This is a genomic window from Chryseosolibacter histidinae, from assembly GCF_018598225.1.
Lineage (GTDB): Bacteria > Bacteroidota > Bacteroidia > Cytophagales > Cyclobacteriaceae > Chryseosolibacter > Chryseosolibacter histidini.
In genome coordinates, this window is sequence record NZ_JAHESF010000024.1 from 57,672 (window position 1) to 101,938 (window position 44,267).

Consider the following 44,267-nt stretch of genomic DNA (forward strand, 5'->3'; position numbering starts at 1 on the left):
TCTCAAAATGTGTTTCTCGAAGCAAGAACAAAAATCAGCTTAAGGGATCCACTGTCAAAAGGTATCGTTTGAAATAGTATGATCAACCGTCACGAAATCCTACAAGGCAAATCTGCTCCAGACGCATGAGAATAATATTGAATAACAGAGGATTGAAAACACTGCAGAGTTTCAGGAGCTGGCAGACGAACAACGAACAGGAAACCATGATCGAGTTCGAGCCCATCTTTTTGAAGATCAATAATTGTCTGCACATCAACTCCATCCACGTCTGCGCCGACGGTAAAAGAAAAAAATCCAATTTCATCCATGTCTTAACGCTTGGCGACATTGTCATTCTCCGGGATTTTCTGACGGAGGTCTTAAACACAGCCGAACATGAACTGCAGATAAACTCCAGGCACGACAACGTGACACCAAAAGATTAGTAAAGCGTTGTGCTTAATCATAATATCCCATTGCGAAACGCATAGGCCAATAGTCCGGCGGTGTTCTGCACGCCTACTTTCCGCATTAATCTGATCCTATATGTCTCAGCCGTGGCTAAGGTTACTTTCAGCTGTGGCGCAATTTCTTTTGTAGTTTGCCCATCTGCCAACGCCCTTAAAATGTCTTTCTCCTGAGCTGTTAGAGGCACTGAGTGGATCTTTTCCCATCGGTGCAGGTTATCTTGTATAATCTTAAGAATGTTGGGAGGAAAATAGCAGTCGGAAAGCATTACTGTTTTAATCGCCTTAAGGACTTCGTCAAAGCCGTCAAGTTTGTGTACGATGCCATTGACGCCCGCTTTGAGCAGGTTAATGATCATCTCAGCACCGTCTAACCCTGTTACTGCGATCACTTTGGGTTGCTGCGCGCTTTTTTTGATCACCTCCATCAACTCCAAGCCGTTGGTGTCTTTAAGCCGTATGTCGAGTAATATCACGTCTATCGGGACCGTGGCGAGCTGTTTTTTAAATTCTGAAGCATTGCCTGCTTCGTAGATCGCTTTTATAGAATTTTCCGTACTGAGTAACGCTTTAAACCCCTGTCGTACCATGGCCTCGTCGTCAACCAACAAAACGCCTATCTTGTTACTCATGTTCCGATTTAGTGTGAATCCAGTAGCCACAGCGTGATCCGTCGGCCAGCAAGTCTTACCATCACTTCTCTAATTTAGTGATTTGTCAGGAAAACCTGACAACTTTCATGTCTGGTTTTCCTGACAAAAATAATTTTGGCAGTACACTTTCAGCTTTTCCATTTTACATTCGGGTATTGATGCACTAACCCGAGCGTTATGCCACAGGAGAACAAACTTCAACTCAAGCCGGAAGACCTGAAAAAGGTAATTGACGGGTTGGCTGTAATCAAAGCGATATTAAAACCTTACCTGGTCACGCTAACGGCGGTGGAACGCCAGGAGATGCCTCGAATGAGCGATGGAATTTCACCGTTTGTGCAGCGGGCACTAGACTATGCGCAAACTCATACGGGCTTCGTTCCCTCGTATATCAATATAAAATCATTGAAAACTGATCTCGAAGTGGTAGACCAGATCGCGCAAATATTCAGACCAATAGAACAACTATACTCCGATGTGAACGATACGATGACCCTCTCTGGCAGTGAAGCCTACGTGGCTTCACTTGCCTTCTATCACAGCGTAAAGCAGGCAGAAAAAATGAATGTACCCGGTGCGAAGGCTATGGCCGAAGATCTCAGAACGCTTTTGCGCGGCGGTACAAAAACCATCAGTGAGATCAAGATCCTGAAATGGATCAAGGCAGTATCAGGCCGATACCGCATCAACAGATACCTGAATTAAACTTTGTGCCCACCTGTTCGATTCTCTATCAAGTGCCCATCCCGTCCGTTGTCCAAGAGTCCCGCGTTGCGGGACTCTTTTCTTTTATCCACCTGGCACAACAACTCTGAATGAAGTTACAGAGACGCAATAGCCGAAAAACGAAGTGGCTATTTCTTATACTATTTCATTCGGGCAACACGAAAATTCAACTATTCAATCTAATATTCCGGTAATCCATTTTGATCGTATTACTGGCACTTTTAAGAAAAACTGCGATCGGCTGCTTTGTGTATTATACGAATTCGAAATAGGTCCAGACTTGATCTAGCAAGCTGCAAACCAAACATTCAGGCGCTTTCCGATAGCCTAGATTCTAATGGCATATTCTAACAGGGCCCGAATTCTACATCTTAAAAATATTGTCTATCTTGTTGTAAGATTCCCTGCCCCACCCGATCCAACTGATCACAGCCCACCGGGAATCCAGTTGCTAGCCGTTTATAAATTCTAACTACCCTATTCCTTATGACCCCTGCGCTATGGATTGGTTTTGCTTTTTTAGCTTTGTTATTACTTGTTCTAATTGCTTTCCTTTTCATTCCGGACAAACTAAGCAGCACCCAAAAGGATATCTTACATTTTTTTATGAGCATATGCGCCGGTTTTGCAGGCGGGTTTATTACAGGAGACGTATTATTTCAGCTAGATGCTAAGTTGTCTGACGGATTCAAATTTGGCATTTCAGGAACAGCAGGAGTCGCACTGTTTTTAGTGGTTTTTTTTAAAAAGAAAGTGAGCGCCGTTAGGCATGATATCGACGGCTTCAATTTTTCAATTCCTCAGGGATGGACTTTTGAGCAAGCTGTTGCCAAAATATGTGAAGTTGATCGCAGCTTATATCACATCGATGGATTCACAGATGCAGAACTTTCCTCTAAATTAAAAACCAGAGAATTGCATACAAGGAACGCGCTCGAGGCATTAAAGAGACTGAAATATTTCGCGGATCGACTTCCAAGTTATAAAGTAACGCTTACAGACGATATTTACACCATTCAAAAAATTTGATATGGCAACTAAAAATATATGCGACTGTCCACTCCCGCCAGGCGGTACTGTTGAATGTGAAGCGCATCAAATGGCGGTTTGCGTAATCAAAAATGGCAAGGCGCGTCATTTGTGCTTAAATCCAATAGAAACTTCCGATTCTGTAAAACTGCTCAATTGGGCCTTATCAAATATTATGGAAAAGGATAGAAAACCCTACCAAAACGTAACTGCTAGGGAAACAAGGATTTTGGAGCGAGGCGCCTATGAAAGAAAAGGTATGTCAGTTACATTTTCGCTACCTCCGAGTGTATCTGACGCTCTCAGTGAAATAATAGACTTGTTCGAAGGGGTTTTTGTATCTTCTGGATTAACATGCCCTCCCTTCTGCCCTCGCTGATGCGGACCATTTTGTTTTTGGAGGACTCCCGCCATTCTGAAATAAAAAGAAACGAATAAAGCTTGTCTCCAGAGTGTGACAAACCTCACCACGGAGCGTATGCAACAGGAAACATCACCCTATTTCAGGTCAATTATATATTCAGAAACATAGCTGGGCCAGTAAGAGTATGATACGGCAAACAGATTTTCCCTGACTCGTTAAGCCAAGATCCTAAGAATCAATTCCTCACCACCACTCTCTGTTTCAGCTGCCTATCCTCCTGGTTTACCCACAATATATAAATACCATCCGGTAACGTTGGCACATTCAGTTGCTGCTCTTGCTGCAGCTCCTCCACTGAAAAGGCACCTCTGTAATGCTCAACACCCAGTTGGTCTACCAACCTTACCTCTATGGGTGCACTGGCCGGTGTGCTTATCTGCAGGTTCATGTTGCCAGCCTTTGCAGGGTTGGGGTAAAGTGAAACTGCAAACTCTTGTTCAGCAAGATCAGTCACAATATCTTCAGGCTCACCTGCTGCCGCCAGCTGCGTTGCCGTGGTGGTTTCGGTGATGGTTACCGGGGCCGACCACTTGTTCCACTGGCTGGCGGTAGGCGCTGATGAAAGCCTGCTGAACCTTGCCCTATAGGTGCCCGGTACAGTGGCCGTGTAAGTGTTAGAGGTTGCCCCTGAGATAATGGCACCGTTGCGCTCCCACTGGTAAGCCAGAAAACCTTCACCCAGCATCAGCTTGGGGTATTGGCTGCTGCTCTTCACAATCACTTTAATGTCTTTATAAGCGTGAATGTTCGCTTTGTTCTTAGACAGCATCCACTTAAAGAAGTCAGCCTCGCCGTAAGCCCTGTTCCATACGTTGTGGCCCAGGTCTGAGTAGATGGTATACTTCACAATGGCCCCCGCATTTCTGAAATTATTCACTATGGTATTGGTGGTGGTGGGTGTGGGCTTGGTGTCTTGCCCACCCTGAAAAGTCCAGATGGGGATGTGCACTACCTTAGCCTGCTGGTTGTCTTTAAAGATGCCCGCATCGTTGATGGCAGACATGGGCAGCGCCGCAGCAAAAAGCCAGGGTGCCCTCTTCAGCGCTTCATACACCGCATAGCCGCCAATAGACAGGCCGTGGATGTAAATGCGGTTCTGGTCTATTTTGTATTTTTCGCAATGCAGCCGCACAATCCTGATCAGGTCTTGCACCTGCAGTGGCTCCCACTCATTGAACATCTGCGCCACCAGCACAAAACCCGGAAATGCACGCGAAGGCATAGAGGGGTCGTTGGGCAACCGTGTGCCGGCAAGGTTTCGTGCGTCGAGGTGCTGCTTGCCGCCTATGTTCAGGTTGTGATCGTTATTCAGAAGCTTGTGTGTGGCAGTGGTAGGCGCCGGCGGCGAGTTGGTATTGGGCTCGTACGTCCAGCCACCATGATAACAATTATTGTACAGGCAGTTTGCACGCTCGCCTGCTCCGTGCAGCAACACTATCAATGGGTAACCTTCGGCGTAGGTGGTGCTATAGTTGTTGGGAAACAGCAGGCGATAGTTCATCACAAACTTATCTACCGTGCCCGTCTTGCGCCGCAGATGGCCTTGCTTATAAGGGCTGGAGTCGAACCCCGTCATATCAAGGTAACTGTTTGTTTTCACGCCGGGCGAGCTTTCGCGAAAAGCAAATGTCTGGTTTTCTTTGAGGTAATAATAATCGGTAGACGAGATCCTGGTGCGGATGTCTAACGTGCCGTAAGGCATGCTGGTACTGTATTGATATTGTGATTTAACCTGGGCGAAACTGATCACGCTTACTGCGCAACAAAACAAGAGAAGGGTAGATCTTTTCATAAGCATAATTTTTTTGTTGAGACAAAGCCGTACACTTTCTCTCATCAAAAAATTATACCGCAGCAAGCGCGTTGAAACACGCACCTGCACAAGCGCTGATGATGTAAATAATTCTCAATGTTGTGTTGTGCGCGTGCTCAATTGCGAATGATCAACCGCTGCCTGGTTGTGATCTTTCCCTGGTTTACAATGATAATGTAAATGCCGTTTGCCAGCGTCTGCTGTGCCGGTAGTTTCATACCATCGCTAAGCTGATCAGGAGTGTATTGTTCTGCTATCAGTCTTCGTCCCGTTGGGTCTATAAGCTCTATTATAACCGGATCGTTGAGCACGGTTTGCACTTTGATATTCACAGCACCCGGCGCCGCAGGGTTAGGGTACACGCTGAGCTCGAAGCTGTCTTCAGGGCCATCGTCGGGCGAGATGCCCGTTACAATTGTGTCTTTGCTTTTCAAGGCATTGGCCGGTATGGTAAGCCATGCATTGTTAGAGTCAGGGCCTTTATACTGCACCACCAGGCTATCTTGCTCATTGTAATCAAAAAAATCAACGTTTATTCTGTGCGCACCGGCTGTAAGATTCTTGCTGGCACTGGCCACCATTTTAAAATCATGAACGCCATCGTTATCCACCAGTACAGCACCATCCAGCCGCAGACGGCTTCCATCATTTGAACCCGTTCTGAACTCATAAGCGCCTTCCTTGGTAATGAGCAGGTAGCCATCGAACCTGAAATTGAAATAATCTTCCTGCGTTTTGGGTGCCAGTGTAAACGTAGGCACCACGCCCGTGAACTCGGGGCTTTCCCAATGAACTGAATCAAGATCAAAGGTAACGCCTGTGCTATGCTCATAGAAAAGGCCTGCAATGTAGGTGCTGCCCTGCTGTGTGTTGCTGGCCGGACTCATGTTGCCCGCCAGGTCTCTGGCCCTCACCTTAAAAGTGTACAGGGCATTAAGCTCAAGGGCGGTAACAACAAAGGTTGTATCAGTTGAGCTGGTAGAAACAGAATCTTTGCCGGTATACACAAAATAATCGCGCACACCGGTATTGTCGGTTGACGCCCGCCACGTGAGCCTGATCTTTTGCACACCAATGGCTACAGCCACCAGGTTCTGTGGTGCCGACGGAGCCTGCGTGTCAGTGCCCGTGGTGAGCTCAATGCCCGTGGCTGCCGGCGTATAATCAGAGCGGCCTGCGTTGCTCACAGCCCGGATCTTATATTGATAGGTGGCGGTTGGCGCAAGCCCCGCATCTTTGAATGTGGTGACGTTGGCATTGGTAAGCGTAGCCATTTCCCAGGCGGTATAATTGGTGCCTTCTGTTTTTCTGCGACGCCAGATCTCGAAACCATTTTCGTTGCTGGAAGCATCAGACCATGAAAGTGTGATGTCAACGCCGTTAACAGCGCCCTTGAAGTTAGTGGGCGCAGTGATGTTCAGCGGCGCCTGGTTGTTGAAGAAAAGATACTTGCCTGCTGAAACAGGACTGGAGCAATTATCAAAATTGGCGGTGATCAACGTATAGGTGCCGGCGCCCATGGCCGGTGTGATGGTGGCATATTTGATGGTATCGTCCTGGTCGCCGGGGAAGTCGATGAGCGCGCCGTTCTTATACCAGTAATAGTGGCCAAAATCTCCCACGGCTTCGAGGCGCGCGTTGGTAAAATTGTTCAGGTCGTTGAGCAACACCGTTCCATTCTGTTTTATCTGCGCCTGTGGAATGCCCTCGCCTGCTGTGAGCACAACGGGGTCTGACCACCTGTTCCATTGAGCTTCTGTGGGGTTGGCCACTCTTGAAAAGCGTGCCCTGTATGTACCGGGCACCGTGGCAACATAGGTTGCTCCCGTTGCGCCCGAAATGGTTTGCCCGTTCAGCTGCCACTGGTAAGCCTTATAACCTTCTCCAAGCTCAAGCTTCAGCCCGGGCGCTCCACAGATGGTGGTGCTGCCCGAGAACGTGTGGATGTTGGCTTTGTTCTTACCCAGTATCCAGGTGAAGAAATCAGGCTCGCGGTAAGCGGTGCCCCAGGTACCATGCCCCAGGTCTGCATACTCTGTGTAACGCACCACGGCACCGGCATCCCTGAATTTCTTTACATAGTTTTTGGTCTTTTGCGGCGTGGGGTTTTGATCTTTAGCTCCCTGAAACACCCAGAGTGGAATGTGCGCGATGGCCGGCGCCATTTGCACGTTGTTGATAAATCCATCGTCTATGGCACTCATGGTGAGCGCAGCGGCAAACATCCAGGGCGCACGTTTGATCACTTCATACACACCATGACCGCCGTTGGAGAGGCCATGAATGTAAACGCGGTTTTCATCGATGTTGTATTTTTTGCAGAGCAATCTCACAATTCTGATGGCGTCTTCCGCAGGCCTGTTATTCCATCCGTTGAGGTCTTGCGGAAACACCACGAACCCGGGAAAAGCCCCTGCCGGAAGCGAAGCGTCGTTGGGAAGCTTATCGCCGGCAGCATTGCGTGCTTTCAGGTGCGCTGCGCCACCATTGGTGAGCTGATGATCATTGTTGAGGAGTGGACTATCGGCATTGACCGGAGCAGCTGGTGTATTGGTAACGGGAGACCAATTTGCGTCTGCGTGATGGCATTCAAATTCAGAACAGTTGCCAGCTTCGCCCAACCCATGCATGATGAGCAGCAAAGGATAACCAGGACTGTAAGAAGCGTTGTAGTTCTGCGGATGCAAAAGGCGATAGTTCATCACAAACGAATCGCTGCTTCCGTTCTTCTCACGCAGGTTGCCTTGTGTATACGGGCTCGAATCCCACGAGGTCATATCTAAATACGTATTCGTCTTTACACCGGGCGCGCTTTCGCGGAAGCTGAAAGTTTTGTCTTCCTGCAGGTAATAATACCACGTTGCAGAGTTGGCGATCCGGATATCGAGCGATCCGTAAGGTTTGTTGTTATTGTAGATGAAAGTAGTGTCGACCTGTGCGCTGCATTCAAGGCTGATCAAGATCAGCAGCAGGGCATAACCTGAAATCCTCCCCATATTCAATCCATTCATTTCATATTGCGAACTGACGCCTTTGTGGAAAAAAGGCATACCAGCCATTCCGATGAAGTGAATTTAATCGCTGATGAGTATGTGGTTACTTTATTCTCCCGTTAAGGATGTTCAAATCACTTTCTTAAAAAAGAGCGTGCTTCAGTTACGCTTCCTGCTTATGAGCCTTGCGCGGCTTCAGCTGAAGGATCTGAAACATCTCCTGGTCCTGAACATAAGCGGGGTTGGCCGTGGTGAGCAGCTTGTCACCGGCGAAGATACTATTGGCACCGGCCATAAAACACAGGGCCTGCTCTTCGAGGGTCATTCTCACCCGGCCTGCCGAAAGTCTTACCATGGCCCGGGGCATAATGATGCGGGCCGTGGCAATCATCCTGATCATTTCCCACACAGATACTTTGGGCTGATCTTCAAGGGGTGTACCCTCTACCGGCACCAGCGCGTTCACAGGTACTGATTCAGGATGTTCGGGCAATGTGCTGAGCGTGTGCAGCATACCGATACGGTCGCTTTCCATTTCGCCCATACCGATAATACCGCCGGAGCAAACGGAGATCTTAGCCTTTCTTACGTTGCCGAGGGTCTCCAGCCTGTCATTATAATTGCGGGTGGTGATAATGTCGCCATAGAACTCCTCGCTGGTATCGAGGTTATGGTTATACGCATACAAGCCGGCATCCTTCAGCTTCTGTGCCTGCTCATGCGATAACATGCCCAGGGTACAGCAAACCTCCATGCCCATATTGTTCACGCCTTTTACCATTTCAAGCACCTTGTCGAAATCGCGGTTGTCACGCACCTCGCGCCAGGCGGCGCCCATACAAAAACGCGTGCTGCCGGCATCTTTCGCTTCTTGTGCCTTGCCGATCACTTCGTCAACTTCCAGCAGCTTATGTACTTTCACGTCGGTGTGGTAACGTGCTGCCTGGGGGCAGTAAGCGCAGTCTTCGGGGCAACCTCCTGTTTTTACAGAGAGCAGTGTGCACACCTGAACTTCGCCGGCCTCATGATGCTGGCGGTGCACGGTGGCTGCCCTGTAGATGAGCTCGAGAACGGGTGTATTGTATATTTCCGCGATCTCTTCGCGGGTCCAGTCGTTACGAATTGCTGTCATGTGATGGTGAATAAACAATTAATGGATCTGAAGCTCAAAGGGCATTCTTGCCTGGGCTCCCTGATATGTCTGTATTTTTTTTACTTCGTCGTACCACACCTTGAATTCGCCAAGCTCTTCGCGCACGGCACTGCTCTCGGTGTTCTCTTCAAGCTGAAACAAAAGCTCTTCGAAGAAAGATTTGGGTTTCGGGTAATAACGCAGTTTATAGTCGTCGGCAACGCCTGCTTTTTCTGCGGCGATCTTCACGGCATCGTTAAAACCACCGAGCACATCAACAAGGTGATGCTCCCTGGCCTGCGTACCGGTCCACACCCTGCCGGAAGCAACTTTCCGGATATCGTCTTCGCTCACGTGCCTTCCTTCGGCAGCTTTGCGTGTAAAGGTACCGTAGTGCTCTTCGAGGTTACGTTGCCAGAAACTCTTTTCAGCGTCGGTCAACGGCCGGGTTACCGTAAACATCTCGCCGTAGTTGCCGGTACGTACTTCGTCGAACGTGATGCCGATCTTGTTGTCCAGGAAATTGCTGAGATCGAACATGATGCCGAAGATACCGATGGAACCTGTGATGGTGTGCGGCTGTGCCACGATGGTATCGCATCCCATCGAAAGGTAATAACCTCCAGAGGCCGCATAATCAGACATGGAAGCGATCACCGGCTTGGCTGCTTTCGCCAGCTGCACCTCGCGCCAGATCATGTCTGACGAACGGAACTCGCCTCCCGGTGAATTCACACGCAGTACAATAGCCTTCACGTCATCATCCTGCCTGGCCTTGCGGATCTCTTCAACAAATGTATCCGCACCGATCACCTGCTCAGACTGGTCGTTGGTGCCCGGCATAATGGTGCCTTCCGCTACAATCACAGCGATCTCGTTGTTCGATGATTTTGACGACGAGAAGCTCTTCCTGTATTTATTGTATTTCACAAATTTGATGTCGTCACTTTCACTGAGCCCGAGCCTGTTCCTGAGCTCTTTGTCAAACTCATCTTTGTAAAGAAGATCGTCTACCAGCTTGAGCTCTTTTGCAACAGCCGCCGTGCGCACCATCATCTTATCTGAAATTTCCTTGAGCTTTTCTTTGGGGATATCCCTGGCTTCTGAAATACGGGTGAGCACGTGATCATACATGGAGTTTACCAGCTCCGTAAGCTGAAGGCGGTTCTCGTCGCTCATCTTCTCGAGCAGGAAAGGCTCTACCGCACTTTTGAACTCACCTACCCTGAATACCTGGGGCCTGATCTCGAGCTTGTCAAGCATCTTTTTAAAGAAACCAATTTCCGCCGTAAGGCCGTTGAACTCAACTTCTCCTTCGGGATTCAGGTATACTTTATCTGCTGCCGTGGCCAGGTAGTAGGCTCCTTCAGACATCACTTCGTTATAGGAGACCACCCACTTTCCACTTTTACGGAAATCGATCAACGATTCCCTGATCTCTTCCAGCGAAGAAAATCCGGCCATGGGATAACGTGCCTCGAGGTATATACCTTTGATCTTGTCATTGTCTCTTGCATGCGCAATGGCCTGCTTCAGCTGGAGAAGCCCTACTTTGGGCACTTCACCTCCTACCACCGGCAGCCCTGCGAGAGGATCGTCTTCCTGCAATTCGTTGATCCGCGCATCGAGCTTCAGGTGAAGCACCGAATTATCCTCTATGATCACCTCCTTTTCTGAAGAAAGTCCTGCCACCAGCGATATAAGAAAGATAAAGGCCAGTACAAAGAACACGGCCATGGCAGCGAGGGCCCCCAAACAGGAAGAAAAGAACGCTCTTGCGAAAGTCATATCAAGTTCATTTAAGTTCAAAAGTACACAATACTCAATTGAATAAACAAGTAAGTTTGTACGGTCATCAGCACATGGAAAACGGTATTTTTTTACTATTAGGCACCAACCAGGGCGACAGAAGCAGGAATCTTACAGCAGCGAAACAGCTTATTGAAGCGCGGGCCGGCAAAATTGTACGTTTTTCATCGGTATACAGAACGGCGGCCTGGGGAAATCGCGATCAGCCGGAGTTCTACAACCAGGCAATTGATGTCAGCACCCGGCTTTCACCGCAGCAGCTTCTGACACACATCCTTGAAATTGAGCTGGAGCTTGGCCGCAGAAGGCTTGAAAAATGGGGACCAAGGATCATCGACATCGACATCCTCCTCTTTGACCAGCTGGTTATCAATGACAGCAACCTCACCGTGCCGCATCCGCGGATGGCCGAGCGAAGGTTTGCCCTGGCACCGCTGGCCGAGATCGCACCCAAGTTTCATCACCCCGTGCTGCACAAGGACATAGCCACACTGTTGCATGAATGCGAAGATCCTTTGCCGGTAGCACAGGTACCTAAATCCTCTTAGAGACTCAAGGCTTCCACCTCGGGAGAGATCTTCTTCACCAGACCCTGAAGCACCTTGCCAGGTCCGCATTCAATGTAGGTCTTTGCACCATCCTGGGTCATGCGTTGCACCGATTGCGTCCAGCGCACGGGTGCTGTAAGCTGCGCGATCAGGTTCTTTTTGATCTCGTCAACTTTGGTAGACGGCGCTGCATTCACGTTCTGGTATACAGGGCAGATCGGCTGACTGAAGGTAGTATTTTCAATGGCCGCTGCCAGCTCTTCTTTTGCGGGCTCCATCAGGGGCGAGTGAAATGCTCCGCCCACCTGCAGCGGAAGTGCACGCTTCGCTCCTGCAGCTTTCAATTTTTCACATGCGATGTCGATGCCCTTGATAGAACCGGAGATCACAAGCTGTCCGGGACAATTGTAATTGGCCGCTACCACGATCTCGTCTTTGATGGAAGCACATACTTCTTCAACCTTCTGATCGTCCAGTCCGAGGATCGCAGCCATGGTCGACGGGTTGATCTCACATGCGCGTTGCATGGCCATGGCCCGTTTGTATACAAGCTTCAGTGCATCCTGGAAAGAAAGGGTACGATTGGCAACCAGCGCCGAGAACTCACCCAGCGAATGGCCCGCCACCATATCAGGCGCAAAGGTCTCTGACGAGAGCGCCAGCGCAACGGAGTGGATGAAAATGGCCGGCTGGGTTACTTTTGTCTGCTTCAGCTCATCTGCCGAGCCCGTGAACATGGTTTCGATGATGTTAAAACCGAGGATCGAATTGGCTTCATCCATCAGCTTCTTTGCTTTTGGATTATTGTCATAAAGATCCTTGCCCATGCCTGTGAACTGGGCACCCTGCCCCGGAAAAACGTAAGCTTTCATATCTTGAGGTTAAAAATCGTGCGGCCCAAAAATAGGAAAATTCGGAGAATACAAGCCTCCCCGAAAAAAATGGAAATATGAAGCGGATACAGCTGGTTTATCTGTTAGCGGATCAGGTGCACCCAGCCTTTGATATTCTTGTTGCGCTTGGCGGGATCAACCGAATCGAACGTGACCTCGGCAACATAGAAATAGACACCTGCGGCAAGGTCTTTACCGTCGTTGTCGCGGCCATCCCAATCGATATAAATGGTACGCTCGCTGCCTGATTCGTAGTTATAAACTTCTTTTCCCCAGCGGTTATAAACCCGGAACACCACGTGCTGCACAAAACGGGCGCACCTGGTTTGCGTGTCTACCGGAGTACACCCTGATTCTTCACCGCCCAGATTCCTGTTGCTGAAAGCGCTGAACAGGGCATTGCAGTCATTGCCGTCATCGGGGGTAAATACGTTGGGCAGTTCGTAATAAGGACAGTTGTCGTTGCAGACAGGATCGCTCAGCTCACTTTCGTTGTTAGACCTGTCAACAGCCGAGATCTTGTAACAGTAGGCAAGCGTGTTGAGCCCGTTACCGTCAATACCATTGTCGACAAAGAAAGTATCCATCACAATGCCGTTGGTACCGGCCCTGTCGAGCCAAATGTAATTTCCATTCTCTTCGGCGGCACGATAGATCTTGTATCCCTGGATATCTGCGGCGCAGTCATCCCTCACCCACGATAATGTATTGCTGAAGCTTCCCTGACCACAGGCTGCCGTGGCAAAGAACTTCTCGCAATCGGAAAGCTGAACAGCCAGTGTTGGCTTGCAGGGAGGAATGCTGTCATTCGGCTGAGCACAGACCATCTGCGAAAAATTTTCCAACGGCTCCTTGATACCGGGATTGCCATAACCGCCACGGGTCATCACACGGTAACAATACTCTTCGGTATCAACCAGCGGCACACCGTTGTGCTGGCCCTCGTCAATATAGCTAAGGCCACCGGTAGTAGGGTCGATGCTGGCGATCAACTGAAGATCGCTCTCTGTTGAACCTCCGGGCCCGCGGTAAAGCAGGTGCTCGTTCGGCTCCGTTTTGATCACGTTAGACCAAGGCACAAAAGCAGACCAGTTCAGGCTTATCTTTTTGAGCTCGCTCTGGGCCCCTAGCCGTACGGTAGAAGCCGTGGACGAAGTATCTATCGCGGCATACGCCGGACTTGAGGCCGTATTCGAGTAGAGGATCACCCGGTAATTATAGATCTGATCGCGGGTGTTCAGCCCAACATCGGCAATGGTGGTATCATTTTCCGATTTCCTGCCTTGATGAATTTTGGTTAACCCTGCATTGCCTGCAAACCCGGTTGCTCTCCAAACTTCATATTCCAAAGGCCCCGGATATTGCGTTCGATTGATGTCAAAAGGTTTCGTCCAGCGCACAGTGACCTGCCCATCGGTAGTGCCTGTGCGGTCTACAGTAACATTGGTGATCACCGGCTCATCTACCAGGATCGGATCGGTACAGATCTCTGCAGAAACATAACTCTCCCCTCCCCTCGGGCGCGGGTACTCGGCCACCAGCCTGTAACAATACTTGGCTCCCGGAGAAAGGCCTGCACCGTTGTTGGTATCGGTATAAGTAGTTATCGGATTATTGTTGACGTCTTTTACTGGCAATGTTGCAATGAGGCTGTATCCTAAAAACTCAGGCATACCGGTTTGGCATGAGTCAGGCTCAAATTCGAAGCTGTCAACACGGCGCCATACCTGCATGGTCTGTGCATTCTGACACACATAGCTTTCCCATTGCAGATTGGTCTGGCGCGAGGCAAGATTCACGTTGGCCGACACCCACTTCGGGGCCGGGCCCACAACCCTGATAAACCAGGTCTTGAATGTTACGAGCCGCGAGCCTGTGGGCGATTTATCGGTGATCTTGAAAACAACCGGGTAGGGCTGCTCTTTGATATGTGAACACAAAGTTTTCCACTGGAATTTCAGCTCGGCACGTGTGGGCGTTGAAGGCTGGAATACAGGCGGGTTCGGTGTCCAGGTGGCAGGCGACTGTATCGGTGCGAAATTAAAGATCTCTGAAAATGCCTCGATCTTGACAGGGTCGCCATCAGGGTCTGTGCCGAAGATCGTTGCGTTCAATGTGGTGCCGGCTTCCACACAAACATCCTCAGGCACGATCAGGTCTGGCCGCTCATTCTTGCAATCATCTACAATGATCTGCATATCGCGCCTTACAAAACCGGTCGAGATCCATCGCCCGTTGATGCTTCGCCATTCCTTGATGATAAAGGCGATGTTATATTCACCCGACATACCAGGAGAATTCCACGTGATGGTGCCATCCACGGCATTGATGCTGAAGGTTGGCGGGCCGGTGCCGGTTTCATTGCCCGTGCCGAAGCTGGTGTAGAATTTTGCATCGGCCGGGTCTTTGTAATTGAAAACGGTAGTATTTTTTTCCCTGAAGGGGATCACCATTTCGTACGAAATGCTGTCACCATCCGGATCGTAGGCACCGGGGTTGTGGAACCAGGCTACACCGGTGCAAGCCCTGTCGATGGGGGGCACCAGCAACTTGGGCGTGTTATTACAACCCAGGTAAGGGTCGATGATGATCTTCGTTTCAATGTAAAACCGGGTATTGACCGATCCGTCCATGTTCACCACGCCTTCATTCCGGTTGGGCTCACTGTAGCTGATCGTGTATTCCTGGGAGCCTGCATAAGGGTGAAACACCGTAAATGACGCTGTAGCAATACCCTCGCCCAGGTCGGGGCGCAGTGTGTTGGGAGTTTCCGGAACCAGCATTCTTGTACCGTCGCCGAAATCCAGCCAGTCATCTTCACCGCCAAAAAGCACGTTGGTATTGATGGTGTTGGTAAAAACCGTTACTGTGATCTTGAACGTAAGGCTGTTGCAGCTAACCCTTTCAACGGTAATTTCACCGGCTCTCAAGTGGGTGGCAAACCCTTCATTGACAACCCCGACAATTAAAAGGGGGCAAAGAATGCATAGACAGAGTAAAAGCCTTGATTTCATCAAATTTCCCGGTAAACCAAATTTAAAGCAAATAAATCTTATTCCAACGTATTGGCATAATATAGGAAAACGTGAAAGGGAAAAAATTATTTCTTTTAAACCGATCATTCCGGGTTTATTTCTCCAAATTTTCCGGTATAATATCCCTTTTCACAACAATGAGCGGGGTACAGGTAATTCCCTGACCTTCATTTTTATTACGAACGGCGAAGTTTTTGACCGCACGCTGAGCTTGGTTCTCCTTGTCGAGGCCTGAGCTACCACAGCAAAATTCAGTCCCGCCACTGCGCCGGCAAGCCATAACATAGCAATAAAATACATATCATCTCTGGGAGACAGTGTCACCAATCAATGACACAACTTTCGCTTCATGCGTTGACAAAAAGAGACGTAACATCAAACTGTGAGTATGTGGTCTCCGTTTGCGTCTATAACCCGGAGACTGGTGGTTGAGTCCTGTTTTGGCATCAGAGCACTTTCCGAACAACAGACACATCACACAGGCAACGAATAAGTACTACATGTTCTGTGCAATCAGTGTACGTTTAAACATCTTTCATACTGCGCGCTTCGTCAGTTACGTGGGCGTACACTTCCTCGAGGGTAAAATCAAAATCAAAAGCTCCACACTTAAATAAATCATGAAAGTAATCTTTGCTGTTGTGCTATAACTCAAGCAGTAACATAAAGACCGCACGAGTTCGGATTGGATTTTTTTCTACCTGCGTCATATACAAGTGCTCACCAAAAGAACGTTGGCAGTATATATGATCACAAAAATAAAATCATGCTTTCTGTGGTTATAAAAAAAATAATTCGTGATAACCGCTCAACAGTAGGATTTTATCTAAATTGCACTGACCAACAAACCCAATTCGTTTCTCTTCAATGAAACCTGATCCAATGGCAATGAAGGCAGCCTTGCGAAAACGCGAGATTGAACTTCAGAAGATCATCCGACAGATGAAACAAGACAACCTACACAGCAGTCCGGTCTACAAAAATCTCGAGCAGGAGTTGGAAACTGTAAAGACCAAGCTGATCGCACCATCCGATCACGAATAGAATCCCCCGGTTTTTCGTCTTATTAGCTTACCTTTGATCCTTTGCTCAAAAGCCTATGCGCGTAATACATGAACGCACCCATCAGGGATGCAGGATCACATTCTTTGCCTGGAACAATCGCTACATCATCAAGCTGGAAGAAGGTACACTTGAACAGACCTTCAAGGTCGATCAGTTCGACATTCAGAACGAACAGGAGCTGCTCAAGCTGGTGGATGCGGAATTTGTTCAACAAGCCATGAATCGTTTTCTTGAAATGGGGCGATCACTCTACGAGGCCAAAGTAAGGGGGGCCGAATAAGCTTTTGTGCGTCAAGTGATAGAAATTGTATTATTTTGCAATCCCGATGGAAGTTGCAGAAAAGAAAAACAAGAATAAGCGGTACAAACCTATCCTGGATTCAATACCTGACTGGCCGGTATACCAGCTCAGCAAGAACAGGAAGGAATTCCTGGAAGCGGTAACTGAACACGCTTTCCGGCAGGCTAAACAATTACGCCCTACCACCAAGCAGCTTCTTGACGAACTGGAAGCAACCGTGTATCGTGAGCAGCAGCGCATGAAGCGGAACCGGTGGCGTGTAGACCCTCAGGACGAAGTACCATTCTGGGCGTCGGTGAAAGACGAACTTGTTTCGCTCACCAACAAAACCTCTGACGAAGTACAAAGCAAGGCGGATGACATTCTATACAAGATCATTCACCGTTATGCCGGAGAAATAGCCGGTAACTTCAAACCAAGCTCTTACAGGTTTGCCCGCGAGCTGGTCAAGTTCTGGTTTGCCAGGCTGCTGAATGGCGCCCGGGTAAAAAAATTCGGAGCTTTCTTCCGCAACAAATACACCCTGCGCGACAAGATCCACATCGTAGGGAAAGTGAAACAGCTCAGAAAGCTGGCCAAAAAAGGAACCGTGATCATGGTTCCCACACACTTCAGCAACCTCGATTCGATCCTCATCGGATGGGTGATCCACTCACTTGGGCTGCCTGCGTTTATCTATGGAGCCGGGTTGAACCTTTTCAACATCAAGATCTTCGCCTACTTCATGAACAGTCTGGGCGCGTATAAGGTAGACCGGCGCAAAAAGAACCTGCCTTATCTTGAGACCTTAAAAGCATATTCAACACTCGCCATTCAGAAGGGTGCGCACAGCCTCTTCTTTCCTGGCGGCACCCGGTCACGCTCAGGCATGATCGAAAAACAGCTCAAGCTCGGATTGCTCAGCTCAACGGTAGAAGCACAACGCAACCTGTACCTGAAAAGTCAGCAGGGCGAGACCGAGATCCGCAAGATATTCGTTGTGCCCGTAACGCTGAACTATCACTTTGTGCTGGAAGCGCCCGACCTCATCGACGATTATCTTTCAGTGAAGGGACAGGACCGTTATCTTCCCGAACACGATAAATACGGAAGCTGGCAGCTGCTTCAGTTCCTCTATAAGTTCTTCTCCAAAGGCTCCAATATCTCGGTCTCTATCGGCAGGGGACTTGACGTGCTGGGCAACTATGTAGATGATGAGGGCAACAGCCTTGATCCGCATAACCGGATCATCAACACGCGCGATTATTTTGTAAGCAGCGACGAAATTGTAATAGACAAGCAGCGGGAGGATCAGTACACCCGCATGCTCAGCCAGAAGATCGTTACGGAGTATCACCGCATCAACCGTGTTTTTGCGAGTCACCTCGTAGCCTTTGTAGCTTTTGAAATGTGGCAGCACAAACATCCGAAGCTCGACCTGTTCGAGCTGCTGCGTTTACCAGAAGAAGACCTCATGATCCCTTATGAGGAATTCAGAATGGTTTGCAAGCGTGTGAGGAAACAGATCTACCAGCTCAAGACCGAAGACAAGGTCAACCATGCCACCCATTTGAAAGGCAAGATCGACCTGGTGATCCGTCATGGCCTTGAGAACGTAGGCATCTTCCACCTGAAACGTCCTCTTCTTTTCAACAAGGAAGGCAATATCATTACCAGGGATCTCAACACATTGTACTATTACCACAACAGGTTAGTCGGCTATGACCTCGAGAAGTTTATCTGAAGATAAACCGATCGGAGTGATCGGGGCTGGTAACTTCGGAAGCGCAGTGGCAAACCTGCTGGCGCCGCACCGCAAAGTGCTCTTGTATGCGCGAGACGAAAACCTCGTCAAACGCATCGCAGAACATGGTGAGAACAGGGGCCACAAAATGCATCCCAACATCGAGCCTTTGAATGACATGGCATATGTTGCGCAGGAATGTGACATCATTTTTCCCATTGTTCCTTCTGCCCATTTCAGATCGATGATGAAAAAATTGTCGGTCTACCTCCACCCCTATCATATTCTCATTCATGGTACGAAAGGGTTTGATATTCAGCTGCCGGAGAAAGAGAGCATCCAGAATACCCCAACCCTGAGCCGCAGCCAGGTGAAGACCATGAGCGAAGTGATCATGGAAGAAAGTGTAGTAGTGCGTGTAGGCTGCCTGGCAGGACCCAACCTCTCGAAAGAACTGGCTGCGGGACAACCTGCTGCCACAGTGATCGCCAGTCAATTCAACGAAGTAATTCAGATCGGCAAACGCCTGCTGCGCAATGACCGCTTTCAGGTGTATGGCAACAACGACCTTGTGGGTGTGGAACTGGCCGGTGTGCTGAAAAATATTATCGCTATTGCTGCCGGTGCCTTGAGCGGCATGGGCTATGGTGAAAATGCTAAAGGACTGCTGGTAAGCCGGGGAATGGTTGAAATGGTTTACCTCGGCCGCGCGCTGGGTGGCAACACCAAAGCATTTCTGGGCGTTGCCGGCGTGGGCGATCTTGTTACCACGTGCAACAGCTCATTGAGCCGTAACTTCAGCGTTGGCTACAGACTGGCACAGGGCGAAACACTCGATCAGATCTTAAAGAGCACCGATGAAATAGCCGAGGGTATCAACACCGTGCTCATTGCAAAAAAATGTGCCGAATACTACAAAGTGCGCGCGCCGATCACCACTACGCTGTACAAGGTCTTGTTTGAAGACCTCACCATGAAGCAGGCACTGCAATACCTCATGCGCTACCCGTTGAATGTGGATATTGATTTTTTGTAGTCCACAGACCACGGTCGACAGTCCACGACAGCGTTGTGTGAAAATTAAGATCTTATCACAATCCTGGAGCGCCGGCGCCATTGCAACTCAACTCATAGCGCGGAAATCTTAGACGTAGCACCACACGGCTGTGGACGGTGGTCTGTGGACTCTTCAAAACTGTTTTCTGATCTTCTCGGCAGTTTCCGCCAGCCCTTCTTTCGAAGGGGTTAGCTTGGGGCGGCTGAAGTTAACATCGCCCATTGAATTCATAGGAATGAGATGGATATGCGTATGTGGTACTTCCAGCCCGATGACGGACACAGCCACCCTGTTGCAGGGGATGGCTTTACCTATGGCAAGTGCCACTTTTTTGGCAAAAATATTCAACCCTGTAAGCGTTTGATCGTCGAGGTCGAAGATATAATCTACTTCCTTTTTAGGAACCACCAGGGTATGCCCCATCACCAGTGGATTGATGTCGAGGAAGGCGATATGCTTTTCGTCTTCGGCGACGATGTGAGCGGGTATTTCGCGGTTGATGATCCGGGTAAAGATGCTGGCCATACAGGTGACTTATGCGCCGATATTGGTGATCTCGAATTCCATTTCACCGGCAGGTGTTTTGATCTTGGCTACGTCTCCCTTTTTCTTGCCCAGCAACCCCTTGCCTATGGGCGACATCGTGGAGATTTTACCGGACTTCAGGTCAGCTTCTTCTTCTGATACCAGGGTATAGGTAACGGACGCTCCGTTCTTTTTATTCTTGATAGTGACCTTCGAAAGAATGGACACTTTGGAAGTATCTATGTTGGTCTCGTCCAGCAGACGGGCATTACTCACCAGGTCTTCAAGCTGTGCGATCTTTGCTTCCAGGTGGCCCTGTGCATCTTTGGCGGCATCGTACTCGGCGTTCTCACTGAGGTCGCCTTTGTCACGTGCGTCTGCGATCTGCCTGGCAATATCAGCCCTGCCCTTGGTTTTGAGCTGGCTTAGTTCTGTCCTCAATTTCTCGAGGCCATCTTTGGTATAGTATGATATTTTACTCATGACAATAACGCATTAGTAAGTCGAACATTTTTGATTTTCACCACGATCTCTATGGTGGGTGAAAAAGAAACAACGGCCTCATGGCTGAGACCGTTGTTATCACAAAGGTAATACTTTATCCTACGATTGCAAAAATTATGTGCCTACCAGCTCGGGAAGGTTGGTTTTGATCTGCGCCAGGATCTCATCATCAAACCGGGCCAGGTACAGGGTTTTCACCTTTGAAAGTTGCTCGACCGATAGGCCTTTTGCGCCCCGCAGATCGGCTTTATACAAACTCGCATTTTCGAAGTCGGCGCCCATCACATAACAGTTCTGCAGGTTTGCCTCCATCAGGAACGCGTTATTAAAATTGGCTTTGATGAGAAATGCACTTTCAAATTGCGACTTGATAAGAAAAGCGTCCTTAAAATTGGCGCCGCTGGCATAAGCACCTTTCAGGTTGGCCTGATTCAGGTTAGAGTTCTCGAAATTGGTCTGGTTCAACCGGGCGTTCTCGAGGTTTGCCTCGATGAGCGACGATTGTGAAACGTTAGAAGAGTTCAGGTTCGAACCCGCAAGGTTCACATAGTTCAGGTTCGTTCTTGGCAGATAACAATTCACCAGGTTGATCTCATGGATCTTGTGACGGTTCAGACGTTTGATGTTACCTACCGTACGGAACGCCGCTTCTTCGGATTCCCACAAACGGAAGTCGTCGATCTCATCCTTGTATGTGCGGATGCGCTGCCGAATCTCTCCATTCTGGTTCAACCAGAAGATCAGGATACCGATCACCGCGATATCGAAGATCATACCGTGCGCTTCAGCGAGAACCTGCTGAATGAATGTATCGAAATCTCTGATGTAATACTGAAGACTTAAGCTGATCACCAGAATAGCAACACAGATCAGCACAATGGTAGAAGTGAGCAGCGGCTTTTCAATAATAGAGTTATAGAACTCCATCCATTTTTTCATTCTTTTTTGTAAAAAACTCATAAAGCTACTTCCCGTGCGTCAGATGAAGATAAGAAATTCACAGCATCTTCTGAAAATCGAGTGCTTTGATTTTCTCCACCAAAGCTACGTTAATTTTCAGGTGCGATTCATACGTCCATCCTGCAATGTGAGGGGTGAATATTACATTGGACTTACGCTTGAGATAGTTGAAGGATTGCTGTTGTTCAGGGGTTAGCTTGTTGATTTTCTCATTCTCCAGAACATCCAGCGCTGCGCCCCTGAGCTTGCCTTTTTCTATCGCTTCGGCCAGCACACTGAATGGAATAATCTCTCCCCTGGCGGTATTTATGAGGATAATGTTCTTTTTGAAACGGCTCAGATAGTCAATTGAGACCATGGCCCGGGTTTCTTCTGTCAGCGGGATGTGCAAACTTAAAATATCGGTTTCCGCGAAAATGCGGGCCATATCCGCCTCTGTGCAAAAAGCGCTGCCATACCCCGTTTTATATTTATCATACGCCAAAACCTTACATCCGAACCCTGAAAGTCTCCGGGCGAATGCCTGCCCCATATTGCCATAACCAATAAGGCTAACAGTTTTCTCCATCAGCTCTTCGCCACGGTTGCCTTCTCTTTCCCACGTGCCGTTCCTGACCTCTGCATCGCCCCTGGGTATGTTGCGCATCAGACCCAACAGTATACCTACTGTAAATTCGCCCACAGCGTCACGGTTGCCTTCGGCGGCATGAAGCACATGGATTTTTTTCTGCGACAGGTAGGCCAGGTCAAGATTGTCAAGACCCGCTCCTGCCCTGCCGATGAACCTCACCGTTGGGTGCTCGCCCAACAGATCGGCATCAACAACCGTTTTGCTTCTCACGATGAGCCCTTCATATGCGCCAACGATCTGTTTGATCTCATCGCGCGCAATGCCTGGCTGATAATCAGGATGCCACCCGATGGCTTTAAGCATGGCAAACAAACTGTCATGCATCGGATCGATGATCAGGCATTTTTTTTTCATCAGATGAGAAGAAGGCGAATGGTTAAAAAATAAAGTGTAAGGCCCAGCAGATCGTTTATCGTAGTGATAAAGGGACCGGCAGCCAGCGCAGGATTAAAACCAAAACGGTTCAGCACCAGGGGCGTAATGGTACCGATGAATGAAGCGAACACAACCACGCTGAACAATGCAATTGAAACGATGAGCGACAAAGTATATTCTCCGAACAAGAGCACGTTGGCGCCCAGCACCAGCACCGAAAGAAAGAGTCCGTTGAGGATAGCCACAAAAAACACCTTGATCAGACGCTTCCACAATCCTTCATCTACGAAGTTGGGGTTGGCAAGACTCTGCACAATCAGTGATGACGACTGTATGCCTACGTTTCCGCCGGTAGCCTGGATCAGCGGTGTAAAAAAAGCGATCGCTGTTACACGCGCCAGCTGTACTTCAAAAAGCCCCATGAACTTGGCATTCATCAGGCCTCCAAAAATACCGATCAGCAGCCATGGCAGGCGGGCGCGGGCATTACGCCACACGCTATCGTCTTCCTCAACCGCTTCGCTGATACCGGTCATCGCCTGGCGCTCTTCTTCTGCCTGTTCCGTGATCACATCCACCACGTCGTCGATCGTGATTCTACCCACCAGCTGTCCCTGCACATTTACTACCGGCACCGATTCAAGGTCATACTTTCTCATGATCTCAGCCACTTCACGGTCTTCCAGATACGTTTCTACCGAGATAATATCTTTCTCACAGATGTCACCCACAATGGTGCGCGCATCGGTGATGATCAGGTCTTGTAACGCAACCCTGCCCATGAGCTTGTCCTGGTCGTCTACCACATACACAGCATAAAACTTCGAGACGTTCTCCGCCTGCTTGCGTATCTCATCAATGCACTGCACTACACTCCAATGATAACGCGCCTTCATGAGCTCTTTGGCCATCAGGCCACCAGCCACGTTCTCTTCATAACGCAAGAGCTCTATGACCTGGCTGCGAAGCTCGGGGTCCAGGCCTGAAAGAACTTCTTCTCTTTCCTTCACGGGAAGCTCGTGCAGGATATCGGCCGTATCGTCGGAAGCAAGGTGATTAAGAAATTCTGAGATCTCGTGTGGCTGGTATACTTTAAGATTTTTCTTTCTGGTATCCGAATCCAGGTCACTGATGATCTCGGCCTGCATTTCTATGGGCAGCAGGTCCATCACATACTTGGCTTCCTCGGGATTGAATTCGTATAGCAACGCCGTAATATCGGCTGCTTTGATGCCCTGAAGACTCTCGCGGATGAAGGCTTCATCGCGGCTATCCAATGCTTCCTGAAAGCGGTCGCGAAATTCTTTGGTCAGTTCAAATTCAACTATTGGTTCCTGCACGACTTTCTTCTATTAACCGGGTAAGATGGATAAACTCATCCACCGTAAGTTGTTCAGCACGTTTGTCCAACATAGGAAGTGATGAGACTTCTGCAGCCAAATTTAGATTTTTTAGAGCGTTGCGCAAGGTCTTGCGTCTGTTATTGAAACCCTGCTTCACCACCTGAACAAAAAGTTTCTCATCGCATCCCAACTGTCTGCGTTCATTGCGCTCGAGCCTGATCACTGCTGACATTACTTTGGGTGGAGGTGTAAAAACACCCGGAGGAACTTTGAACAGGTATTGAATATTGTAATAGGCCTGAAGCAGAACACTCAGGATCCCGTAGGTCTTGTTGCCATGCTGGGCCGCCAGGCGGTCTGCCACTTCTTTCTGAAGCATGCACACGATCTGCTGTACGTGATCGCGGTATTCGAGGGCTTTAAAAAAGATCTGAGATGAGATGTTGTACGGAAAGTTGCCGATGATGGAGAACGATCCCGGGAAGATCGACTGCAGGTCAAGTTTCAGAAAATCTCCTTCTATGATGCTTTGCTCCAGCGCAGGATAATTCTTCTTCAGATACGCTACGGATTCACGATCGATCTCCACCAGCCTCAGGGTGATGTGAGGTTTTTCAGCCAGGTAACGTGTAAGCACCCCCATACCCGGCCCGATCTCCAGCACCTGCTGATCTTGTGTACCGTCGGTCTTCAAACCGTCAACGATCTTGCGTGCCATGTTCTGATCGTTCAAAAAATGCTGGCCCAGTGATTTTTTTGGACGGACCTTATCCGGGTTTCCCTGCTTCCGTTTGTTGTTATGCATCGCCCAAAGGTAGGAATTGAGGTACGATATACGAAGTACGAGGCATGGCGGCGGCACGCTTAATCCATTCAAGGCGATATATATTTGTGATATTCAAATCGTGCAAATCCTATAATCCTTAAAATCCTGGTTTATTTTTGTTAATTCGCGAAGAATAAACTTTACATGACTCCATCCAAACCCAGAATAGGCATAACAGTTGGTGATCTCAATGGTATCGGGCCCGAAGTAGTGATCAAAGCGCTGGCCGACAATCGCCTTTTGAACATGGTGACTCCCGTGTTGTACGGCTCATCCAGGGTCGTATCTTTCTACAAGAAGCTCCTCAACATCGAAGAGCTCAACTACGCTCAGGTAAAGTCCAAAGGACAATTTGCACACAAGGCAGTGAATGTGGTCAACTGCTGGGAGGATAACTTCGAGATCACGCCTGGTAAACCGTCCAGGGAAAGCGGAAAGGCTGCTTTCACAGCACTGAAGTGGGCCTGCGAAGAGTTGAAAGAAGGGCTGCTCGACGCGCTCGTAACTTCACCGATCGATAAAAACACGATCCATAGCAGTGAGTTTCCCTTCAAGGGACACACCGAGTTTTTGACCCAATTCTTTGGGGCAGGAGAAAGCCTGATGTTCATGGTGAGCGATGCGATCAAGGTGGGATTAGTAACAGAGCATGTGCCCCTGGCTGAAGTGTCGAAGCTGATCACCAAAGAACGGTTGCTGGCCAAACTCTCGGTGATGGAAGCTTCTCTTAAAAAGGATTTCGGTATCAATAAGCCACGGATCGCCGTGCTGGGGTTGAATCCTCATGCAGGCGATGGTGGCCTGATAGGGCAGGAAGACGACCAGGTGATCAAACCAGTAGTAAACGACCTGCGTAACAAAGGAAAGCTTGTTTTCGGCCCCTTCCCTTCCGATGGATTTTTCGGTATGGCCCAGTATACCCGCTACGATGGCGTTATGGCAATGTATCACGACCAGGGATTGATACCGTTCAAATCAATAGCGTTCGAAAATGGGATCAATTTTACAGCGGGCTTATCCGTTGTACGAACCTCACCGGATCATGGCACAGCATACTCCATTGCAGGTAAAAACCAGGCGAATGAGGGTTCGATCAGGGAGGCCATATACCGGGCTGGGGATATTTTTCGCCATCGCACCGAACCATCCACAGAAAAATAACCTTTATTGATTGCATAATTTCTACCATTTAACCGCAGAAAACGTCGGTAAGCACAATATTTTATAAATTTGACTTCAAGTAAAAGTTGAAATGGACATTGTCACCAAAAAGCAACTGAATATACTTATTCAGCTTGCCGAAGCAGATAAACATTTTGCTAAGACGGAGCGTGAGATGATCTTCAAAATTGCAAAAGACCGCAATTTTCCCGAAGAGATAGTCAATGAGCTCATCCGGAATCCCGAGCCTATTGACACCCTTGGTGCCCTTTCCATGGATCAGAAATTCGAGTACCTGATGTCCAGTATAGAGCTGGTTTTTGTAGACCAGAATGTGTTTGAAAGCGAGATCATTTTTAGCAAGAACATTGCCATCAAGCTTGGATTCAAAAAAGGTGTGATCGACTTTATCATCGAGAATTATGGCAAAAAGACCCGCGAGGAGTTCAGGGGACTGCTGCTTCGGGAGTTTGTACTATAACCCATTTTTTGGCCGTATTATGTAATAAGCGGCGGATGTCCGATAGATGATTTCTTTTTCCGAAGGGGAGGGATAAGATCTGTGTTCGCCACAGGTATCCAGACTTCAATTTTGTCCAATCTTTTATTAATGGCAGAAAACCCTGTTTCTACTCTGGTTTCAAGCGTTTTGACTCTCGAGTCGACGGAAGTAAGCCGATCTTCCAGGTCAGTCAATTTCCCTTCTACTTTGGTCAATCGTCCCTCGACATTGGTCAATCTTCTCTCGACATTGGTTAATCTTCCCTCAACATTGGTTAATCTTCCCTCGACATTGGTTAATCGCCCCTCAACTTTAGTAAGTCGATTGTCGATGCCATCAAGCCGGCTATCAATGCCGTTGAGTCTTCGATCAATACCGTTAAGCCGGACGTCCATTTTAATCAATTTCTGATGTACTGGTTGGAGTTGCCGTTCCAGGAGCTTCCGGATCTTGAGGAAATCATTGGATGAGAGAGTCATGCGTTTAAATTGTTTTTTTCCCGGATTCAAAGATGTGCGTATTTTCGAAAATCCGGAAGTGTTAGCTTAATTTTTAGTACATTTAGATATTTTAAGTAGTAAAATGTACCTAAAATATTAATAAATACTTAATACGGATTTCTGAAACCATTGTATTCAGTCCAGGGCTTCGTATTTCCCCATTCCTTTGCGCTTTCCATTAATTTCCCTAAATTTGCCGACTTATTTAAAAGCCAGGTGAGGTATGGGTGTGAAGGCATTTAGCGTGAATATCATTGGCCTGAGCAACAGAATTCACACATTTCAGTACGAAATCGGTGATGTGTTCTTCAGGGAATATGGCAAAGACACAGGTCTTGTCTCTGAGGGAACGTTTCATGCTGAGGTGGAGCTGGACAAGCGCGAGACCTTTATAGAAGCCAGGTTTAAAATAGAAGGGAAGGCAAAACTGATCTGTGATCGCAGCCTGGACCCTTTTCAACACCCGGTTGAAGTTGATAGAAAAGTGGTGTTTAAATACGGCGATACAGATGAAGAGCTCAGCGACGAGATCGTCATCATCCGCCGGGACACAGACAGCCTTGAACTCGGACAATATATTTACGAGTTCATCAGCCTGGAGATACCGATGAAAAAACTTCATCCAAGGTATCAGGGGGAGCTGGAGATGGAAGATGGATCTGAAGGAAAGATCATCTATACCTCCGGAGGCGATACCGATGACAATAACGATGGCGAAGACATTGACCCTCGCTGGGAAAAATTAAAGAAATTAAAATAAACGCTGTAGACTATGCCAAATCCGAAACGAAAAACCTCGAAAACCCGGAGAGATAAAAGAAGAACACACTATAAGGCTTTTGCCAAAGAATTAGCGGTGTGCCCTACTACCGGTGAACATCATCTTCCCCACCGTGCTTTCTGGCACGAAGGCAAGCTTTACTTCAAAGGTAAAGTAGTGATGGAAAAAGAAGTTTTAGCATAAACATGCTTAACCTCGGGCATACAATATGTGAATGCGCTGCCCTGACGGCAGTAATCGGGGGAAAACAGAATCCTTACATCTTCTGAGAAGGAGATCATGACGAATTTGCTCGGTAATCTTATCGGGCATTTTTCATTTTTAAGAAGTTTGAAGTTTAGATTATCCCGCTAGTTTGAATTTAAAATAACACTATGAGTAAAATAAGGGCCGCCATCACCGGTGTAGGAGGATATGTTCCGGATTATATTCTCACCAACCAGGAACTTGAGACCATGGTTGAGACCAGCGATGAGTGGATTACCTCCCGCACAGGAATCAAGGAGAGAAGGATACTGAAAGGTGATAATAAAGGGGTTTCCGTCCTGGGCATCGAAGCAGTGAAAAACATGCTTGCCAAGACCAAGCTCGATCCCAAAGAGATCGATCTGGTGATCTTTGCTACGGTGACGGCCGATATGACCTTCCCGGCAACGGCCAACATTGTGGCTACTGCTGTTGGCGCTGTAAACGCCTTTAGCTTTGACATGAGCGCCGCCTGTTCCGGCTTCGTGTATGCCCTGGCTACAGGAGCCAGCTTCATAGAGTCAGGCAGGTATAAAAAAGTAGTGATCATTGGCGGAGACAAGATGTCTGCCATCATGGATTATACCGACCGCACTACCTGCATTATCTTCGGCGACGGCGCAGGCTGTGTGCTGCTGGAGCCTACCACAGAAGATGTGGGTGTGATGGATGCAATACTTAAAAGCGATGGCGCAGGAGAAAGCTATCTGCACATGAAGGCGGGCGGAAGCAGATTACCTGCCTCGCATGCCACTGTTGACGCCAAGCAACATTTCGTGTACCAGGAGGGATCGGCCGTATTCAAATTTGCCGTTACCAACATGGCCGATGTGGCGGCACAGATCGCTGAAAGGAACAAACTCAACGCAGAGAATATCGCATGGCTTGTGCCGCATCAGGCCAACAAAAGGATCATCGATGCCACTGCCAGCCGTGTGGGCATCACCGAAGACAAGGTGATGATGAACATTGAACGGTATGGAAACACTACGGGTGGAACCATTCCGCTGCTGTTGTGGGATTATGAAAAGAAACTCAAAAAAGGCGACAACCTCATCATTGCTGCTTTTGGCGGAGGTTTTACCTGGGGCGCCGTTTATGTAAAATGGGCGTATAACAGTTGATAACAACGCACGCACGTGGGCGCGTTATCAGCTTGCATTTGTTTAATTGATTTGTAACTTAAAGTCGTTTTTTAAATTATGGCAACCGTATCGGATCTCAGCAAAGGAAATTATATGCGCTACAACGGTGAAGTGGTACAGGTAGAGGAATTGCTCCACCGTACTCCCGGCAACCTTCGCGCTTTTTACCAGATAAAAATGCGCAACGTTCGCAATGGCAAAGTTGCTGAGAACCGTTTCCGCCCCGGCGACGAAGTAGAGATCCTTCGTGTAGAGACCAAAGAGTATCAATACCTCTATGCTGACGGTGAAAGCCTCGTGTGTATGGACAACGAGACGTTCGACCAGATCTACCTCGACAAGGTACTTTTGGGCGATGCCGTGCAATACATCAAGGAAGGTGTTACGTTGCTGATCGCTTTCGAGAACGGTACCAATCCCATTACAGCAGAAGCGCCAGCCCACGTTGTGATGGAAGTTCAATATACGGAACCCGGCCTGCAGGGCGATACTGCCACCCGTACCCTGAAGCCTGCAACCCTGGAGAATGGTGCCGAGATCCGCGTACCCTTGTTTATCAACACCGGTGAAAAAATAAAAGTAGACACACGTACAGGAGCTTACATAGAACGTGTTAAATAGATCTTATGAGCAAAAGCCGCACGCCAAAACCGACTGCAAAAAAAGAGACCAACACATCACGGACATCTTCGGATTCCGGATCATCAAACCAATCTGAAATGAAAACATCAGAAATCCGAGACCTTATCGACTTCATCTCCAAATCCGGCCTGAACGAGGTGAACATTGAGACCAAAGAGCTCAAGCTTCAGGTGAAACGCGAGCCGGATCAGAAAGTATTCAAATCCACATCGGTTGTTGCGCCGGTTGCCGCCGCTCCCGTAGCCACAGCTGCGCCCGTAGCTTCAGCCGCAAGTGCTCCTGCTCCCGCATCCAAGGCTCCGGCAGCTTCTTCAGACTCCGGCAAGAAAACCATCGAGATCAAGTCACCCATGATCGGTACCTTCTACCGCTCATCAGGCCCTGACGCTGCCCCGTTTGTATCGGTCGGCGATAAGATCTCCAAAGGCCAGACAGTATGCATCATTGAAGCGATGAAGCTCTTCAATGAGATCGAATCGGAAGTATCGGGAACAGTGGTAAGAGTGATGGTAGAAAATTCCACGCCGGTTGAATACGACCAGGTACTGTTCGTCGTAGAACCTGACTAATAACTTTCGGTCCCGATAACTATCGGGACCAGATCTCTGATTTCCTGTTTTGTAAATCCGGGATCTGACTTCAACTTACATTGAGACCGGGCTCAATCTGAAATCAACCCGAATCAGAAATCAAATAAAGGAATGTTCAAAAAAATATTAATAGCCAACCGCGGCGAGATAGCCTTGCGCATCATTCGTACCTGTCGCGAAATGGATATCAAGACAGTAGCGGTTTACTCCACTGCAGACCGTGAAAGCCTTCACGTTCGTTTTGCTGATGAAGCCGTGTGCATTGGCGACGCTCCCAGCAAAGATTCATATCTGAATATACCCCGCATCATTTCAGCGGCCGAGATCACCAACGCAGACGCTATCCACCCGGGATACGGATTTTTGTCTGAACGCGCCGAGTTCTCTGCCATCTGCCATGAGTATGGAATAAAATTCATCGGCCCCACACCTGCCATGATCCAGGCCATGGGTGATAAATCAACGGCCAAGGATACTATGAAAAAAGCCGGTGTGCCCACGATCCCCGGTTCTGACGGCCTGCTCGACTCCATCGAAGAAGGACGCAAGCTCGCCAAGGAGATCGGCTACCCGGTGATCGTCAAGGCAACCGCCGGTGGTGGTGGAAAAGGAATGCGGATCATCAACGATGACTCCGAGTTCAAAAAAGCATGGGACGATGCCAAACGTGAAGCCGGTGCAGCCTTCGGAAACGATGGATTGTATCTGGAGAAATTTGTTGAAGAGCCACGCCACATCGAGATCCAGGTAGTGGGCGACCAGTACGGAAAAGTGTGCCACTTGTCTGAACGCGATTGCTCCGTGCAGCGCAGGCACCAGAAGCTGGTGGAAGAAACTCCTTCTCCTATCGTGAGCCAGGAGCTGCGCGAGAAGATGGGCGAAGCTGCCATCAAAGGTGCAAAGGCCATCAACTATGAAGGCGCAGGAACGATCGAGTTCCTCGTTGACAAACACGGCAAGTTCTACTTCATGGAAATGAACACCCGTATCCAGGTAGAACACCCGATCACGGAAGAAGTAACAGACTACGACCTGATCAAAGAACAGATCAAGGTTGCAGCGGGTGTGCCGATCTCGGGCACCAACTACTTCCCTAACCTCTATGCGATGGAATGCCGGATCAACGCAGAAGATCCCGCTAACGGTTTCAGGCCCTCTCCCGGCAAGATCACCAACCTGCATATGCCCGGCGGACACGGTGTGCGCATCGACAGCCACGTATACGCCGGTTATACCATTCCTCCGAACTACGATTCAATGATCGCCAAGCTGATCGTCAGCGGCCAGTCGCGTGAAGAGGTGATCACCCGTATGAAACGTGCCCTGCAGGAATTTGTGATCGAAGGCGTGAAGACGACCATTCCTTTCCATATCGCCTTAATGGACAATCAAATTTTCAGGTCTGGTAAGTTCACCACCAAGTTCCTCGAAACATCCTTCGATTTTTCAACGCTGCCGAAGTAGTTCCAAGCGCTGACCACTCATATAACCTAATAGCAAAGGATACCATTTTCGGTATCCTTTTTTTCTTTTTCAATATCTTAGTAAGGACAGGAATGATCCTGATCCAGTTATTTATTTAAATCTTACCACTTTGAAGAGACGAGACTTTGTTCAACTGACAGGTTTAGGTATTGGCGGAATGCTTTTACCTTTTCCGAGCATGGGGAATCCTACCACGATCGAAGCGATGTTGGACACTCCCCTGGATATCAGGCAGAAAAAACAATTGGCGGATGTGGCGCTGAACACGGCAAAATCATCAGGTGCAACGTATGCGGATATCCGGATTGGCCGTTACCTGAACCAGTTCATCAGCACACGCGAAAATAAAGTTCAGGGCATAGAGAACAGCGAATCGTTCGGTACCGGCATCAGGGTGATCGTGAACGGAACGTGGGGCTTCGCAGCAACCAACGATGTCACTAATGACGGTGTTAAGAAAGCAACACTGCGGGCCGTGGCCATCGCCAAAGCCAATTCAAAATTCCAGAAGGAACCGGTGAAGCTGGCCCCCGTAAAAGCCTTCGGTGAAGTGGTCTGGAACACACCCATTCAGCAAAATGCCTTTGAAGTGCCGGTCTCTGAAAAAGTAGACCTGCTGCTGAAAGCCAATGCCGGCGCTTTGCAGAACGGGGCAACGTTTGCAAGCTCCAACCTCTTTATGGTGAACGAGCAGAAATATTTCGCTTCCACCGACGGCTCTTACATCGATCAGAACATCCACCGCATCTGGCCCACATTCAACGTTTCCACAATCGATAAAGCGTCAGGGAAGTTCAAGGCCAGGCAGGCATTGAGCGCACCCATGGGCATGGGCTATGAGTACATGGTGCCAAAAAAGGAAGATAAGCTTCAAGGCCCCGCGGGCATGGTGCTCTACCGCAACAGTTACGACATTGTTGAGGACGCCACGCTTGCCGCAAAACAGGCTAAGGAAATGATCACCGCCAAATCGGTGGAACCTGGCAAATACGATCTCGTACTCGAGCCAAACCACCTCGGCCTCACCATCCACGAGTCGGTAGGCCATCCGCTGGAGCTCGACCGCATACTGGGATATGAAGCCAACTATGCGGGTACCAGCTTTGCCACGCTCGACAAGCTGAAATCCGGCACCTTCAATTATGGAAGCAAGATCGTGAATATTTTCGCCGACAAGACGCAGCCCGGCTCACTGGGCGCTGTGGGCTACGACGATGAAGGCGTGCAGTGCAAGCGCTGGGATCTTATCAGAGACGGCATTCTTGTCAACTTCCAGGCTATCCGGGATCAGGCGCACATTCTCGGTCAAAACGAATCGCACGGATGCTGCTACGCACAAAGCTGGAGTGATGTTCAATTCCAGCGCATGCCCAACGTATCGCTTGCGCCCGGCAAAGAGCCTTACAGCATCGACCAGATGATCAAGGACGTGGAGAAAGGTATCTACATCGCCGGCCGCGGCTCCTACTCCATCGACCAGCAGCGTTACAATTTCCAATTTGGGGGAACCGTGTTCTATGAGATCAAGAACGGCGCTATTACGGGTATGCTCAACGACGTGGCCTACCAATCCAACACACAGGAATTCTGGAACAGTTGTGTGAAGATCTGCGACGAGCGCGATTATCGCCTGTTCGGATCTTTCTTCGATGGCAAAGGCCAGCCTTCACAGGTCAGCGCTGTATCGCACGGAAGTGCTACGGCACGCTTCAACGGCGTTAATGTCATCAATACAGGCAGAACCATTTAACCTAAACCTAATACATGAAAAGACGAGATTTTATCCAGTTGGCGGGAATGGGCGCCGGCGCAATGATGCTGCCGATGCCTGCCTTCTCGCGAACAGTGGATCCGGCCGAGATGCTGGTGCCGCTCATGGATGTAAAACAGAAAAAAGCGCTGGCGGATGTTGCCCTGAACACGGCCAGGTCGCTGGGGGCAACCTATGCCGATGTGCGCATTGGCCGGTACCTGAACCAGTTCGTTGCCACCCGCGAGAAAAAAGTGCAGGGCATCACCAACACCGAATCGTTCGGCACGGGCGTGCGTGTGATCGTCAATGGCACCTGGGGCTTCGGCGCCAGCAATGAAGTAACGCCTGACGGAATTAAAAAAGCAACCGAACGCGCCGTGGCCATCGCCAAAGCCAATTCAAAATTCCAGAAAGAGCCGGTGAAGCTCGCCACTACACCTTCGTATGGCGAGGTGAGCTGGAAAACACCCATTCAGAAAAACGGTTTCGAGGTATCGATCAAAGACAAGGTAGACCTGCTGCTGAATGCCAACGCCAAGGCTATGGAAAAAGGCGCCAGCTTTGTGAACAGCCTGCTTTTTTTGGTGAATGAACAAAAGTACTTCGCCTCTACGGAGGGGTCTTACATCGACCAGGACATTCACCGCACCTGGCCCAACTTCAGCGTGTCGATGGTTGACAGGCAGTCGGGCCAATTCAAAAACCGTTCTGCCTTCAGTGCCCCCGTTGGCATGGGTTACGAGTATCTTGACGGAAAAGCGGAAGACAAGATCCAGGGTCCCGGCGGAATCATCCTCTACAACAAATCTTACGATATTGTTGAAGACGCCGCCATGGCCGCAGAACAGGCGAAGCAGATGATCGCAGCCAAGTCTGTGGAACCGGGCAAATACGACCTGGTACTGGAACCTTCTCACATGTGGCTCACCATCCATGAATCGGTAGGGCACCCCACCGAGCTCGACCGCGTGCTGGGATATGAAGCAAATTACGCCGGCACAAGCTTCCTCACACTCGATAAATGGCAATCGAAGAACTTCAAGTTCGGCAGCAAGATCGTGAACTTCATGGCCGACAAAACACAGGTGGGTTCACTTGGCGCCGTAGGATTTGACGACGAAGGTGTGAAGTGCAAATCGTGGGAACTCATCAAAGACGGTGTGCTTGTCAACTACCAGGCCATCCGCGACCAGGTGAATATCATCGGCCAAAAAGAATCGCACGGATGCTGCTATTCGCAAAGCTGGTCTGACGTGCAGTTCCAGCGTATGGCGAACGTTTCGCTGCAGGCAGGGCGCGAACAGGTTACTCCGGAGCAAATGATCTCCGGTGTCGACAAAGGGATCTACATCGTGAAAGACGGTTCGTTCTCCATCGATCAGCAGCGTTATAACTTCCAGTTTGGCGGCGTGCTCTTCTTCGAGATCAAGAACGGAAAGATCGCCGGCATGCTGAAAGACGTAGCCTACCAGGCGAACACACAGGAGTTCTGGAACTCATGTGCGCAGATCTGTGATGAGCGTGATTACAGGCTCAACGGTGCTTTCAATGACGGCAAGGGCCAGCCCAGCCAGTCGAACGCCGTATCACACGGTTCTGCCACCACAAGGTTCAACGGTGTAAACGTGATCAACACAGGAAGAACCATCTAATCGTAAATCCGAAATTGTAAATCAGAAATAATCATGGCAATACTTTCAAAAGAAGAAGCTAGAAAAATATTGGAGAAAGTGCTGAGCTTTTCCAAGGCGGATGGCTGCGAGGTGAACCTGAACGGTTCTGACGGCGGCAACATCCGCTATGCGCGGAACAGCGTCTCCACCTCCGGCGAAGACAGCAACATCAGCCTGGCTGTTCAATCGTACTACGGCAAAAAAGCGGGCAGCGCCACCATCAACGAGTTTGACGATGCGTCGTTGGAGAAAGTTGTACGGCGCGCTGAAGAGCTCGCGAAGCTGGCGCCCGAAAACCCCGAGTTCATGGAGCCGCTGGGACCACAAACCTACGGACCTTCCAAGACCTGGTCTGAGGCTACGGCGAAGATCACACCCGATTATCGCGCACAGGCTGCCGCCAACAGCATCGGCCCCGCATCGGCGAAAGACATCACGGCTGCCGGATTTCTTGAAGACAACCGCGGCTTTACGGCAATGATGAACAGCAAAGGTCTGTTTGCCTACAACCAGTCTACCAATGTTGATTTCACCGTCACCATGCGTACCAACGACGGTACCGGCTCAGGCTGGGTCACCCGTAACTTCAACGATGTAAGCAAGCTCGATACAGCCGAGGCTTCAAAAGTTGCGATCGACAAAGCATTGATGTCGCGCAACGCCAAGGCCATTGAACCTGGAAAATATACCGTTATTCTGGAGCCTGCTGCTGCCGGAGACTTGATCGGCCTGATGCTGTTCGGTATGAACGCGCGCCAGGCAGACGAAGGCAGAAGTTATCTTTCCAAAAAAGGTGGTGGCACGAAGCTCAACGAAAAGATCGTTGATGAGCGTGTGAACATTTACACCGATCCGCAGCATGATGACGTGCCTGCATCGCCCTGGATGCCGAATGGACTGGCCAGGAAAAAAATGGATCTGATCCGTGGCGGCGTAGTAAAGAACCTGATCTATGACCGTTATTGGGCGTCACAAAAGAACGTTGAGGCAGTTCCGCTTCCCGGAAACCGCATCATGGAAGGTGGATCGGCATCGCTGGAAGACATGATCAAGGATACCAAAAAAGGTATACTCGTGACACGCTTCTGGTATATCCGTGCCGTTGACCCCCAGACATTGTTGTACACGGGTCTTACCCGCGACGGAACTTTCTACATCGAGAACGGTGTGATCAAACATCCGATCAAGAACTTCAGGTTCAATGAAAGTCCCGTGATCATGCTCAACAACCTCGAGACCCTTGGTAAGCAGGTGCGCGTGGGCGGTGGCGGTGGCCCCGGCGGTGGTGGAAGCTCGCTGATCCCCTATATGAAGATCCGCGACTTTACCTTCACCAGCTTGTCTGACGCTGTTTAATACGTTTGATCTCAGATCTCTAATCCAATCCCCGGCCATACCGGGGATTTTTTTTATGCTATTATCTGCTGATCGTTAAAGCTATTTATCGGGATCTGATTGGATCGATTTTAATAAAATGCTAATATCGTCTTGCATAATTAGCGGTCTGTAATTCTGACAACCTGAACGCCGACTAATTAAAACACTTAAACTCTGATCCCTTGAAAAGACGAGACTTTATTTACCTCACGGGAATGGGCGCTGCCGCCACCATGCTGCCTGGTATCCCGGTTACCGGAAGGCCTATTACGCCTGAAGAAGCGCTTATGCCGGTAGACCCTGCTCTTAAAAAGCAGATGGCGGATGTTGCACTCAACGCCGCACGTTCAAAAGGAGCCACTTACACCGATGTTCGCATTGGCCGTTATCTGAACCAGTTCGTGATCACACGCGAAGACAAGGTTCAGAATATTGTGAATACCGAATCTTACGGTATGGGTATCCGCGTGATCAGCAATGGAAGCTGGGGTTTTGCGGCCACCGACAAAATGGACAAGGAGAGCATTGCCAAAACCGCGGAGCTGGCAGTAGCCATTGCCAAAGAGAACTCCCGGCTTCAGACCGAGCCCGTGCAGCTGGCGCCCCAGAAAGGATACGGCGAAGTAAGCTGGAAAGCACCCATTGAAAAGAACGCCTTCGAGATCCCGATCAAGGAGAAGGTGGATCTGCTGCTGGGCGTGAATGACGCAGCCATGAAGGGTGGCGCAAATTATATCACCTCCCTCCTGTTCATGGTGAACGAGCAAAAGTATTTTGCCTCAACGGATGGCTCTTATATCGACCAGGATATTCACCGCATCTGGCCTACGTTCTTCATCACCAAGATCGATGCAGCCACGGGCAAGTTCGAGACCCGCAATGCGCTTAGTGCGCCCGTGGGAATGGGTTATGAATATCTTTACGCACGGCCTCAGGACAAGATCCAGGGTATCACCACGCTCTACAAGGGCAGGTATGACATGCTCGAGGACGCCAAGGCAGGTGCAGCACAGATCGGCGAAAAGCTCAAAGCAAAATCCATCGAGCCGGGAAAATACGACCTCATCCTCGATCCTTCTCACTTGTGGCTCACCATCCATGAATCGGTAGGACACCCCAGCGAGCTCGACAGGGTGCTGGGTTACGAAGCCAACTTCGCCGGAACCAGCTTCCTCACCCTCGACAAGTGGCAATCGAAACAATTCAAGTTCGGCAGCAACATTGTGAACATCGCGGCTGATAAAACACAACCCGGATCGCTGGGTGCTGTGGGCTACGATGACGAAGGTGTGAAGTGTGGCCAGTGGGACATCATCAAAGACGGCATCCTGGTGAACTATCAAACCATCCGCGACCAGGCACATATTCTTGGACTCACCCAATCGCAGGGATGCTGTTATGCAGACAACTGGAGCAGCGTTCAGTTCCAGCGCATGCCGAATATTTCACTGCAGCCCGGCAAAGAGAAAAAGAGCATCGATGACCTTATCAAAGGTGTTGAGAAAGGTTTGTATATCATCGGTGACGGATCGTTCTCCATCGACCAACAGCGCTATAACTTCCAGTTCGGAGGACAGCTTTATTATGAGATCAAGAACGGAAAAATTGCAGGCATGGTGAAAGATGTGGCTTACCAGTCGAACACCCAGGAGTTCTGGAACTCATGTGTGGGCATTGCCGATGCCAGCGACTACCGTCTCGGCGGTTCGTTCTTCGACGGCAAGGGTCAGCCCGCGCAGAGCAGCGCCGTTTCCCACGGCTCGTCCACCGCCCGTTTCAATGGTGTTAATGTGATCAATACTTCAAGAAATATCGGATAAGACTATGGCTATACTTACAAAAGACGAAGCCTTCGCTTTATTGAAAAAAGTGCTGGCTTATTCCAAAGCGGATGAATGTGAAGTGAATCTGAGTGGTACAGACAATGGTAACGTCCGGTATGCACGCAATTCTGTGACCACCAGCGGGCGCATCAGCCAGAGCAGCCTGGTGGTGTCGTCGGCTTTCGGAAAAAAACTTGGCGTGGCTACCATCAACGAATTCGATGACGCATCGCTTGAAAAAGTTGTGCGCCGGGCAGAAGAGCTGGCGAGGCTTGCTCCCGAGAACCCTGAGTTCATGCCTTTCCTCGGCCCGCAGAAATATGCAGAGCCCATCACCTATGTTCCATCTACGGCAGCCATCACGCCGAAGCAACGCACCGACCTGGTGGAGCAGAGCCTGAACGTGGCCAAGAGCAGCAAAGCTGTTGCGGCAGGCTTCCTCGAAGACAATGCCGGCTTCTCAGCCATGATGAACTCGAAGGGGTTGTTTGCTTACAATACATCGACCAATACAAATTTTTCCGTGACGGTACGTACCTCAGACAGCCTCGGTTCGGGTTATGCCACACGCGGTTATAACGACGTCACCAAGCTGGATACGAAGAGCGCTACACAGATCGCTACAGACAAAGCCCTGAAGTCGGCTACGGCAAAGGCGATAGAACCGGGCAAATACACCGTTATTCTCGAACCCGCCGCAGCAGCGGTGCTGATGGAGCGCATCTTTTTCGGGCTGGATGCACGGCAGGCTGATGAAGGCCGCAGCTTCCTGAGCAAACCCGGAGGCAAGACCCGTCTCGGCGAAAAGCTGGTGGATGAACGTGTCACCCTGTATTCCGATCCACTGAATCCTGAACTGCCAACCTCCACCTGGAGCGGAGACGGAAGGCCACAGGAGAAAGTGACCTGGATTGACAAAGGCGTAGTTAAAAACTTCTCATACTCACGCTACTGGGCACAGAAGCAGAACGCCAGGCCTATTCCCGCGCCTGACGGTATGATCATGGAAGGCGGAACAAAATCCCTGGAAGACCTCATCAAAGGCACGAAGAAAGGGATCCTTGTGACACGCCTGTGGTACATCCGTGATGTTGACCCTCAGTCGCTGCTGCTGACCGGCCTTACCCGTGATGGCACTTTCTACATCGAAGACGGCAAGATCCAGTACCCGGTGAAAAACTTCCGCTTCAACGAAAGCCCGGTGATCATGCTCAACAACCTTGAAGAGCTTGGAAAACCCGAGCGGACCGTGAGCGTGGAATCAAACCAGAACTACCTCCTGCCTCCCATGAAGATCCGGGACTTTACCTTTACAAGCCTGTCAGACGCGGTCTGATGCTGGTCATATCCCTAACAGAATCCCTGGTCATTGGCCGGGGATTTTTGTTTTGGCGCACTGAAAACGAGTGCAAAAATGAATCGAAAAAACGATCCGTTATTCTTTCCGCTTATATAATTCATCTTATTAGATTGCCTGTGAAACAGGAAATTGCAATGATGTCTGCTGATAACAAGTTCTTCTTTACACGCCTGCAGTATGAATCGGGCGACTGGGACGTGGATCAGCGCATGCCTTCTAACGTACTGAACTCCCTCATCGAATATACGACGCTGAAGGTTGAGACCCAGGAGAACGTTGTCTCCTTAAGCAGCACGGAGATCTTCCGCTGCCCGTTCTGTTATCTCAGCGGCCACAAGCTGGTAGAGTTTACGGCACAGGAACGAGAGAACTTTGAAAAATACGTACGCAATGGTGGGTTCGTTTTTGTAGACGATTGCAATCACGACATCGACGGGCTCTTTGCCAAGTCTTTCGAATCGCAGATGGAACGGATCTTCGGCGCCTCAGCCTTGAAGAAAATTCCCAACAACCACCAGCTGTATTCCATGTTCTTCTCGTTCGAGGGCCCTCCCACCACCTCGCAGGAGCTGAATGGTTGGGGCGATGACATCGTACACGATTACCTGAAAGCGATCGAGGTTGACGGACGCATCGGTGTTCTTTACAGCAACAAGGACTACGGCTGTGAGTGGGATTACGATTTCAGGAATAAAAGATTTTACCGGATAGACAATACAAGATTCAGTGTGAACATTGTGATGTATGCACTGATGCGATAATAGGCAGTAGGCAAGGATAGTCCACGGTCGACGGTCCACGGCAGTGCGGAGTGATAGAAACCAAAAATTGAAATCAGAAATCTGAAATATAAAAATGACCACAGAACTAAAAGCAGCAGAACAATCGGTTCAGGAGATCATACAGAAGCTTCAGGCGCTGAAGCAGGAAATTCAGAAGGTGATCGTTGGGCAGGAAGAGACCATCGATCAGCTTCTCATCACATTTCTTGCTGGTGGACACGCGCTGCTGGAAGGTGTGCCGGGGCTGGCCAAAACGCTGATGATCCGCACACTGTCAGAGGCGATCGATCTGCGCTTCAGGAGGATCCAGTTCACACCTGACCTGATGCCCTCCGATATCATTGGCACGGAGATCCTGGAAGAAGATCACGCCACGGGTAAACGATTTTTCAAATTCAACAAGGGGCCGATCTTCGCCAACATCATCCTGGCAGATGAGATCAACCGCACCTCGCCGAAGACACAATCCGCGTTGCTGGAAGCCATGCAGGAATTTGAAGTTACCTATGGCGGCGTTACTTATCCGCTGGATAAACCCTTCTTCATCCTGGCAACACAAAATCCCATCGAGCAGGCAGGAACATTTCCATTGCCGGAAGCACAGCTCGACCGTTTTCTTTTGTATGTGAAGATCTCTTACCCTACAGCCGACGAAGAAAGGTCAATCCTCGAAAGCACAACGGGAAGAAGATCAGCAACGATCCGCAAGATCATCGATGGGAATAAAATACTGGAAGCGCAAAAACTGGTTCGTGAAATTCATATCAGTCCTGACCTCATTTCGCTGGTGACCGACCTCGTGCGATCTACGCGGCCTCACCAGACAGAAGTGAAAATGGTGAAAGACTGGGTTCGCTGGGGTGCCGGTCCGCGCGCGGGGCAAGCCATGATCCTCACCGCCAAGGCAAGAGCGCTGCTGATGGGCAGGTTTGCAGTAACGCTTGACGACATCCGGCACGTAGCGCTACCGGTGCTTCGCCACAGGGTGTTGCTCAACTTCAAGGCCGAAGCCGAAGGCATCACCGCCGACCATGTCACACTTCACCTGATCGATACCATCAGCGCACAGCATAAAAAGGCATTGTAGTGTATGGATGCACGCCTCAAAGAACTGCTTAAACCGGAGATCCTCAACACCATGGACGGGCTGGAACTGGTTGCCCGGATCATTGTCGAAGGTTTCATGAGCGGCAGCAACAAGAGCCAGGCCATAGGCGTGGGCCAGGAATTCAGCCAATACCGGAACTACGAACCCGGTGATGACCTCCGGCAGCTCGACTGGAAGATGTACGCACGGTCAGAGCGTTATTTCATCAAACAGGCGGAGATCGAAACCAACATCACCGTAAAATTCATGGTAGACGCCAGCAACTCCATGGCCTACGAAGAAGATGGTATCACCAAACTTCAGTTTGCCAAGATCATTGTTGCAGCGCTTGCCTACCTCGCACGCAAGCAGGGCGATACGTTCGGCCTCTACACCGTGAACGATGAGCACGTCACCATGCTTCAGCCGCGCTTCGAGCAACAGCAGTTCATGCGTTTTCTGCATGAGCTTGTGCAGGTAAAACCCATGAGCTCATGGAAGAAAAGTGGTGTTGAGCAGCTCTTCGACCATCACGGCAAAGAGATGATCGTTTTTATTACCGATCTGTACGATGAAGCGCTCGATCTCATCAAGTTCATTTCACGTCTCAAAACTTCAAAGAACGAAGTGATCGTTTTTCACCTCATGGGAAAACATGAAACCGAGCTTGATCATGCAGGGGCTTTTACTTTTCGCGACCTGGAGAGCGGTGCAATGGTAAAAGTGGATACACGGGCGCAGCAAAAACAATATGCAGAAAAAGTAAAACAGTGGGTCAACGATTCAAGGCTTTCACTATTGGAGAAGGGAATCAATTATCACCTGGTGCGCATGGATGAATTGCCGGAGCAGATCCTGCGCGATTTTTTAAAGGCCAGAAAAAACCTCATGCGATGATCCAGTTTGCAAATCCGGTGTGGTTGTGGGGACTGCTGGGATTACTGATCCCGGTAAGTATTCATTTGCTGAGTCGTAAGGAAGGCAAAGTGATTCCCATTGGCAGTCTCCGGCACCTGAAAGAGTCGGATACAGCGCAATTCAGCAGCATCAGGCTTAACGAAATTCTTCTGCTCCTGCTGCGTTGCCTCCTGATAACGCTGGTAGTGCTGATGCTTGCCGGGGCCGCGATCAGGCAAACGACTTCGTCGGAGAAGAAGTGGCTGGTAGTGGAAAGAGGCATCGAAAGAGAACGAATGGCCGCGACACTTATTGACAGTTTGTCGGCACAGGGTTATGAGCTGCGACGCCTGACGAAAGATTTTCCATTGCTGGAAGATACGCTCCACAACGATGAAACTATACCGGACTATTGGGCCCTTGCGGAAGCACTGGCGGCAAAACCATGGAACGACATCATAGTTCTCAGTTATAACTACGTGGAAGGATTTAACGGAAAACGTCAGTCTATGCCTGATAACATCCGTTGGATCACGTATGAGCCTGCACCTGCCACCTTCGTTGCAAAAGCGATAGCCTTGGCCAACGATTCCGTGTGGGTTCGAACGGCGCAAACTTCGGCCGAAGCCACAATGCTGAACACCACCCTGGAAAGGACTGCGGCAAATGCAATGACGGTTGATCAGGTTGACACCATCAAAGTATCGCTGTTTTATGACCTGCAGTTCGACCGTGACGCGAAGATCATTGAAGCGTGCCTCGGAGCGGTGCAGACCGTATCCCCATACAAGATCATCATCGATAAAAAAACAACCGCGCAGTATAAACCAACGAGCAACAGCTGGACCATCTGGTTGGCCGATCAGGTGCCGCCAGCTATTCAGACACCATTGATCGTCTACAGTGCCTGCGCCGGGAATTTGCAGCCGGTGATGCTTCGTGGAGAACAAGCCCGTGTTTTGTGCAACGCTGCTGCCGGCAATCCGGATTGGATGATCACACGTCGCCTCACAGAAGGCCTGGCACTTGATGAGAACCTGAGCCTGACGCTTGCCTCGATATTACTTTCAGACCGATATATGGTCGACGATGAAAAAGATAAACGACAGCTGGCGGGGAAAGCGACGTGGTCAGCAACAACAGAAAAAGAAATACGTCAGGCTGACGTCGCCAGCACGCCGCTTGAAAGTTTTCTTGCCATTGTTTTGTTATTATGCCTGGCCGCGGAGCGCTGGCTCGCCTTTAACCGTAATCAATGAGCATTACAGAAGCACGATATCAGCTGAAACGGCTCAAACGGAAATACTTCGCCTTGAGGATAGCTGAGGTATACCTTTGGGCACTGGCTTCCGCATCCATTGCTTATGGACTCACCTCGTTGTTCGCTTCAGCAGTCTATGGATATATCCTTGCAACAACTGTTGGACTGGCGCTCTTTTCGCTGGTGTTTATCCGGTACCGGCTGCATCTTTTGAATGAAAGAAAGGTGATTGCCTTCATCGATCAGCAGCATCAGCAGCTTGAAAACAGCACCGATCTGCTGGTGAAGGAAAGTGGAACACTCACATTGCTGGAACAACTGCAGCAACAACGGGTACTTGATCAGTTCACGCTGGTGCAACATGATCTGCTGTCTCGTATACACCTCT

General features: G+C 49.5%; 41 protein-coding genes (1 of these 41 only partly in view). 27 read left to right on the forward strand and 14 right to left on the reverse strand.

What is annotated here, in order from left to right:
- Together KK083_RS20805 and KK083_RS20810 are read left to right on the forward strand one after the other, a co-directional pair.
- Positions 1-43, forward strand: the end of a protein-coding gene (locus KK083_RS20805; RefSeq protein ID WP_254167225.1) for a hypothetical protein. Its footprint begins 422 nt before the window's first position; only the last 43 of its 465 coding nucleotides appear in the window; its start codon lies off the left edge, out of view; the stop codon is at positions 41-43.
- 82 nt (positions 44-125) lie between these two features.
- Entirely contained in the window at positions 126-428 is a 303-nt protein-coding gene (locus tag KK083_RS20810) for a hypothetical protein (RefSeq protein WP_254167226.1), read from the forward strand.
- Between the two features lie 17 nt (positions 429-445).
- Here KK083_RS20810 and KK083_RS20815 read toward each other — a convergent pair whose 3' ends face one another.
- Positions 446-1,081, reverse strand: coding sequence for a response regulator transcription factor (locus tag KK083_RS20815; protein WP_254167227.1), 636 nt, complete (start codon positions 1,079-1,081; stop codon positions 446-448).
- A 198-nt stretch (positions 1,082-1,279) separates the two neighbouring features.
- On the opposite strand from KK083_RS20815, the gene KK083_RS20820 reads away from it, so the two are divergent.
- Both KK083_RS20820 and KK083_RS20825 read left to right on the forward strand, forming a co-directional pair.
- Positions 1,280-1,807: a hypothetical protein gene (locus KK083_RS20820; protein WP_254167229.1), complete on the forward strand. Its 528-nt coding sequence runs from the start codon at positions 1,280-1,282 to the stop codon at positions 1,805-1,807.
- Between the two features lie 507 nt (positions 1,808-2,314).
- Positions 2,315-2,857: a hypothetical protein gene (locus KK083_RS20825; protein ID WP_254167231.1), complete on the forward strand. Its 543-nt coding sequence runs from the start codon at positions 2,315-2,317 to the stop codon at positions 2,855-2,857.
- A 599-nt stretch (positions 2,858-3,456) separates the two neighbouring features.
- Here the strand turns inward: KK083_RS20825 and KK083_RS20830 are convergent.
- The 4 genes from KK083_RS20830 to sppA all read right to left on the reverse strand — a co-directional run bounded on the left by KK083_RS20830 (position 3,457) and on the right by sppA (position 11,007).
- Entirely contained in the window at positions 3,457-5,073 is a 1,617-nt protein-coding gene (locus KK083_RS20830; protein ID WP_254167234.1) for a prolyl oligopeptidase family serine peptidase, read from the reverse strand.
- Positions 5,074-5,210: 137 nt separating this feature from the next.
- A complete protein-coding gene (locus tag KK083_RS20835) occupies positions 5,211-8,090 on the reverse strand; it encodes a fibronectin type III domain-containing protein (RefSeq protein WP_254167236.1) in 2,880 nt (959 codons plus the stop codon).
- A 160-nt stretch (positions 8,091-8,250) separates the two neighbouring features.
- Entirely contained in the window at positions 8,251-9,219 is a 969-nt protein-coding gene (gene bioB / locus KK083_RS20840; protein WP_254167238.1) for a biotin synthase BioB, read from the reverse strand.
- An 18-nt stretch (positions 9,220-9,237) separates the two neighbouring features.
- Positions 9,238-11,007 carry a signal peptide peptidase SppA gene (gene sppA / locus KK083_RS20845; RefSeq protein ID WP_254167240.1) on the reverse strand — a complete coding sequence of 590 codons (1,770 nt, stop codon included), beginning with the start codon at positions 11,005-11,007 and terminating at the stop codon, positions 9,238-9,240.
- Between the two features lie 74 nt (positions 11,008-11,081).
- Here sppA and folK point away from each other — a divergent pair, with 74 nt between their 5' ends.
- A complete protein-coding gene (gene folK, locus KK083_RS20850; protein ID WP_254167243.1) occupies positions 11,082-11,576 on the forward strand; it encodes a 2-amino-4-hydroxy-6-hydroxymethyldihydropteridine diphosphokinase in 495 nt (164 codons plus the stop codon).
- Here the strand turns inward: folK and fabD are convergent.
- A complete protein-coding gene (gene fabD / locus KK083_RS20855; RefSeq protein ID WP_254167245.1) occupies positions 11,573-12,448 on the reverse strand; it encodes an ACP S-malonyltransferase in 876 nt (291 codons plus the stop codon). The genes folK and fabD overlap by 4 nt on opposite strands.
- A 104-nt stretch (positions 12,449-12,552) precedes the next feature.
- Positions 12,553-15,399, reverse strand: a complete 2,847-nt coding sequence (locus KK083_RS20860) for a T9SS type B sorting domain-containing protein (protein WP_254167247.1) — start codon at positions 15,397-15,399, stop codon at positions 12,553-12,555.
- Between the two features lie 987 nt (positions 15,400-16,386).
- Between KK083_RS20860 and KK083_RS20865 the strand changes: the two genes are divergently transcribed.
- The 4 genes from KK083_RS20865 to KK083_RS20880 are packed head-to-tail and all read left to right on the forward strand — an operon-like array spanning position 16,387 to position 19,629.
- Entirely contained in the window at positions 16,387-16,548 is a 162-nt protein-coding gene (locus KK083_RS20865) for a hypothetical protein (protein WP_254167250.1), read from the forward strand.
- Between the two features lie 55 nt (positions 16,549-16,603).
- Positions 16,604-16,849: a hypothetical protein gene (locus KK083_RS20870; RefSeq protein WP_254167252.1), complete on the forward strand. Its 246-nt coding sequence runs from the start codon at positions 16,604-16,606 to the stop codon at positions 16,847-16,849.
- A 46-nt stretch (positions 16,850-16,895) separates the two neighbouring features.
- Positions 16,896-18,593: a 1-acyl-sn-glycerol-3-phosphate acyltransferase gene (locus tag KK083_RS20875; protein WP_254167254.1), complete on the forward strand. Its 1,698-nt coding sequence runs from the start codon at positions 16,896-16,898 to the stop codon at positions 18,591-18,593.
- Positions 18,571-19,629, forward strand: coding sequence for an NAD(P)H-dependent glycerol-3-phosphate dehydrogenase (locus KK083_RS20880; protein WP_254167257.1), 1,059 nt, complete (start codon positions 18,571-18,573; stop codon positions 19,627-19,629). Before KK083_RS20875 ends, KK083_RS20880 begins: the two co-directional genes overlap by 23 nt.
- 153 nt (positions 19,630-19,782) lie before the next feature.
- Here KK083_RS20880 and KK083_RS20885 read toward each other — a convergent pair whose 3' ends face one another.
- From KK083_RS20885 to rsmA, 6 genes are all read right to left on the reverse strand, one after another.
- Positions 19,783-20,175: an HIT family protein gene (locus KK083_RS20885; protein WP_254167258.1), complete on the reverse strand. Its 393-nt coding sequence runs from the start codon at positions 20,173-20,175 to the stop codon at positions 19,783-19,785.
- A 9-nt stretch (positions 20,176-20,184) separates the two neighbouring features.
- Positions 20,185-20,658 (reverse strand): transcription elongation factor GreA, encoded by a 474-nt coding sequence (gene greA, locus KK083_RS20890; RefSeq protein WP_254167260.1) that lies wholly within the window; start codon positions 20,656-20,658, stop codon positions 20,185-20,187.
- Positions 20,659-20,793: 135 nt separating this feature from the next.
- Positions 20,794-21,618, reverse strand: a complete 825-nt coding sequence (locus tag KK083_RS20895) for a pentapeptide repeat-containing protein (protein ID WP_254167263.1) — start codon at positions 21,616-21,618, stop codon at positions 20,794-20,796.
- A gap of 58 nt (positions 21,619-21,676) precedes the next feature.
- Complete coding sequence (locus tag KK083_RS20900) at positions 21,677-22,624, reverse strand: NAD(P)-dependent oxidoreductase (protein ID WP_254167265.1); 948 nt, start codon at positions 22,622-22,624, stop codon at positions 21,677-21,679.
- Entirely contained in the window at positions 22,624-23,985 is a 1,362-nt protein-coding gene (mgtE, locus tag KK083_RS20905) for a magnesium transporter (protein ID WP_254167267.1), read from the reverse strand. Before mgtE ends, KK083_RS20900 begins: the two co-directional genes overlap by 1 nt.
- Positions 23,966-24,793, reverse strand: coding sequence for a 16S rRNA (adenine(1518)-N(6)/adenine(1519)-N(6))-dimethyltransferase RsmA (gene rsmA, locus KK083_RS20910; protein WP_254167269.1), 828 nt, complete (start codon positions 24,791-24,793; stop codon positions 23,966-23,968). Before rsmA ends, mgtE begins: the two co-directional genes overlap by 20 nt.
- A gap of 165 nt (positions 24,794-24,958) precedes the next feature.
- Here rsmA and pdxA point away from each other — a divergent pair, with 165 nt between their 5' ends.
- Positions 24,959-25,975, forward strand: a complete 1,017-nt coding sequence (pdxA, locus tag KK083_RS20915; RefSeq protein ID WP_254167271.1) for a 4-hydroxythreonine-4-phosphate dehydrogenase PdxA — start codon at positions 24,959-24,961, stop codon at positions 25,973-25,975.
- A 91-nt stretch (positions 25,976-26,066) separates the two neighbouring features.
- On the forward strand, positions 26,067-26,456 hold the full coding sequence (locus tag KK083_RS20920; protein ID WP_254167272.1) for a TerB family tellurite resistance protein: 390 nt from the start codon (positions 26,067-26,069) through the stop codon (positions 26,454-26,456).
- A 17-nt stretch (positions 26,457-26,473) separates the two neighbouring features.
- On the opposite strand, the gene KK083_RS20925 is transcribed toward KK083_RS20920, so the two are convergent.
- Positions 26,474-26,956: a hypothetical protein gene (locus KK083_RS20925; protein WP_254167273.1), complete on the reverse strand. Its 483-nt coding sequence runs from the start codon at positions 26,954-26,956 to the stop codon at positions 26,474-26,476.
- 244 nt (positions 26,957-27,200) lie between these two features.
- On the opposite strand from KK083_RS20925, the gene KK083_RS20930 reads away from it, so the two are divergent.
- The 16 genes from KK083_RS20930 to KK083_RS21005 all read left to right on the forward strand — a co-directional run.
- Positions 27,201-27,737, forward strand: a complete 537-nt coding sequence (locus KK083_RS20930; RefSeq protein WP_254167274.1) for a YceD family protein — start codon at positions 27,201-27,203, stop codon at positions 27,735-27,737.
- A 12-nt stretch (positions 27,738-27,749) separates the two neighbouring features.
- Positions 27,750-27,941: a 50S ribosomal protein L32 gene (gene rpmF, locus KK083_RS20935; protein ID WP_254167275.1), complete on the forward strand. Its 192-nt coding sequence runs from the start codon at positions 27,750-27,752 to the stop codon at positions 27,939-27,941.
- A gap of 191 nt (positions 27,942-28,132) precedes the next feature.
- Positions 28,133-29,128 (forward strand): beta-ketoacyl-ACP synthase III, encoded by a 996-nt coding sequence (locus KK083_RS20940; RefSeq protein ID WP_254167276.1) that lies wholly within the window; start codon positions 28,133-28,135, stop codon positions 29,126-29,128.
- A gap of 78 nt (positions 29,129-29,206) precedes the next feature.
- Positions 29,207-29,770 (forward strand): elongation factor P, encoded by a 564-nt coding sequence (efp, locus tag KK083_RS20945; RefSeq protein ID WP_254167278.1) that lies wholly within the window; start codon positions 29,207-29,209, stop codon positions 29,768-29,770.
- A 98-nt stretch (positions 29,771-29,868) separates the two neighbouring features.
- Entirely contained in the window at positions 29,869-30,360 is a 492-nt protein-coding gene (gene accB / locus KK083_RS20950) for an acetyl-CoA carboxylase biotin carboxyl carrier protein (RefSeq protein WP_254167281.1), read from the forward strand.
- Between the two features lie 132 nt (positions 30,361-30,492).
- Positions 30,493-31,845 carry an acetyl-CoA carboxylase biotin carboxylase subunit gene (gene accC, locus KK083_RS20955; protein ID WP_254167282.1) on the forward strand — a complete coding sequence of 451 codons (1,353 nt, stop codon included), beginning with the start codon at positions 30,493-30,495 and terminating at the stop codon, positions 31,843-31,845.
- A 130-nt stretch (positions 31,846-31,975) separates the two neighbouring features.
- Entirely contained in the window at positions 31,976-33,616 is a 1,641-nt protein-coding gene (locus KK083_RS20960) for a TldD/PmbA family protein (RefSeq protein WP_254167283.1), read from the forward strand.
- Between the two features lie 14 nt (positions 33,617-33,630).
- Complete coding sequence (locus KK083_RS20965; RefSeq protein WP_254167284.1) at positions 33,631-35,271, forward strand: TldD/PmbA family protein; 1,641 nt, start codon at positions 33,631-33,633, stop codon at positions 35,269-35,271.
- Between the two features lie 33 nt (positions 35,272-35,304).
- The gene (locus tag KK083_RS20970) at positions 35,305-36,648 is read left to right on the forward strand and encodes a TldD/PmbA family protein (protein ID WP_254167285.1); all 1,344 of its coding nucleotides are present in this window, start codon (positions 35,305-35,307) and stop codon (positions 36,646-36,648) included.
- Positions 36,649-36,851: 203 nt separating this feature from the next.
- Positions 36,852-38,489 carry a TldD/PmbA family protein gene (locus KK083_RS20975; protein ID WP_254167286.1) on the forward strand — a complete coding sequence of 546 codons (1,638 nt, stop codon included), beginning with the start codon at positions 36,852-36,854 and terminating at the stop codon, positions 38,487-38,489.
- Between the two features lie 4 nt (positions 38,490-38,493).
- Positions 38,494-39,828, forward strand: a complete 1,335-nt coding sequence (locus tag KK083_RS20980) for a TldD/PmbA family protein (protein ID WP_254167287.1) — start codon at positions 38,494-38,496, stop codon at positions 39,826-39,828.
- A gap of 161 nt (positions 39,829-39,989) precedes the next feature.
- The gene (locus tag KK083_RS20985) at positions 39,990-40,613 is read left to right on the forward strand and encodes a DUF4159 domain-containing protein (protein ID WP_254167296.1); all 624 of its coding nucleotides are present in this window, start codon (positions 39,990-39,992) and stop codon (positions 40,611-40,613) included.
- Between the two features lie 94 nt (positions 40,614-40,707).
- The gene (locus tag KK083_RS20990) at positions 40,708-41,721 is read left to right on the forward strand and encodes an AAA family ATPase (RefSeq protein WP_254167288.1); all 1,014 of its coding nucleotides are present in this window, start codon (positions 40,708-40,710) and stop codon (positions 41,719-41,721) included.
- A gap of 3 nt (positions 41,722-41,724) precedes the next feature.
- Positions 41,725-42,618 (forward strand): DUF58 domain-containing protein, encoded by an 894-nt coding sequence (locus KK083_RS20995; RefSeq protein WP_254167290.1) that lies wholly within the window; start codon positions 41,725-41,727, stop codon positions 42,616-42,618.
- Complete coding sequence (locus KK083_RS21000; protein ID WP_254167292.1) at positions 42,615-43,877, forward strand: BatA domain-containing protein; 1,263 nt, start codon at positions 42,615-42,617, stop codon at positions 43,875-43,877. Before KK083_RS20995 ends, KK083_RS21000 begins: the two co-directional genes overlap by 4 nt.
- On the forward strand, positions 43,874-44,267 hold a 394-nt coding region (locus KK083_RS21005; RefSeq protein ID WP_254167294.1), incomplete at its 3' end, for a hypothetical protein. The genes KK083_RS21000 and KK083_RS21005, both read left to right, overlap by 4 nt.

Coding starts and splice junctions, on each gene's coding strand:
- KK083_RS20810 (WP_254167226.1), top strand. CDS start 126: ATGAGAATAATATTGAATAACAGAGGATTGAAAACACTGCAGAGTTTC.
- KK083_RS20815 (WP_254167227.1), bottom strand. CDS start 1,081: ATGAGTAACAAGATAGGCGTTTTGTTGGTTGACGACGAGGCCATGGTA.
- KK083_RS20820 (WP_254167229.1), top strand. CDS start 1,280: ATGCCACAGGAGAACAAACTTCAACTCAAGCCGGAAGACCTGAAAAAG.
- KK083_RS20825 (WP_254167231.1), top strand. CDS start 2,315: ATGACCCCTGCGCTATGGATTGGTTTTGCTTTTTTAGCTTTGTTATTA.
- KK083_RS20830 (WP_254167234.1), bottom strand. CDS start 5,073: ATGAAAAGATCTACCCTTCTCTTGTTTTGTTGCGCAGTAAGCGTGATC.
- KK083_RS20835 (WP_254167236.1), bottom strand. CDS start 8,090: ATGGGGAGGATTTCAGGTTATGCCCTGCTGCTGATCTTGATCAGCCTT.
- bioB (WP_254167238.1), bottom strand. CDS start 9,219: ATGACAGCAATTCGTAACGACTGGACCCGCGAAGAGATCGCGGAAATA.
- sppA (WP_254167240.1), bottom strand. CDS start 11,007: ATGACTTTCGCAAGAGCGTTCTTTTCTTCCTGTTTGGGGGCCCTCGCT.
- folK (WP_254167243.1), top strand. CDS start 11,082: ATGGAAAACGGTATTTTTTTACTATTAGGCACCAACCAGGGCGACAGA.
- fabD (WP_254167245.1), bottom strand. CDS start 12,448: ATGAAAGCTTACGTTTTTCCGGGGCAGGGTGCCCAGTTCACAGGCATG.
- KK083_RS20865 (WP_254167250.1), top strand. CDS start 16,387: ATGGCAATGAAGGCAGCCTTGCGAAAACGCGAGATTGAACTTCAGAAG.
- KK083_RS20870 (WP_254167252.1), top strand. CDS start 16,604: ATGCGCGTAATACATGAACGCACCCATCAGGGATGCAGGATCACATTC.
- KK083_RS20875 (WP_254167254.1), top strand. CDS start 16,896: ATGGAAGTTGCAGAAAAGAAAAACAAGAATAAGCGGTACAAACCTATC.
- KK083_RS20880 (WP_254167257.1), top strand. CDS start 18,571: ATGACCTCGAGAAGTTTATCTGAAGATAAACCGATCGGAGTGATCGGG.
- KK083_RS20885 (WP_254167258.1), bottom strand. CDS start 20,175: ATGGCCAGCATCTTTACCCGGATCATCAACCGCGAAATACCCGCTCAC.
- greA (WP_254167260.1), bottom strand. CDS start 20,658: ATGAGTAAAATATCATACTATACCAAAGATGGCCTCGAGAAATTGAGG.
- KK083_RS20895 (WP_254167263.1), bottom strand. CDS start 21,618: ATGAAAAAATGGATGGAGTTCTATAACTCTATTATTGAAAAGCCGCTG.
- KK083_RS20900 (WP_254167265.1), bottom strand. CDS start 22,624: ATGAAAAAAAAATGCCTGATCATCGATCCGATGCATGACAGTTTGTTT.
- rsmA (WP_254167269.1), bottom strand. CDS start 24,793: ATGCATAACAACAAACGGAAGCAGGGAAACCCGGATAAGGTCCGTCCA.
- pdxA (WP_254167271.1), top strand. CDS start 24,959: ATGACTCCATCCAAACCCAGAATAGGCATAACAGTTGGTGATCTCAAT.
- KK083_RS20920 (WP_254167272.1), top strand. CDS start 26,067: ATGGACATTGTCACCAAAAAGCAACTGAATATACTTATTCAGCTTGCC.
- KK083_RS20925 (WP_254167273.1), bottom strand. CDS start 26,956: ATGACTCTCTCATCCAATGATTTCCTCAAGATCCGGAAGCTCCTGGAA.
- KK083_RS20930 (WP_254167274.1), top strand. CDS start 27,201: ATGGGTGTGAAGGCATTTAGCGTGAATATCATTGGCCTGAGCAACAGA.
- rpmF (WP_254167275.1), top strand. CDS start 27,750: ATGCCAAATCCGAAACGAAAAACCTCGAAAACCCGGAGAGATAAAAGA.
- KK083_RS20940 (WP_254167276.1), top strand. CDS start 28,133: ATGAGTAAAATAAGGGCCGCCATCACCGGTGTAGGAGGATATGTTCCG.
- efp (WP_254167278.1), top strand. CDS start 29,207: ATGGCAACCGTATCGGATCTCAGCAAAGGAAATTATATGCGCTACAAC.
- accB (WP_254167281.1), top strand. CDS start 29,869: ATGAAAACATCAGAAATCCGAGACCTTATCGACTTCATCTCCAAATCC.
- accC (WP_254167282.1), top strand. CDS start 30,493: ATGTTCAAAAAAATATTAATAGCCAACCGCGGCGAGATAGCCTTGCGC.
- KK083_RS20965 (WP_254167284.1), top strand. CDS start 33,631: ATGAAAAGACGAGATTTTATCCAGTTGGCGGGAATGGGCGCCGGCGCA.
- KK083_RS20970 (WP_254167285.1), top strand. CDS start 35,305: ATGGCAATACTTTCAAAAGAAGAAGCTAGAAAAATATTGGAGAAAGTG.
- KK083_RS20980 (WP_254167287.1), top strand. CDS start 38,494: ATGGCTATACTTACAAAAGACGAAGCCTTCGCTTTATTGAAAAAAGTG.
- KK083_RS20985 (WP_254167296.1), top strand. CDS start 39,990: ATGTCTGCTGATAACAAGTTCTTCTTTACACGCCTGCAGTATGAATCG.
- KK083_RS20990 (WP_254167288.1), top strand. CDS start 40,708: ATGACCACAGAACTAAAAGCAGCAGAACAATCGGTTCAGGAGATCATA.
- KK083_RS20995 (WP_254167290.1), top strand. CDS start 41,725: ATGGATGCACGCCTCAAAGAACTGCTTAAACCGGAGATCCTCAACACC.
- KK083_RS21000 (WP_254167292.1), top strand. CDS start 42,615: ATGATCCAGTTTGCAAATCCGGTGTGGTTGTGGGGACTGCTGGGATTA.